The sequence below is a fragment of the Jannaschia donghaensis genome (assembly GCF_001403795.1).
Lineage (GTDB): Bacteria > Pseudomonadota > Alphaproteobacteria > Rhodobacterales > Rhodobacteraceae > Jannaschia > Jannaschia donghaensis.
Map to the genome: position 1 here is coordinate 546,216 of NZ_CXSU01000012.1, position 55,440 is coordinate 601,655.

General features: G+C 64.7%; 55 protein-coding genes and 1 tRNA gene (1 of these 56 cut by a window edge). 24 read left to right on the forward strand and 32 right to left on the reverse strand.

Annotation, left to right across the window (positions count from 1 at the left end; translation table 11 throughout):
• On the reverse strand, positions 1-410 hold a 410-nt coding region (locus JDO7802_RS11970), incomplete at its 3' end, for a cbb3-type cytochrome c oxidase subunit I (RefSeq protein WP_187298133.1).
• Positions 411-711: 301 nt separating this feature from the next.
• Between JDO7802_RS11970 and JDO7802_RS11975 the strand changes: the two genes are divergently transcribed.
• The gene (locus JDO7802_RS11975) at positions 712-1,689 is read left to right on the forward strand and encodes a hypothetical protein (protein WP_055085868.1); all 978 of its coding nucleotides are present in this window, start codon (positions 712-714) and stop codon (positions 1,687-1,689) included.
• Positions 1,690-1,731: 42 nt separating this feature from the next.
• On the opposite strand, the gene JDO7802_RS11980 is transcribed toward JDO7802_RS11975, so the two are convergent.
• The 3 genes from JDO7802_RS11980 to lipB form a co-directional block, all read right to left on the reverse strand.
• The gene (locus JDO7802_RS11980) at positions 1,732-2,226 is read right to left on the reverse strand and encodes an isoprenylcysteine carboxyl methyltransferase family protein (RefSeq protein ID WP_055085870.1); all 495 of its coding nucleotides are present in this window, start codon (positions 2,224-2,226) and stop codon (positions 1,732-1,734) included.
• Entirely contained in the window at positions 2,223-3,272 is a 1,050-nt protein-coding gene (locus tag JDO7802_RS11985; protein WP_055085872.1) for a type III polyketide synthase, read from the reverse strand. The genes JDO7802_RS11980 and JDO7802_RS11985 overlap by 4 nt, the downstream gene beginning before the upstream one ends.
• A gap of 84 nt (positions 3,273-3,356) precedes the next feature.
• The gene (gene lipB, locus JDO7802_RS11990) at positions 3,357-4,007 is read right to left on the reverse strand and encodes a lipoyl(octanoyl) transferase LipB (protein ID WP_055085874.1); all 651 of its coding nucleotides are present in this window, start codon (positions 4,005-4,007) and stop codon (positions 3,357-3,359) included.
• A gap of 143 nt (positions 4,008-4,150) precedes the next feature.
• Between lipB and JDO7802_RS11995 the strand changes: the two genes are divergently transcribed.
• Positions 4,151-4,237: transfer RNA gene (locus JDO7802_RS11995), tRNA-Leu, on the forward strand.
• A gap of 46 nt (positions 4,238-4,283) precedes the next feature.
• On the opposite strand, the gene JDO7802_RS12000 is transcribed toward JDO7802_RS11995, so the two are convergent.
• The 3 genes from JDO7802_RS12000 to pepN all read right to left on the reverse strand — a co-directional run bounded on the left by JDO7802_RS12000 (position 4,284) and on the right by pepN (position 8,553).
• Complete coding sequence (locus JDO7802_RS12000) at positions 4,284-5,156, reverse strand: 1-acyl-sn-glycerol-3-phosphate acyltransferase (protein ID WP_055085876.1); 873 nt, start codon at positions 5,154-5,156, stop codon at positions 4,284-4,286.
• A gap of 122 nt (positions 5,157-5,278) precedes the next feature.
• A complete protein-coding gene (locus tag JDO7802_RS12005) occupies positions 5,279-6,010 on the reverse strand; it encodes an SDR family oxidoreductase (protein ID WP_055085878.1) in 732 nt (243 codons plus the stop codon).
• Positions 6,007-8,553, reverse strand: a complete 2,547-nt coding sequence (pepN, locus tag JDO7802_RS12010) for an aminopeptidase N (RefSeq protein WP_055085880.1) — start codon at positions 8,551-8,553, stop codon at positions 6,007-6,009. The genes JDO7802_RS12005 and pepN overlap by 4 nt, the downstream gene beginning before the upstream one ends.
• A gap of 75 nt (positions 8,554-8,628) precedes the next feature.
• On the opposite strand from pepN, the gene JDO7802_RS17665 reads away from it, so the two are divergent.
• From JDO7802_RS17665 to JDO7802_RS12025, 4 genes are all read left to right on the forward strand, one after another.
• On the forward strand, positions 8,629-8,796 hold the full coding sequence (locus JDO7802_RS17665) for a DUF2256 domain-containing protein (RefSeq protein WP_083481141.1): 168 nt from the start codon (positions 8,629-8,631) through the stop codon (positions 8,794-8,796).
• Between the two features lie 67 nt (positions 8,797-8,863).
• The gene (locus tag JDO7802_RS12015) at positions 8,864-10,996 is read left to right on the forward strand and encodes a malate synthase G (protein ID WP_055085881.1); all 2,133 of its coding nucleotides are present in this window, start codon (positions 8,864-8,866) and stop codon (positions 10,994-10,996) included.
• A 24-nt stretch (positions 10,997-11,020) separates the two neighbouring features.
• Entirely contained in the window at positions 11,021-11,449 is a 429-nt protein-coding gene (locus JDO7802_RS12020; RefSeq protein ID WP_055085883.1) for a GlcG/HbpS family heme-binding protein, read from the forward strand.
• 121 nt (positions 11,450-11,570) lie between these two features.
• A complete protein-coding gene (locus JDO7802_RS12025) occupies positions 11,571-12,344 on the forward strand; it encodes a gamma-glutamyl-gamma-aminobutyrate hydrolase family protein (RefSeq protein WP_055087230.1) in 774 nt (257 codons plus the stop codon).
• Here the strand turns inward: JDO7802_RS12025 and JDO7802_RS12030 are convergent.
• The 4 genes from JDO7802_RS12030 to JDO7802_RS12045 are packed head-to-tail and all read right to left on the reverse strand — an operon-like array spanning position 12,341 to position 16,694.
• A complete protein-coding gene (locus tag JDO7802_RS12030) occupies positions 12,341-13,219 on the reverse strand; it encodes an amidohydrolase family protein (RefSeq protein WP_055085885.1) in 879 nt (292 codons plus the stop codon). The genes JDO7802_RS12025 and JDO7802_RS12030 overlap by 4 nt on opposite strands.
• An 18-nt stretch (positions 13,220-13,237) precedes the next feature.
• On the reverse strand, positions 13,238-14,836 hold the full coding sequence (locus JDO7802_RS12035) for an ATP-dependent DNA ligase (protein WP_055085888.1): 1,599 nt from the start codon (positions 14,834-14,836) through the stop codon (positions 13,238-13,240).
• Positions 14,833-15,696, reverse strand: a complete 864-nt coding sequence (locus tag JDO7802_RS12040) for an alpha/beta hydrolase (RefSeq protein WP_055085890.1) — start codon at positions 15,694-15,696, stop codon at positions 14,833-14,835. The genes JDO7802_RS12035 and JDO7802_RS12040 overlap by 4 nt, the downstream gene beginning before the upstream one ends.
• Complete coding sequence (locus JDO7802_RS12045; RefSeq protein WP_055085891.1) at positions 15,693-16,694, reverse strand: ligase-associated DNA damage response exonuclease; 1,002 nt, start codon at positions 16,692-16,694, stop codon at positions 15,693-15,695. The genes JDO7802_RS12040 and JDO7802_RS12045 overlap by 4 nt, the downstream gene beginning before the upstream one ends.
• Before the next feature lie 262 nt (positions 16,695-16,956).
• Between JDO7802_RS12045 and JDO7802_RS18280 the strand changes: the two genes are divergently transcribed.
• Positions 16,957-17,118 carry a hypothetical protein gene (locus JDO7802_RS18280; RefSeq protein ID WP_187298134.1) on the forward strand — a complete coding sequence of 54 codons (162 nt, stop codon included), beginning with the start codon at positions 16,957-16,959 and terminating at the stop codon, positions 17,116-17,118.
• Between the two features lie 4 nt (positions 17,119-17,122).
• On the opposite strand, the gene JDO7802_RS12050 is transcribed toward JDO7802_RS18280, so the two are convergent.
• The 4 genes from JDO7802_RS12050 to JDO7802_RS12065 all read right to left on the reverse strand — a co-directional run bounded on the left by JDO7802_RS12050 (position 17,123) and on the right by JDO7802_RS12065 (position 20,735).
• Positions 17,123-18,127: a FliG C-terminal domain-containing protein gene (locus JDO7802_RS12050; protein WP_055085893.1), complete on the reverse strand. Its 1,005-nt coding sequence runs from the start codon at positions 18,125-18,127 to the stop codon at positions 17,123-17,125.
• Between the two features lie 160 nt (positions 18,128-18,287).
• Positions 18,288-18,722 carry a hypothetical protein gene (locus JDO7802_RS12055; protein WP_055085895.1) on the reverse strand — a complete coding sequence of 145 codons (435 nt, stop codon included), beginning with the start codon at positions 18,720-18,722 and terminating at the stop codon, positions 18,288-18,290.
• A gap of 68 nt (positions 18,723-18,790) precedes the next feature.
• Positions 18,791-19,702, reverse strand: coding sequence for an N-acetyl-gamma-glutamyl-phosphate reductase (gene argC / locus JDO7802_RS12060; RefSeq protein WP_055085897.1), 912 nt, complete (start codon positions 19,700-19,702; stop codon positions 18,791-18,793).
• Between the two features lie 67 nt (positions 19,703-19,769).
• Positions 19,770-20,735: a nuclear transport factor 2 family protein gene (locus JDO7802_RS12065; RefSeq protein ID WP_055085899.1), complete on the reverse strand. Its 966-nt coding sequence runs from the start codon at positions 20,733-20,735 to the stop codon at positions 19,770-19,772.
• 214 nt (positions 20,736-20,949) lie between these two features.
• Here JDO7802_RS12065 and JDO7802_RS12070 point away from each other — a divergent pair, with 214 nt between their 5' ends.
• The 6 genes from JDO7802_RS12070 to JDO7802_RS12095 all read left to right on the forward strand — a co-directional run bounded on the left by JDO7802_RS12070 (position 20,950) and on the right by JDO7802_RS12095 (position 28,033).
• On the forward strand, positions 20,950-22,170 hold the full coding sequence (locus JDO7802_RS12070) for an ABC transporter substrate-binding protein (protein WP_055085901.1): 1,221 nt from the start codon (positions 20,950-20,952) through the stop codon (positions 22,168-22,170).
• Positions 22,171-22,356: 186 nt separating this feature from the next.
• Positions 22,357-23,373, forward strand: coding sequence for a carbohydrate ABC transporter permease (locus JDO7802_RS12075; RefSeq protein ID WP_055087231.1), 1,017 nt, complete (start codon positions 22,357-22,359; stop codon positions 23,371-23,373).
• Positions 23,374-23,395: 22 nt separating this feature from the next.
• On the forward strand, positions 23,396-24,559 hold the full coding sequence (locus tag JDO7802_RS12080; RefSeq protein ID WP_055085903.1) for a carbohydrate ABC transporter permease: 1,164 nt from the start codon (positions 23,396-23,398) through the stop codon (positions 24,557-24,559).
• A gap of 427 nt (positions 24,560-24,986) precedes the next feature.
• Positions 24,987-25,799 carry a TIGR00282 family metallophosphoesterase gene (locus tag JDO7802_RS12085; RefSeq protein WP_055085905.1) on the forward strand — a complete coding sequence of 271 codons (813 nt, stop codon included), beginning with the start codon at positions 24,987-24,989 and terminating at the stop codon, positions 25,797-25,799.
• A 7-nt stretch (positions 25,800-25,806) separates the two neighbouring features.
• Positions 25,807-27,588, forward strand: a complete 1,782-nt coding sequence (locus JDO7802_RS12090; RefSeq protein WP_055085907.1) for an SLC13 family permease — start codon at positions 25,807-25,809, stop codon at positions 27,586-27,588.
• Positions 27,589-27,619: 31 nt separating this feature from the next.
• Positions 27,620-28,033 carry a hypothetical protein gene (locus tag JDO7802_RS12095; RefSeq protein WP_144430607.1) on the forward strand — a complete coding sequence of 138 codons (414 nt, stop codon included), beginning with the start codon at positions 27,620-27,622 and terminating at the stop codon, positions 28,031-28,033.
• 13 nt (positions 28,034-28,046) lie between these two features.
• Here the strand turns inward: JDO7802_RS12095 and JDO7802_RS12100 are convergent, their stop codons facing one another.
• Positions 28,047-29,036 (reverse strand): hypothetical protein, encoded by a 990-nt coding sequence (locus JDO7802_RS12100; protein ID WP_055085911.1) that lies wholly within the window; start codon positions 29,034-29,036, stop codon positions 28,047-28,049.
• 114 nt (positions 29,037-29,150) lie between these two features.
• Here JDO7802_RS12100 and JDO7802_RS12105 point away from each other — a divergent pair, with 114 nt between their 5' ends.
• Positions 29,151-30,242 (forward strand): glycosyltransferase family 2 protein, encoded by a 1,092-nt coding sequence (locus JDO7802_RS12105; RefSeq protein WP_083481142.1) that lies wholly within the window; start codon positions 29,151-29,153, stop codon positions 30,240-30,242.
• Positions 30,239-32,491 carry a glycosyltransferase family 2 protein gene (locus JDO7802_RS18525; RefSeq protein ID WP_055085915.1) on the forward strand — a complete coding sequence of 751 codons (2,253 nt, stop codon included), beginning with the start codon at positions 30,239-30,241 and terminating at the stop codon, positions 32,489-32,491. Before JDO7802_RS12105 ends, JDO7802_RS18525 begins: the two co-directional genes overlap by 4 nt.
• A gap of 6 nt (positions 32,492-32,497) precedes the next feature.
• On the opposite strand, the gene JDO7802_RS12115 is transcribed toward JDO7802_RS18525, so the two are convergent.
• Together JDO7802_RS12115 and JDO7802_RS12120 are read right to left on the reverse strand one after the other, a co-directional pair.
• Entirely contained in the window at positions 32,498-33,487 is a 990-nt protein-coding gene (locus JDO7802_RS12115) for a hypothetical protein (RefSeq protein WP_055085917.1), read from the reverse strand.
• On the reverse strand, positions 33,488-35,110 hold the full coding sequence (locus JDO7802_RS12120; RefSeq protein WP_055085919.1) for an AMP-binding protein: 1,623 nt from the start codon (positions 35,108-35,110) through the stop codon (positions 33,488-33,490). It lies immediately after the preceding gene.
• A 79-nt stretch (positions 35,111-35,189) separates the two neighbouring features.
• On the opposite strand from JDO7802_RS12120, the gene JDO7802_RS12125 reads away from it, so the two are divergent.
• The 3 genes from JDO7802_RS12125 (at position 35,190) to JDO7802_RS12135 (ending at position 37,417) form a co-directional block, all read left to right on the forward strand.
• Positions 35,190-36,092: a DMT family transporter gene (locus JDO7802_RS12125; RefSeq protein ID WP_055085921.1), complete on the forward strand. Its 903-nt coding sequence runs from the start codon at positions 35,190-35,192 to the stop codon at positions 36,090-36,092.
• A complete protein-coding gene (locus tag JDO7802_RS12130) occupies positions 36,089-36,739 on the forward strand; it encodes a sulfotransferase family 2 domain-containing protein (RefSeq protein ID WP_055085923.1) in 651 nt (216 codons plus the stop codon). The genes JDO7802_RS12125 and JDO7802_RS12130 overlap by 4 nt, the downstream gene beginning before the upstream one ends.
• Positions 36,740-36,850: 111 nt before the next feature.
• On the forward strand, positions 36,851-37,417 hold the full coding sequence (locus JDO7802_RS12135) for a Hint domain-containing protein (RefSeq protein WP_055085925.1): 567 nt from the start codon (positions 36,851-36,853) through the stop codon (positions 37,415-37,417).
• A 1-nt stretch (position 37,418) separates the two neighbouring features.
• On the opposite strand, the gene JDO7802_RS12140 is transcribed toward JDO7802_RS12135, so the two are convergent.
• The 11 genes from JDO7802_RS12140 to JDO7802_RS12190 form a co-directional block, all read right to left on the reverse strand.
• Positions 37,419-37,784: a hypothetical protein gene (locus tag JDO7802_RS12140; RefSeq protein ID WP_055085927.1), complete on the reverse strand. Its 366-nt coding sequence runs from the start codon at positions 37,782-37,784 to the stop codon at positions 37,419-37,421.
• A gap of 146 nt (positions 37,785-37,930) precedes the next feature.
• Positions 37,931-40,123: a 3-hydroxyacyl-CoA dehydrogenase NAD-binding domain-containing protein gene (locus JDO7802_RS12145; protein ID WP_055087232.1), complete on the reverse strand. Its 2,193-nt coding sequence runs from the start codon at positions 40,121-40,123 to the stop codon at positions 37,931-37,933.
• Between the two features lie 27 nt (positions 40,124-40,150).
• On the reverse strand, positions 40,151-40,573 hold the full coding sequence (locus JDO7802_RS12150; RefSeq protein ID WP_055085929.1) for a hypothetical protein: 423 nt from the start codon (positions 40,571-40,573) through the stop codon (positions 40,151-40,153).
• Positions 40,574-40,678: 105 nt separating this feature from the next.
• Positions 40,679-41,140, reverse strand: coding sequence for a hypothetical protein (locus JDO7802_RS12155; RefSeq protein ID WP_055085931.1), 462 nt, complete (start codon positions 41,138-41,140; stop codon positions 40,679-40,681).
• Positions 41,137-41,586, reverse strand: a complete 450-nt coding sequence (locus JDO7802_RS12160) for a hypothetical protein (protein ID WP_055085934.1) — start codon at positions 41,584-41,586, stop codon at positions 41,137-41,139. Before JDO7802_RS12160 ends, JDO7802_RS12155 begins: the two co-directional genes overlap by 4 nt.
• The gene (locus JDO7802_RS12165) at positions 41,586-42,797 is read right to left on the reverse strand and encodes an acetyl-CoA C-acetyltransferase (protein WP_055085936.1); all 1,212 of its coding nucleotides are present in this window, start codon (positions 42,795-42,797) and stop codon (positions 41,586-41,588) included. Before JDO7802_RS12165 ends, JDO7802_RS12160 begins: the two co-directional genes overlap by 1 nt.
• 20 nt (positions 42,798-42,817) lie before the next feature.
• A complete protein-coding gene (locus JDO7802_RS12170; protein ID WP_055085938.1) occupies positions 42,818-43,450 on the reverse strand; it encodes a glutathione S-transferase family protein in 633 nt (210 codons plus the stop codon).
• A 41-nt stretch (positions 43,451-43,491) separates the two neighbouring features.
• Positions 43,492-43,710 carry a hypothetical protein gene (locus tag JDO7802_RS12175; protein ID WP_055085940.1) on the reverse strand — a complete coding sequence of 73 codons (219 nt, stop codon included), beginning with the start codon at positions 43,708-43,710 and terminating at the stop codon, positions 43,492-43,494.
• A 50-nt stretch (positions 43,711-43,760) separates the two neighbouring features.
• Positions 43,761-45,539 carry an acyl-CoA dehydrogenase C-terminal domain-containing protein gene (locus JDO7802_RS12180; RefSeq protein WP_055085942.1) on the reverse strand — a complete coding sequence of 593 codons (1,779 nt, stop codon included), beginning with the start codon at positions 45,537-45,539 and terminating at the stop codon, positions 43,761-43,763.
• A 79-nt stretch (positions 45,540-45,618) separates the two neighbouring features.
• Complete coding sequence (locus JDO7802_RS12185; RefSeq protein WP_055085944.1) at positions 45,619-46,014, reverse strand: MerR family transcriptional regulator; 396 nt, start codon at positions 46,012-46,014, stop codon at positions 45,619-45,621.
• A gap of 210 nt (positions 46,015-46,224) precedes the next feature.
• The gene (locus JDO7802_RS12190) at positions 46,225-46,602 is read right to left on the reverse strand and encodes a MerR family transcriptional regulator (RefSeq protein WP_055085946.1); all 378 of its coding nucleotides are present in this window, start codon (positions 46,600-46,602) and stop codon (positions 46,225-46,227) included.
• Between the two features lie 96 nt (positions 46,603-46,698).
• On the opposite strand from JDO7802_RS12190, the gene JDO7802_RS12195 reads away from it, so the two are divergent.
• Genes JDO7802_RS12195 through JDO7802_RS12205 form a run of 3 tightly spaced genes read left to right on the forward strand, consistent with a single transcriptional unit; the run spans position 46,699 to position 48,994 of the window.
• A complete protein-coding gene (locus tag JDO7802_RS12195; RefSeq protein WP_055085948.1) occupies positions 46,699-47,151 on the forward strand; it encodes a PaaI family thioesterase in 453 nt (150 codons plus the stop codon).
• On the forward strand, positions 47,148-47,651 hold the full coding sequence (locus tag JDO7802_RS12200) for a PaaI family thioesterase (RefSeq protein ID WP_055085950.1): 504 nt from the start codon (positions 47,148-47,150) through the stop codon (positions 47,649-47,651). The genes JDO7802_RS12195 and JDO7802_RS12200 overlap by 4 nt, the downstream gene beginning before the upstream one ends.
• Entirely contained in the window at positions 47,648-48,994 is a 1,347-nt protein-coding gene (locus tag JDO7802_RS12205; RefSeq protein WP_055085952.1) for an MATE family efflux transporter, read from the forward strand. Before JDO7802_RS12200 ends, JDO7802_RS12205 begins: the two co-directional genes overlap by 4 nt.
• On the opposite strand, the gene JDO7802_RS12210 is transcribed toward JDO7802_RS12205, so the two are convergent.
• The gene (locus JDO7802_RS12210) at positions 48,991-50,031 is read right to left on the reverse strand and encodes a quinone-dependent dihydroorotate dehydrogenase (protein ID WP_055085954.1); all 1,041 of its coding nucleotides are present in this window, start codon (positions 50,029-50,031) and stop codon (positions 48,991-48,993) included. The two genes, JDO7802_RS12205 and JDO7802_RS12210, sit on opposite strands and share 4 nt — an antisense overlap.
• Positions 50,028-50,363, reverse strand: a complete 336-nt coding sequence (locus JDO7802_RS12215; protein WP_055085957.1) for a DUF952 domain-containing protein — start codon at positions 50,361-50,363, stop codon at positions 50,028-50,030. Before JDO7802_RS12215 ends, JDO7802_RS12210 begins: the two co-directional genes overlap by 4 nt.
• A gap of 118 nt (positions 50,364-50,481) precedes the next feature.
• On the opposite strand from JDO7802_RS12215, the gene JDO7802_RS12220 reads away from it, so the two are divergent.
• From JDO7802_RS12220 to JDO7802_RS12230, 3 genes are all read left to right on the forward strand, one after another.
• Positions 50,482-52,035 (forward strand): bifunctional metallophosphatase/5'-nucleotidase, encoded by a 1,554-nt coding sequence (locus JDO7802_RS12220; RefSeq protein WP_055085959.1) that lies wholly within the window; start codon positions 50,482-50,484, stop codon positions 52,033-52,035.
• Positions 52,036-52,253: 218 nt separating this feature from the next.
• On the forward strand, positions 52,254-53,348 hold the full coding sequence (locus tag JDO7802_RS12225; RefSeq protein WP_055085961.1) for a histidine kinase dimerization/phosphoacceptor domain -containing protein: 1,095 nt from the start codon (positions 52,254-52,256) through the stop codon (positions 53,346-53,348).
• Positions 53,349-53,357: 9 nt separating this feature from the next.
• Positions 53,358-54,029, forward strand: a complete 672-nt coding sequence (locus JDO7802_RS12230; RefSeq protein WP_055085963.1) for an SOS response-associated peptidase — start codon at positions 53,358-53,360, stop codon at positions 54,027-54,029.
• Between the two features lie 256 nt (positions 54,030-54,285).
• On the opposite strand, the gene thrS is transcribed toward JDO7802_RS12230, so the two are convergent.
• On the reverse strand, positions 54,286-55,440 hold the 3' portion of the coding sequence (gene thrS, locus JDO7802_RS12235) for a threonine--tRNA ligase (protein ID WP_055085965.1). It continues 792 nt past the right edge of the window; only the last 1,155 of its 1,947 coding nucleotides appear in the window; the start codon falls outside the window, past its right edge; it ends in the stop codon at positions 54,286-54,288.

Consider the following 55,440-nt stretch of genomic DNA (forward strand, 5'->3'; position numbering starts at 1 on the left):
AACAGCCAGAACGATAGGTTGTTGAGGCGCGGAAACGCCATGTCCGGCGCACCGATGTGCAGCGGCATGAAGTAGTTGCCGAAGCCGCCGAAGAGCGCGGGGATGACGACGAAGAACATCATCAGGATGCCGTGGCCGGTGATCAGGACGTTCCAGAGGTGTCCGTTCGGGGTACATTCGCCGGCTGCGGCCGCAGTCATCCGCGCGCCTTCCAGGCACATGTACTGGACACCTGGGTCCATCAGCTCCAGCCGCATGTAGACGGTGAAGGCCACCGAGATGAAACCTGCGAATCCGGAGACGAACAGGTAAAGGATCCCGATATCCTTATGATTTGTGGACATGAACCAGCGCGTGAAGAAGCCGGGCTTCTCGTGCGTGTCGTGTCCGGCGTGTGCAGCGTCAGCCATGCGGTCGCTCCCCGTGACGTGAAATCGATTCTGCGACGAAGTGGGAGTCACCGCGTCGTTACTCCGGCGTTCTAGCCATCGTGGCCGCCCGCGGCAACGGCACAAGAGGTCGCGCGGGCCGGGAAAATTGACGCAGGCGACGCGCCACGCCCGATGCTGGCGCATGACCATCAGGAAAGATCTGCCGGATGGGTCGGCATTGTTTCCTGGTCTTGAACCGCGCGGTCACTTTACGGGCCAAAAACCGCCCGTGTGATCCATCAAATTACGTTCGAGATCAATTACGAACGGGTTTTTCTAAATGACGAGTTACACATATCAGATCGAAGGCGGCGGTGTTCTTATCGATGTCGTCGTTACCGAAGAGAACGGCGGCCTGCGCTTCGAGCTTGCGGTCGACGAGAGCACAGGGTTCACCGGCGATCTGAACGCCTTGTATCTCGACATCGCGGACGAAACGCTCCTCGATGGTCTGACGATCGAAGGCAGCGATGTCACCGGGATCCGATTGGATGAGGATTCGGTCACGAAGGTCGACAATTTCACCAACATGAACGGCGAGGCCATCAAGGAGGCCGGCAAGTTCGATATCGGCGTTCAGTTCGGCACCCAGGGCATGTCCACCGATGACATCCAGTCGACGTCCTTCTTCTTGAGCCACGACACAGAAACGTTGTCGATCGACGATTTCGCCTCGCTCGACAACGGCGTGCGCCTGACTTCGGTGGGCGAAGTGGACGGCGACCGGGAGGATTCGCTCAAGATCGTCGGGACCGCCGACGTCGAGGAAGTGCCGTCGGAGGAGCCCGACGCTCCGGTCGACGAAGACCCCGTCGTCGACATCGATCCGCCCGTCGAGGAGCCGACCGACCCGACCGATCCTGACATGCCAGATGGCGGCGTCATAGAAGCCCCCGACTTCCCGCCAGAAGAGCCCGAGATCGTCGTGATCGGGGAGGACATTCCGGCCGATGAACCGACCTATCCAGAAGACCCCTATGGTCCGACGGACGAAGACTTCATCGAGATCGGATATGAAGAACCGGCTGGCGAAGACGGATACATCTTCGAGTTCGACGAGGAGACGTTCTCGGAAGGTGACGTCACCGTTCTGACGGCCCCCGAGTTCGGCCCCGAGGAAGATATCTTCCCGCCATTGGCGCCCGAAGAGACGGACGAGCAGTTCCTGGCCGAGATTTCGGTCCCGATGGAGGACGTCGTCGCGTCCGAGGAGATGCAAGAAGAGCCCGCCGCGGATGCGGACTGGCTGATCGCCTGACACGAAAACCGGCGCAGCCATTGGGCTGCGTCGGACCCGAAATCAGGGGCGCAGCGACGCCAACGCCCGGTTTTCTGCCGGAATGCGAATGCCGAACAAAAGTGCCGCGTTCAGCACCGAAAAGATCACCGCGATCCAGGGCAGGCCAAGAACCAGCGGCGTCACCGCGATTTCTGCAATCACCACCGCATAGTTGGGATGCGGAAGAACGCGGAACGGACCCCCGAGGACCAGCGGCTCATCGATGACGATGATCCGCGTCGTCCACCGCGGCCCCAGCGTCGCAAGGACCCAGATGCGCAGACCCTGCAGCACCGCGAACAGGGCCAGCCACCCGAGATGCAGCGGCTGATCCCAACCCCAGATCACCAACGCGCCGATCCAGGCGGTGTGCAGCGCGACGATCGCCGGATAATGGCCCGGCGCGTGTTCGACCGCACCACGGGCCAGCAGGCGCGCGGTGTTGCGTTTGGCCAGCACGAGTTCTCCCAGACGCTGGACGATCACGAAGGTCAGAAAGAGAATCGCGCCGGTCATGCCGCGATCCTGACGGGAACGAAGGATGCCGTGAACCCGGGCCCAAGGGCGGTCAGCAGGAAATGCCCCGTCCGGGTCGTATGGCGGGCAGCGTCGAGAACGAACAGCACCGTAGGCGCACTCATGTTGCCGTGGTCGCGTAGCACATCGCGTTCCAAATCGAGCGTGCCATCGGGCAAATCGAGCGCCGCTTCCAGTGCGGTGATGACCTTCGCGCCGCCGGGGTGGCAGATCATCCCGTCGAAATCGTCCTTGGTCATGTTCAGGGCCGCCAGCGCGGCGTCGCGTGCGTCAGCCATGTGTGTGCGGGCGAAGGCGGGGATAGAACGGTCGAAGACGACGCCCAGTCCTACGTCGTCGACGTCCCAGCCCATGATCTCCAGCGTGTCGGGCCAGATGTGCTGCACGCCAGGCTCCAGGGTGATCCGGGCCATCCCTTCGGTCGACAGACAGGCCGCTGCAGCCCCGTCACCGAAGAGGACGGTGGCGATGATGTCGGACTTCTCAAGCCGGTCGGTGCGGAACGACGGCGTGCAGGCCTCCACGACGACCAAAAGCACGCGGCATCCGGGACGGCCGTGCGCCAGTTGCGCCGCGATCGACAGACCCGATGCGCCGCCCGCGCAGCCCAGGCCGAAGACCGGAACGCGCATGACGTCCTGGCGGAATCCCATCGTTTTCCACACGACGGCATCGAAGGTTGGCGTGGCCACGCCGGTCGATGTCACGGTGACGATGACGTCCACGTCACGCGCGGCCCAGCCCGCATCGGACAACGCCCCGGTCGCGGCGTCGGTGAACATTGCGGCGCAGCCGTCGTGCCAGATGCGATTGCGCTCTGCCCAGCCGTGGGCGGCGTCGTCGAACCATTCGAGTGGCGCGACGGAGCGTCGCCGCTCGATCCCGGCCTGAACGAAGGTCGAAAGCAGGCGCGCGAACTGCGGATATTTGGGTCCAAGGATCGCTTCGGCACGCGCCTGCACCATGGTCTGGGGCAGATCGTGAGGTGCCAGTGCCGTGGCGAGGCCGTGAAGGTTCACTGTCATTGGTTTGTGCAATTCATGACACCGGGGACGCCCGCCGGCCCTCGACAGGTGGCGTGACGACGCGAACAGTCAAATGACGCAGCGTCAGCTGAAATGCCGCGAAAACGTGCCTTTGAGCGCCGCATCCAGATCGTCCATCGTCACCGGCAGGCCCAGATCGACAAGCGACGTGACGCCGTGGTCCGTGATGCCACATGGAACGATGCCGTCGAAATGGCTCAGCTCGGGCTCCACATTGATCGACAGGCCGTGATAGCTGACCCATTTGGACAGGCGGATGCCGATCGCGGCGATCTTGTCTTCGCGTATCGTGCCATCGGGCAGGGGGGCCTTGTCCGGACGCTCGATCCAGACGCCGACGCGACCGGCGCGGATGTGGCCGGTCAGACCGAGTTCGGCCAGCGCGGCGATCACCCATCCCTCCAATTGCGCGACGAAGGCGCGCACGTCACGTCCGCGCGCGCCGACATCTAGCATGCAATACGCCACGCGCTGTCCCGGCCCGTGGTAGGTATATTGCCCGCCGCGCCGCGCCTCGAACACAGGGAAACGATCCGGGTCCGTCAGATCGGCGGGTTTGGCGGATGTCCCGGCGGTATAGAGGGGCGGATGTTCCAACAGCCAGATCGCCTCGTTCGCGGTGCCGGCCTGGATGGCCGCGACCCGTGCCTGCATCTGCGCCAATGCATCGGGATAGGCGACGGGCGCGTCGGAGGTGATCCAGTCGGGTTGCATCGGATACCTTGGGATTCGGGGACGGGTCGGGGGGCCTGTTTGCGCCGGGACGGGGCGAAGCGCAAACTCCGGCACGTGCCGCGTAAAAACCGCTTCCCTTTCCAGATCGGCGCGGCTATCCCGCGCCCACCTGACGGACGACTGCGGTCGTGGCGGAATTGGTAGACGCGCAGCGTTGAGGTCGCTGTGAGGTAACACTCGTGGGGGTTCGAGTCCCCCCGACCGCACCACGTCCCTCGGGTCTTCAAGCGCCGCCTTCGGGCGGCGTCTTGCGTTTCAGGCGGTGCGCTGGCCCAGCTTGCGCCAACCAGGGCGCGTGTCCGTCAGCTTGATCTCTCCGTGTCGCTCCGACCCCTGGCGCAGGCAGGCCTCGCGCAGGATCTCGATCCCGGCGTTGGCATCCTTGGGCAGCGATGCCCCGTCCAGCGGCCGTCCGAAGCTTAGGTGATAGGGTTGCACGTCCTTGTTCAGCGTCTCGTGGAACAGGGTTATGTCGCGCAGCGTGGGGTGCATGGCGTCGAAAGCATAGAACATCGCCGAATTGCGCGCCCGGATGTGCAACGGAATCACCGGAAGTTCGAATTTCCGCGCGATCATCGCGGCCGACGCCATCCAGGGGCGTTCGTGCAGACGCAGACCGCTCCGCTTGGCCAGACGACCCGATGGGAAGATCACGCCCATGCGCCCCGCCTCCAGGGCGGTGCGGGTCAGTTGCATCGTTTCGCGCGTTTTCGAAACCGTGCGTTTGTCTTCACGCCATTCCACGGGGACGATGATGTCTGCGAATTGCGGCAGCACCTTCAGGATGTCGCTGTTGGCGTAATAAAATGCGTCCGACCGCCGGGTCAGCAGCTGATCCTGCAGGACGATGCCGTCGGCGATGCCCGTGGGATGGTTGGTCACGATCAGGGCCGGTCCGTCGGTCGGCACATTTTCCAGACCGGTGGCGGTCACGCGCCGCGCAATGCGGCGGGCAAGATCGGCCATGATATCGGCGACGGGCAGGTCGATATACGTCGTCCCGATCTCGATCGACCGCTCGTAGGCCAGCATCCGGTCCAGAACCGCCCGCGCCGAGCGGGCCGACAGGGTCGGCTCGAACAGCCAGGGGGCGCGTTCGGCGATCAACGGGTCGACTCGGTCACGCATGGCGCTGTCTCGGTTTGCGATGTGTCAGGGGGATGAAACCCTGCCCAGTATTGCGGCAGATAGCGGTCCGGTGCGGGCATTTCCACATCGTTCTGGCCAATCGGGCAAGAACCCGCTTTGCGCTACCGGCCGCCCGACACGTCCAGAATGCTGTCCGTGACGTAAGATGCCTGGTCGCTGAGCAGCCACAGGATGGCGCGTGCGACCTCCTCCGCCGTGCCCGCGCGACCCATGGGAACCTGCGGGGCAAGGCGGTCCACGCGGTCGGGCTGCCCGCCCTTGCCGTGGATCGGCGTCTGGATGATGCCAGGGCGCACGGCCGTCACGCGAATGCCGTCCGGGGCCAGTTCTTGGGCCAGACCTTTGGAAAACACTTCCAGCCCACCCTTGGTCGCGGCGTAATCGACATATTGGTTCGGACTTCCGAACCGGGCTGCAGCGCTGCTGACGTTGACGATGGCCGCCCCGCGCTTCATCCGGCGCGCCGCCTGTCCTGCGACCAGGATCGGCGACGTCAGGTTGATCGCCACCATCCGGGCCACACGGGCGGCGGTGAAGTCGCTGACCTTGGCGGCCACGTCCACGATGCCGGCGTTGTTGACCAGACCGTCAAGGCGGTCGTGGTCGCGGTCGAAGGCGGCGAACAGATCCGCGACGTTGTCCGGGTCCGACAGATCGGTGCGGATCAGCGTGACGCGCGCGCCTCGATCCCGGGCCGCCTGCGCCGATTTCTCCGCGCCGTCGACATTGCCGTTGAAATGCAGCGCCAGATCGTGATTGTCGGCGGCCATGCGGGCCGTCGCGGCCCCGATACCCGACGATGCGCCGGTGATGAGAAGGGTCTTTCGGGTCACGATTTCAGCATCCGGTCCAGCATTTCCGAAAGATCACGGCTCAGGTCCGGCGTCGCGGCCATGCGCTCCAACTGCGCCCGCATCAGATCCTGGCGGTCGGCGTCGTACCGTTTCCAGCCATCGAAGGCCGTGGACAGGCGCGCGGTCATCTGCGGGTTCGATTTGTCGAGGTAGAGCAGCCAGTCGGCCAGAAACTCATAGCCCTTGCCGTTCGGGTTATGGAATCCGGCCGGGTTGCCCGCCGTCAAACCGCCGATCAGCGCGCGGAAGCGGTTGGGGTTCGACGCATCGAAATCGTCGTGCCGCGTCAGGTCATCGGCCAGGTGCACGGCGTCGCGGGGCGGGGTATTGGCGATTTGCGCCATGAACCACTTGTCCATGACCAGACGGTCGTGCCGCCACTCCTCCTCGAACCGCGCGGCGATATCCGGGTCGCCCGCATCCAGCAGGCAAACGAAGGCGGCCATCCGGTCGGTCATGTTGTCGGCCGCGTCATACGCCGCCCGTGCGGCAGCGCCGCCGTCGAGGAACGTCTGGAAGCCCAGCAGCTTGCCGGCCAGGGCGCGTTTGCCCGCATCCTGTGCCTTGGGATCGTAGGGTCCGGGCGTGGCCATCGCGATGCGCAGCTGCGGCAGTTCGGCCTGCAGACGCGTGGCGATCGCAAGCTGCGCGGCCCGGCGCACGGCATAGATGCGGTCCGGGTCCGGCACGATGCCCGCCGTGTGCAGCGACTGCGCCATGTCGTCTTGCGACGGCAACGCCAGGGCCAGCGCCCGGAAAGCCGGATCGGCGAAGGCGTCGGTGGCCAGCTTTGCCACGGCGTCCAGCCACGCGTCGTCGAAATTCGCATCTTCGGTGATGGCGTGCATCAGCCGGTCCTTGGCCAGGACGCGCCCGGCTTCCCACCGGTTGAAGGGATCGGTGTCGTGAGCCAGCAGGGTCAGGCGGTCTGCGTCCGATCGCTCCAGCTCAAGGATCACGGGGGCGGAAAATCCGCGCAGGATCGACAGGACGGGTCTTTCGGACAGATCGAACGACAGGCTGTCGGTCCTGTCCGTCAGGACGTGCACCTCGGTCTTGCGGATTTCCATGCCGTCGCGGTCCAGCAAGCCGAAGGCGATCGGGATGGGCATTGGTTTCTTGCCGGTCTGACCAGGAGTGTCGGGAACAATCTGTTCAAGATCAATCCGGTACGTGCCGTCGTTGAAGTGCTCGGTCACAATCAGTCTGGGGGTTCCCGCCTGTGTGTACCACAGCTTGAACTGCGTCAGATCGCGGCCCGTCGCCTCCTCGAAGCAGGCCAGCCAATCCTCGATCGTCGCGGCGTCCCCGTCGTGACGTTCGAAATAGAGCGCGCACCCTTTGGAATAACCTTCGGATCCGACGATCCGGTGCAGCATCCCAATCAGTTCCGCCCCTTTTTCGTAGATCGTCGCGGTGTAGAAATTGTTGATCTCCACAAAGCTTTCGGGCCGCACCGGATGGGCCAGCGGGCCGGCATCTTCCCGGAATTGGCGCGCGCGCAGGGACAGCACGTCGCCGATGCGTTGCGTGGCGAAGCCGCGTTCGTCCTGACTGAACTGCTGATCGCGGAACACGGTCAGCCCCTCCTTCAGGCACAGTTGGAACCAGTCGCGGCAGGTGATGCGGTTGCCGGTCCAGTTGTGAAAATACTCATGGGCGACGATGCGTTCGATGTTGGCGAAGTCGGCGTCGGTCGCGGTGTCGGAACTGGCAAGAACGTATTTGGAATTGAAGATGTTCAGTCCCTTGTTCTCCATCGCGCCCATGTTGAAATCGTCGACGGCGACAATGTTGAACACCGATAGGTCATAGGCGCGCCCATACACCCGCTCGTCCCATTCCATCGAGCGTTTGAGGCTGTCCATCGCGTACTCCGTGCGCGTCTCGTCGCCGGGGCGGACCCAGACGTTGAGCACCACATCGCGCCCTTCGGATGTGGTGAAGCTGTCGGACGTCGCCACCAGATCGCCGGCCACCAGTGCGAACAGATACGTCGGCTTGGGCCACGGGTCGTGCCATTTACCGCGCGAACTTTCGTCCCCGTTCGACAAAAGTACCGGCAGGTCCGACGTGATGGTAACGTCGTAGGTGGCCATCACGTCGGGACGGTCCAGCATGTAGGTGATGCGGCGAAACCCCTCGGCCTCGCATTGGGTGCAATACATGCCGCCCGACATATACAGTCCTGACAAAGCCTTGTTCGCCTGCGGCGCAATCTCGACTTCGGTCTCCAGCGTGAACGCGTCGGGGACATCGTAAAGTGTCAGTGTGGTGTCCGTCGTGGCATAAGCGTCGGCGTTCAACGTCTCACCATCGATAGAGATGCCTTTGAGCGTGAGCATCTCACCGTTCAGGACCATGTTGCCGGAACCCTGCCGCTTGCAGGTCAGGCGCGCCGAGACCACGGTCGCCATCGGCGCAAGGCGGAACCGAAGGTCCACATGCGTGACGGTCACCGGCACCGGGGCATAGTCCTTGAGATAGACGGTCTGATCCTGCTGGGGGGTTGCGTCACGCATGGAAGTCTCCTTTGGCGTGGAAGCTAGGGTTGGTCGCGGACGCCCGCCACCCTAATTCCGCGACAGGGGGATGACATGGCCAAGATGCGACGCAAGGGCGATCTGCCCACCAAGACCTGCGCGACCTGCGGGAAGCCGTTCACCTGGCGCAAGAAGTGGGAAGCCGTCTGGGACGAGGTCAAGTATTGTTCCGACCGGTGCCGTCGGCAAAAAAACTTGCCCGACGCTGGTAAGAATACTTGACCAATTTTTGTTGCCGATAGGAAACGCGCGCGCTAGGTCCGCTGCAACATTGCATCGGAGGACCGCCATGACCCGCATCACCAAGAACGGACTTCAGGTCGCCAAGGTCTTGGCGGATTTCGTGGACGACAAGGCTCTCAAGGGCACCGGGGTCTCGTCCGCGAAGTTCTGGAAGGGGTTTTCGGACATGGTCCACGACCTTGCCCCCAAAAACGCGGACTTGCTGACCAAGCGGGCCGAGATTCAGGGCAAGATCGATGCCTGGCACAAGGACTGCGCTGGCAAGCCGCACGATGCCGCCGCCTACAAGACGTTCTTGCGCGAAATCGGTTATCTGGTGCCCGAAGGTGCCGATTTCGAGATCGATACCGCGAATGTCGACCCTGAAATCGCACAGGTGCCGGGACCGCAGCTGGTCGTGCCGATCACCAACGCACGCTATGCGCTGAACGCTGCGAATGCGCGGTGGGGCAATCTCTACGATGCGCTTTATGGGACCGATGCGATCGGCGATCTGCCGACGGGCAAGGGCTACGACGCGGCACGTGGCAAGCGTGTGATCGCCTGGGGCAAGGATTTTCTGGACCGTGCCGTGCCGCTTGCGTCGGGAAAGTGGGCGGATGTCACAGGTATCGACGCAACCGACGATGCGCTGAAGATCGAAGGGGCCGGTCCCTTGAAGGATGTCGCCACCTACAAGGGCTGGGTGAAGGATGGGGATACCCTGCGCGTCCTGCTGCGTCACAACGGTCTGGGGCTCGTTTTGGTCGTCGCCCGCGACGGCGGCATCGGCGCGACCGATCCGATGGGGCTGGATGCGATCCACGTCGAATCCGCCCTGTCCGCCATCATGGATTGCGAGGATTCCGTCGCCTGCGTCGATGCCGAAGACAAAGTGGGGGCCTATGCCAACTGGCTGGGCCTGATGCGCGGCGATCTGGAGGAAAGCGTATCGAAGGGCGGCACGTCGTTCATTCGCAAACTGAACCCGGACATGGAATTCAACGGGCCCGACGGCGTCGTCACCGCCAAGGGTCGCGCCGTCATGTTGATCCGCAACGTGGGCCACCTGATGACCAACCCGGCGATCCTGATGAAGGACGGTGGTGAAATCCCCGAGGGCCTGATGGACGCGGCGATCACGACGCTGATCGCGATGCACGACCTAAAACGCGACGGCGGCAATTCGGTCACCGGCTCGGTCTATGTGGTCAAGCCCAAGATGCACGGGCCGGAGGAAGTGGCCTTCGCGGACGAGATCTTCACCCGCGTCGAAGGCTTCCTGGGGTTGCCCGCGAACACCGTCAAGCTGGGCATCATGGACGAGGAGCGGCGCACCTCCGCAAACCTCAAGGAATGTATCCGGGCCGCCAAGTCGCGTGTGGCCTTCATCAACACCGGTTTTCTCGACCGCACGGGCGACGAGATCCACACATCGATGGAAGCCGGGCCGATGCTGCCCAAGGGCGAGATGAAGGCCACGCCGTGGATCAACGCGTACGAGGATCGCAACGTCGACATCGGGTTGGCCTGCGGGCTGAAGGGCCGCGCGCAGATCGGCAAGGGCATGTGGGCCATGCCCGATCTGATGCAGGACATGCTGGAACAGAAGATCGGCCATCCCCGGTCCGGCGCGACCTGCGCGTGGGTTCCGTCACCGACGGCCGCGACGCTGCACGCGACGCATTATCACGACGTCGACGTCCTGGCGCGGCAGGAGGAGTTGAAGAGCGATGGCGCGCGCGGCACGCTCGATGATCTGCTGACCATTCCCGTGATGGAAGGACGCAACCTGTCGGACGACGAGGTGACAGCGGAGATCGAGAACAACGCGCAAGGCATCCTTGGATACGTCGTGCGCTGGGTCGATGCGGGCGTCGGATGTTCCAAGGTCCCCGACATCAATGATGTTGGTTTGATGGAGGATCGTGCGACCTGCCGAATTTCGTCGCAGGCGCTGGCCAATTGGCTGCATCACGGCGTCGTCAGCCACGACCAGGTAGAGGCGGGCCTGCAGAAGATGGCGGCCAAGGTCGACGCGCAGAATGCGGGCGACCCCACCTACACCCCGATGGCCCCCGGCTTCGACGGCATCGCCTACAAGGCGGCACAGGACCTGATCTTCAAGGGCCGCGAACAGCCGTCGGGCTATACCGAGCCGGTTCTTCACCGCCGTCGCCTTGAACTTAAATCTTCCTGAACGACGCTCCGCAAAGGATTAAAAATGCCTGAAATCGCCCTGCGCCGCGCGCGCCAGATCATCAAGAATACCTTGGCCAAAGGCCGCGAGATGGAGTTGAAGCCGCTGTCGGTCGTCGTTCTGGATACGGGCGGTCACGTGAAGGCTTTCGAGCGGGAGGACGGGGCCGCCCCCGGCCGTTTCGCCATCGCCCACGGCAAAGCATATGGTGCCATCATGCTGGGCATGGCCGGCAAGGCGCAGATGGCAAGGGCCGAACAGCAGGCATATTTCATGGCGGCGGTGAACGGCGTTTTCGGCGGACAGGTCGTGCCGGTGCCCGGCGGAATCCTGGTACGGGACGGCAAGGGCAACCTTGTCGGGGCCATCGGTGTGACGGGCGACACGTCCGACAACGACGCCGTCGCTGGCCTGGCGGGGATCGAGGGCGCGAACCTGACCGGCGAAGCCTGACGCATTTCGCACCGCCGGCGTCCGGGCGGGAAATTGTGCATTCCCGCAAGGGGGTGTCTGCCGTCACAGGGCTATGAACGCACGCACGGGGCAGGTATTGTCCCGCAACGCGGAGGATTTCATGCGCCCGATCGTCGGCATCATCTCGAACCACTATATGATCAACGACCAATATCCCGCCCATGCCAACGGCAGCATGAACACCGAAGCCGTGTCCCATGTTTCCGGTGCCATTCCGTTGACGTTTCCGGCCGATCCATCGGTCGTGGCGGTGGATGAACTGCTGGAGGTGTTCGACGGATTCCTGTTCACCGGCGGACGTCCGAATGTCCACCCCGAGGAATACGGCGAGGCCGAGACCGAGGCGCATGGCACCTTCGACCGAAATCGCGACCGCGTGGCCCTGCCGCTGATCCGCGCCGCCGTCGATCGGGGGCAGCCGGTCCTTGGCATCTGTCGTGGCTTTCAGGAGGTGGCGGTCGCCTTCGGGTCGACGCTGCACCCCGAGATCCGCGATTTGCCCGGGCGCGACAATCATCGCATGCCCCCCGACGGGACGCTGGAGGAGAAGTTCGCCTTGCGCCATCCGGTCCGTCTGACGGATGGGGGGCCATTTGCCCGTCTGATGGGTGGGACGGAAGTGCAGACCAATTCGTTGCACGGCCAAGGGATCGACGTCGCGGGGCCGCGCGTCCGCATCGACGGCACCGCGCCGGACGGCACGGCGGAGGCGATCTGGATCGAAGGTGCCACCGGCTTCGTCCTGGCCGTTCAGTGGCACCCGGAATACAACGCAGGCGACGACCCTGTGTCGCGCCCCTTGTTCGAAGCCTTCGGCGAGGCATGCCGCACTTGGCGGGCAGGACGCGCACAGGCGATGCGGCGGGCGGGCTAGAACCCGTAAAGCCTGGCGGGGTTGTCGACCAGAACCGCCTGGCGTGTCGCGGCATCGGGGCAGGCACGGTCGAACACGTCCAGCGCCGTTCCCCCGTCGACACGAACCGCGCCACCCAGCATGATCTGCGGCCAATCGCTGCCCCAAAGGCATTGCGCCGGATTTGCATCCAGCAATGCCTTGGCGAACGGGTCCAACGCGTCGAAGGGCGCGTCGGTCAGGCGGTACGGTGCCGACAGTTTGACGTGGACATGTCCCGCTTCGACCAGGGGCAACAGGGATCGAAAGCCTGCATCGTTTATGCCACGAGCGATGTCTGGCCAGGCGAAATGGTCCAGAACGACCGGGACCGGCATCGCGGCGATGCGCGCGGCAAGGTCTTCGATATGCCGGTCCGCCTGCAACAGCATCTGGACGTGCAGACCCCGGTCGGCCAGCCGGGGTGCCATCGCCTCCACCCCGTCCCACGTCAGCACGCCGCCATGGACATAGTTGAGGCGAACGCCGCACAACCCCTGCGGCATCAGCGCATCCAGGTCCGCATCTGTCGCCTCATCGGGGAGGAGCGCGATGCCCCGCGCGTGGGCCCGCCCCAAGGCCGCGACCGCCCGCGCCGTGATCGAATTGTCGGTCCCATAGACGATGGATTGGACGACGACCGTTCGGGTGATGCCCAGCCGGTCCATCTGCGCGCGGTAGGCGGCCAGGTAGCGGTCGAAGTCCCAATCCGTCGCCGGCTCCTCCACCCGTGCGGGCCACATCGGCCCGTCGGACGGCCCGCCCAGCATGTGGATATGCGTATCGCAGGCCCCGGTCGGGGCGCGGGCGGCCGGGGCGGTGGCGGGAAGCGGCGGGTCGGAACGGGGCAGGGCCATCGGAGTCCTTCGAGAATGTCAGCCGTATTGGTCCAGCATGGCCAGCAGATCGTCGTGGGTGTTCGCCTCCTGCACCGGTTTGTCGGGGCGCCAGCGCAACATCCTGGGAAAGCGCAGGGCAACGCCGGATTTGTGGCGCGTGGATTTCTGGATGCCCTCGAACCCGATCTCGAACACATGTTCGGGCGGCACGCGACGGACCGGGCCGAACCGTTCCAGCGTGTTGCGCCGCACCCAATAGGTGATCTTGTTGAACTCCGCATCCGTCAGGCCGGAGTAGGCCTTGGTGAAGGGCACCAGTTCGTTCCCCTTCCAGACCGCGAATGTGAAATCGGTATAAAGGTTCGCGCGGCGACCGTGTCCGGCCTGTGCATAGATCATCACCGCGTCGATCGACAGCGGGTCAAGCTTCCACTTCCACCAGTCGCCCTTCTTGCGGCCAACGTGATACGGGCTGGCCGCGCGCTTGAGCATCAGGCCTTCCGCCGCGGCCGCGCGTGCGTCGGCGCGGATCGGGGCCAGGTCCGACCAGTCGGCGAAATCCACGACAGGGGACAGGGCGACGGGGGCCTGCGGGGCGATGCCGTCCAGCATCTTCTCCAGCCGGGCGCGGCGATCCGCGAAGGGCAGGGCGCGCAGATCCTCGCCATCTTCTTCCAGCAAATCATAAGCGCGCAGGATAACGGGCGCTTCGGCCAGCAGCTTTTTCGGGACCGTCTTGCGCCCGATCCGGGCCTGCAGGGCGTTGAAGTTGCGCGGGCGCTGCGCCTCGGCGTCCCAGACCAACACCTCGCCGTCCAGAACCGTGCCGTCGGGCAGGAAGTCGCGCGCGCGGGCGAATTCGGGGAAGCGGTCGGTCATCAACTCCTCCCCGCGCGACCACAGGAAATGCTGGCCGCCCCGCAGGATCAGCTGACCACGGATCCCGTCCCATTTCCATTCCGCGAGCCAATCCTCGGGCGGTCCAAGATCGGACGGATCCCCCTCCACACCATAGGCCAAACAGAAGGGATAGGGCCGGCTGAGCGCCGCTTCGGGGTCGGGCGCGGTGATGAGGCCAGCAAAGGTCGTGGTGCCCGGTGCCCAGTCGCCCATCAGGCGATGGGCCAGTTCCGCCTCCTCGATGTCCGTGGCGCGCGACAGGGCGCGGGTCATCAGTTTCTGACTAACGCCCACGCGAAACCCGCCGGTGATAAGCTTGTTGAACACGAAGCGTTCAGTCCCGGCCAACTGATCCCACGCTTGCAGGATCGCAGCCTTGCGCGCGGGCTCCTCCTCGGCCGACAGGCCACGGATCATGTCGATCCAGTCCGATAGACTGCGATCGGCGGTCTGCGCCGGGTCCGGCAGGACCAGATGGATCGTTTCCGCCAGGTCGCCGACCACATCGTAGCTGGCTTTGAAAAGCCACATCGGCAGACCGGCCAATTCGGCGGCCCATTCGGACAGACGGCTTGCGTTGACCGTCCGCTTGGGCCGCCGCCCGGACAGAAGCGCGATCGTCCAGAGCTTGTCCCGATCGGGCGCATCCTCGAAATACGCGGTCAGGGCGGCGGTCTTCACCGTCGTCTTGGTGGTTTGATCCAGCGCGGTGAACAGGGTGGCGAAACGCTTCACGGATGGGCCCTCAGAAAGTCGGCCATGCGTGCGATGGCGCGATCGGCCTTGGGCGTTCGTCCGGCGAACAACTGCCAGACATGGGGCACGCCTTCGGTTTTCTCCACCTCGACCCGCGCGCCGCCGGCCCGCAAACGGTCGGCCAATGCGTCGGTGTCCGTCTCCAGCAACTCACCCTTGGCACATTGGAAAAGGGTCGGCGGTCCCCCGGCGTATTCGCCATGGACCGGAGAGACGCGAGGATCGCGCGGATCGGCGGTACCGACATAAGCCGCGACGACGCGGTAAAGGACCGACAGCGGAAACAGCAGTTCGTTCGACGCCGTCGGCACCGCGCGCGCAGGATCGAGGTCGCCGGCGGGCGATGCCAGGATCATGCAGGTCGGGGCCGTCCCGTCGCGCAGCAGATCGGCCAGCGTGACGACCGCAAGGCATCCCCCCGCGCTGTCTCCGCCAAGGGCGAAGGGCCCATCGACCGCAAGCCGGCGCGCAACGGCCAGGCAATCGTCGGGCGCGGCGGGATACGGATGTTCTGGGGCCAGCCTGTAGTTCGGCAGGACGATGCGATAGCCGGACAGGCGTGCCAGCGCGGCTGCCATGCCTGAATAACTGCGGGCGGAGCCGAGGACGAAGCCGCCACCGTGCAGCCAAAGAAGCGTGCCCTCAGGGTTCGGCGGGGTCACGACTTCGCAAGGGACGCCGGCGATATCCTCCGACCCGTAGTCGACCCCCGGCAGGGGAAGGGTGGGTGCCGTAAGGCGAAACGCCTGCCGGTGGATGGACCAGGGCAGGGGCAATCGCAGCACCTGCTTGACGACGCCGCGTGATACCAAGGCAAGACCCCGGTCGCGCCACGTCACGCCGCATCCTCATCATCGACCAATTCGTCCCCGAATTCGGTTTGCACGATCTGCGCGTCGTAGCCCTGACTTTCCAGCCACTGACGAAAGGTGGCGGTGTAGCCATGGGTGGCGAAGATGCGCGTGGCTCCGGTTTCCGCGATCGCGGCGTTCAGACCCTTCCAGTCGGCATGATCGCTGACGACGAACCCCCGTTCGGTCGCGCGGCGGCGGCGCACCCCGCGCAGGGCCATCCATCCGGAGGCGAAGGCGGACGACATCGGACCGAACCGGCGGGCCCACCGCCCGTCGAGGGCCGACGGCGGTGCGATAAGAAGGGCACCGGGATGCATCTTGGGATCGGTTTCGGGGGTCACGCGTACCGTTTCGGGCAGCGTCAGACCCTGACCGCGAAGGACGTCATTGGTATTTTCGACCGCCGCATGGGTCAGGATCGGACCGAGGCCCGAATCCACCATGGTCAGCAGGCGCTGCGCCTTGCCCAGACTATAGGCCCCGATCGCGCTGACCCTGCCCTCGGCGGCATTGGCCTGCCACCATGCGTTGATTTCGGCTGCCAGGACGGCTTCCGGTTTCCAGTCGAAGACCGGCAGGCCGAACGTGCATTCGGTGATGAAGGCGTGACACCTGACGGGCGCGAATGTCTCGGACAATCCGTCGGGTGTGGTCTTGTAATCGCCCGAGGCGACCCAGACCTCGCCTTTGTGCTCGACGCGGACCTGCGCGCTGCCCGGCACGTGGCCGGCGGGGTGGAAACTGACGGTGACACCGTTGATGTCGCGTGTTTCGCCGAACTCCATCGTCTCGATCGTGATGTCGCCCAAGCGGTGGCGCATGACAGGGGCGGCGGCGGCACTCGTCAGATAGCGGCGGTGGCCGGGATAGGCATGGTCGGCGTGACCATGGGTGACGAGCGCGCGGTCAACGGGCCGCCACGGATCGATGTGGAAGCCGCCGGCCGGACAGAAGATACCTTCGTCGCGAAATTCAAGAACCATTCCCCGGACTTAGGGCCGGGACCGGGTCACGACCACCACGCATATTCAGAATCAGCCCCCATGGGCACGCGGAATTGGCACCGGAGTGTGGCGATTCCGTGCGGTCGGAACCACCGCAGGATGCGCTCGGCCATTCAGTTTCGCCATATCTTGGACACGATATCGCCGCGAAGCTGGCATCGTGTCGCCGTTTTGGACAATCCCGACAAGGATTTGCCACATTACTCCGTCAGAATTGCCTCAATTGGTAAGGGTGTTGGTTATGAATTTCTGTTTCAATGGTTTGAAATCTGGTCCCGTATGCCTGGGCGATACGATGGCGCAGATCCACGGAGAGGCGGTCAACATGGGCCATGTGGGTGTGGCAATGATCTGCGTCATCCTTGTCGCGATCTTGGTGTTCGTCTTCCGCTCCCCGGCCTAAACGGTCAGTCTTCCGGCACGACGAGGGACAATTCGCCGTCGTCCTCCATCTGGCGGACGACGGCGACGACGGCCCCCAGCGCGTCCTCGTGTTCCTCCGGCGACGGCGCATCACGCTCTTCGATTTCTTCTCGGATCTGATCGGCCATTCGTTTCGAGATCGATCCAAGGATAAAATCGGACACCGGGGCCTGATCGGGGGACAGGCCGGCAAGGGCGGTTACAAGAACGGCATTGTCCACATTGCGCATGACGCGGGGCATGTCGCGCGGCGAGATGCGATCGGGAATATTCTCGAAACTAAAGACGACGGCCCGGACGCGATTTGCAAAATCGGGGTTCGATTCCTCCAATTTGTCGAGGATCGCGCGTCGAATGCCCGATGTGGCCGCGTTGAGGATGTCGCCGACCCGTTTCACGCCGTCCGTCTCGAAAGCGGGTGCGGGGCGGGCCGACGTCTCCCGACCCAGCGCCATGCCGATCTGCGCAACCGCGCCGGGGGCGACGTCGTCGGTCCGGGCGAAGGCGGCCGCAAGACGGTCCGCCCTGTCGGGTGCCAGAACTTTCATCAGATCAGCGGCCCGCGCCGGCGGCAACTTGGACAACAGGATCGCGCCGACCTCATCGGTTTCGTGCTGGATCAGTTCGGCCAGCGCCTCCACCTCCAGATTTGCGATCTGGGCCCAGGGTCCTTTGCCCGGCGGGCCGTCGATCCCCATCTCCGCGCCCAGTTCGTCAAGGATGTCCATCGACAATTGGGATTCGAGCAAGGCCAGGATCTGCGCCGGATCACGCGGAAAGTGCAGGCCAATGCTGTCGAGTTCCGCGGCGAATTCTGCCACGATATCGGCCAGCGTCTCCCGGTCGATGAATCGCAGATCGGCCATGTCGCGGACCAGCTGTCGCTGTTGCGCGGGCGGAAGTTCCCGCAGGCCGGGATCGGCCCCGCCGGACACCAGAAGATGAACGACGACAGCCGCTTTCTGACGCCGGTTGAGCGTCGATTGCATGGGACGCCCGGCAATGGGGGGATGAAACGACACGACAGGACTCCGACCGGGGCAGGTGTCCTATCTGTGCACTTGAAACGTTAAGAAGCCGTTGCGGCAGGCAGATCCGCAACGGCGTCAAGGTCGTCCGCCCTCCGGCAATCGCCGAACCTGCGAGCGGTCAGAACTCGGTGGGGTAGGCGTTGTAGCAGTTTGTTTCATTGCTGACCCAATTGGTGCCTTCGTTGCATTCGCCCAGTTCGAGGGTGTCAACGCCGGGCGCTTCGCTCGACGCCAAGGATCCGCTGGTGTCCAGCGTCAGAACCGCGTCGCCGTTCTCGTCGGTGGATACCCGACCGACCAGCGTATGTTCCGCATCGGCCGCCTGACCGTTTGCGGCCGCATTGGCGAGCAGGGCTTCGATTTCTTCGACCGTGGCACCGTCGAAGACCAGGCTGTCACCGTAAGCATCGGCAACGCTGGTGGTGTCATCTTCGGGTGTTTCGTTCTCAGCGGCGATAGCGGTCGTTTCACCGTCGTCACCGACGGACACGAATTTTTGGGCGTAGGCGATGCCGGGGGACAGCATCACAGCAAGGGCGAGAATACGGATCATGGTTAAGAACCTCGGGTTTGGCAGACCAGCATCCTATCGCCCGTATATGCGGCAGCAATTGGATGGCTTTATGTCAGCCCGGCGGTTTCTTTGGCCCCGATCATGACGTTCAGGTTCTGAACGGCCGTGCCCGATGCGCCTTTGCCCAGATTGTCGAGGATCGCGATGACGGTGACGCGCCCTGCACCATCACCCTGCACCGAAAGCTCCATCCGGTTGGTGTCACGCAGGGATTGCGGATCGACCCTCTCTCCGGGCTGCACGACACTGACGAAGGGGTCGCCGGCATAGAAGTCGCGCAGCGCCGCTTCGATGCGGGCATGACCCGCAATGCCGCCGGGAAGAAGATCGGCATGCAAGTGCAGCTGCACCGCCATGCCTTGCGCGAAATTCGCGACCATCGGCTGAAACAGCGGTTTCCGCGTCAGGCCGCCGTAGCGCATGATTTCCGGCACGTGCTTGTGATCTTGTCTCACTGCATAGAGGAACAGGTCGGGTGCGGTGCCGGTATCGTAGTCAGCGATCATGCTCTTGCCGCCACCGGTATAGCCGGACACGCCCGTCAGCGTGACGCCCGCATCTGCCGGCACGATGCCCGCGTCCGTCAGGGGGCGCAGCATGGCGATCGATCCGGTGGCATAGCAACCGACGTTGGCGACGCGGCGGGCATCCCGGATGCGGTCACGCTGACCCGGCAGCTCGGGCATGCCGTAGATCCAGCCGTCGGCAATGCGGTGCGCGGTCGAGGCGTCGATGATCCGGGTGTCGCCCGCGATCTTGACGGCGGCGCGTGCGGCATCGTCGGGCAAACACAGGATCGCGACATCGGCCTGGGCGAACGCGTCGGTGCGGGCGGCTGTGTCCTTGCGCAGATCGGGGTCGATCGAGATCAGGTGGATATCGTCACGCGCCAGCAGCCGCTCGCGGATCTGCAGGCCCGTCGTGCCGGCTTCGCCATCGATGAATACGGATGTGGTCATGGGATATACCTTTCTTGTGGTCGGCGCGGGATACGGCGTCGCGCCGGTCCGTGCAACGGCCCTTGCGTCAGCGCAGGATGTCGTGACCCATCTGTCGCGCCAGATCGACGTAGTCGAGCAGGACCCAGTTCTCGGCGATCCGACCGTCCGCACAGCGGTAGAAATCCATGACACGCAACGTCAGCGCCCTGTTCGTGGCCCGAAGCCCCAGATAGTCGCCCCGGTGCGTCATCGTCATCGAAGGCCAGCCCGAGACGGCGGCGTAATTTCCATCACCGATACGGCAGTAGTGGTTGCCGCCTTTGCGATCGGGGAAGGCCGACAGGAATGGCGCGCGGTGATCTTTCTTGAACCCGTCCCACCGAAAGTTGGAGCCGACACCACCAGGTCCGTACCACAGCATATCGTCTGCCCAGGTGCCGCCCGTGCCGGTCTGACCGTCGGACTCGCCCGTTTTCGGGTCATAGACGTGCAGGTCGCCCAGCATCCGCTCGACCAGACGCAGGCTGCTGGCTCCGTCGCCGGTATCCGGGCAAACCCCGTCGTGGGTGGCGGGCCCGGGAAACAGAAGTTCGGTGCCCAGACGTTCGGGGAAGGGCTGTCGGCCCGCTTGGTGCATCAGGTCCGGCAGATCGAATATGACGCGGGATTGTGCGATCTGGCCGGTGTCATCCAGCCGGTGAAACTCACCATAGCGCAGAAACGCCAGCCGCCCCGACGGTGCCACGCCCCAAAGCGGCCCGTCGTGGGTGCCGACGATGTGGCCGAACCCCGCGATCCAGGTCGTGCCAGTGTCCCGGCTGTTGATGCCGCCGATAACCAACTCGGGCCGCCGATGCGCGCCGGTCAGGGCCGACCGGATCGGCTGAACGACGCGCTCTACCACCGCGTCGCGTCCGGTCACGGTGTCGACGGGCGCGTTCATGTCCCAGGCGACATCGGGGGCAAGACAGACCGAAGCCGCCCTGGTCGGGTCGGAAGCGGCGAAAAGCGCGGCAAGACCCGCGGCCGTCGCGGTGCGTTGATCGGTCATCGAACCCTCCCGAAGATTCACCTTGCGCTATTCGCGATCCGGCGGATAGCGTCCTTGCAAGCGTATGCACGCGCCCGATCCTAGACCCGAACGGCGGAAAGGGAAGCGCATTCGCGCTGGAAAAAGAGACCTGCGCCGGACAGTATCCGCGCAGGTGGTCGCACCGCCGCAAAGTCGGGCGCCCACACGCACAGCGATCGACAGGGAGAATGATATGCTGATCCGTAAACTGGCCCTTGCTGGGGCCTTCGCACTGAGCGCCACGACCGCCATGGCCGCCTGCTCGTTCGAAAACGACGTCGAAGTGAAGACGTTGTCCGCCGGGTTCGAGGCCTGGAAGGCCGTGACCGACGCCATGGCCGAATGCGGCAACGTGCAGGCGGAGCTGGACCAGGAATTCCGCACCAAGCAGCCCGCGGCCTTTGCGGCCAACCCGTCCCTTTACGCAGTGGGGGGCGTGTCCAACGGCACGATCACGCCGCTTCTGAACGAAGGCACGATCCGGCCCTTGGATGATCTGGTCGAAAAATATGGCCAGAACCTTTCTCCGAACCAGCTGATCCGCGTGGACGGTCAGGTCATGGCCATCGCCATGATGGTGAATACGCAGCACATGATGTACCGCTCCGACATCTTCGAGGAGCTGGGTCTGGACGCGCCGGTAACCTACGACGACGTGCTGGACGCCGCCGCCGCGATCCAGGAGGCGGGGGTCGTCGACTATCCGCTGGGGGCGACGATGCAGTCGGGCTGGAACCTGGCACAGGACTTCAACAACATGTTCCTGGGCTATGGTGGGACGTTCTACAACGAGGACAGCACGCCCGCCGTCAATTCCGAAGCCGGACTGAAGGCTTTGGAGACGATGAAAGCCCTGACCGAATACATGGACCCGGAGTATCTCATCTCCGATTCCACCTACGTTCAGCAACAGTTCCAGCAGGGCAAGATCGCCATGGCGAATCTCTGGGGGTCCCGCGGGGGCGCGATGGATGACCCGGCCGAAAGCCAGGTCGTCGGCAAGGTCGGCTCCTCCGCCGCGCCGATCGCCGAGGAGGGCAACGCGCCCGCCACGACGCTGTGGTGGGACGGGATCGTGATCGCCAAGAACATCACCGACGAGGAGGCCGACGCCGCCTTCCGCGTCGCGATGGAGGGGTTGGACAGCGAGATGGTGCAGGCCAACAACGGGGCCGCGATCTGGCTAGTCTCGGGTTATGAGCCCAACGACATGGCGATGGGTGCCATCGCGACGGCCACGGCCGATCCCGCGCCGGTCAGCTACCCCTCGACCAGCCAGATGGGTCTCATGCACACCGCCATCGGCAACGAGTTGGACGCCTTCTTCACCGGTGGCCGGTCCGCCGAGGAAACGCTGGCGGCGATCGAGGAGAGCTACACCTCCGCCGCCAAGGAAGCCGGTCTGTTGCAATAAGCGACCGCCAGAAATCCTGAAGGCCCGACGTTCCCTGGAATGCCGGGCCTTTTCTTTGTGCCGTGAAATCCGGCGCGTCGCACTGCCACGCGCGGTCCGTCTGCCGAAGGCTGCTATTTTCGTGACAGCGCCTGACTACGTATGCAAGGTTGGGAGCAGGGAGCGCCGGTCGGTTGGGGGGCCACGATGAAGTTCAAGACTTTCGCCATGTTCGTCGGGCCGTCGGTCTTTCTGATGCTGCTGTTCATCGCTTTCCCGCTGATCACGGTGCTCATCAATTCCTTCCAGGTCACGCAGCCCGTGTTCACCACGCAGGAAATCGAAACCTGTACCCCCGGCTTTCTGACGCAGACCTGCACCACCGAGGTGAAGACGATTCCGGTGCTGGGCGACGACGGCTCCCCCATCACGACGACGCAATGGGTCGGCTTGTCGTCTTATGCCAACGTGCTGGGCGGTGACCGGTTTACGCGGGCGCTGGCGGATTTGAACATGGGCGCGATCCTTCAGATCGATTTCTGGAAGGCGTTGCGGTTCACCCTCACCTTCACCCTCGTCACGCTGCCCTTCGTCTTGGGCTTGGGTCTTGCGATCGCGGTGGTCGTCAACAATGCGACCAAGGCGGTGAAGGGGCCGGTGATTTTCATATCGCTTCTGCCGTTCATCATCACGCCGGTCATCGGGGCGCTGTCGATCCGTTGGCTTTTCTATGGCGATGGCATCCTGACCGTATGGCTGGAACTGTGGTTCGACACGGATTTGTCCATTGCGGCCAACGGTTGGGCGGTCGAATTCCTGATGATGTTCTACCGCATCTGGCACGTGGCACCCTTTGCCTTCGTGATTTTCTACGCCGGTCTTCAGACGGTCAATCAGGACACGCTGGAATCGGCGATCATCGATGGCGCGTCCCGCTGGGAACGGCTGCGCTTCGTCGTCATCCCGCACCTGATGCCGCTCATCGTGTTCATCACGCTGATTCATCTGATGGATGCTTACCGCGCGTTTGAGGAAGTGATCGGATTTTCATCGGAAAGTCAGCGCATCACACTGCAATACCTGACCTACGATTACCTGAGGCCGGACGACGCCGGAAACCGACAGATCAGCTCGGCCTCGGCCTCGGCGATGCTGACGATGATCGGCGTCGTGATCTTGCTGGCGGCCCCGCTGCGGCGCACGTGGCGTGATCACCGTGGATAATTCGATGAAGGAGGTCTGAGCCATGTCCGACGCATCCGTCCCACGCGCCATGCGGCAACCGGTCTCGCTCCGACTGGCGTCGAACCTGTTCCTGCTAGTGTGGCTGACACTGGCCGCATTCCCGTTGTTCTGGGTGCTGGCGATGTCGTTCAAATCGCCGGTCGACGCCTTCTCCTCTTCGGCGACGGATGTCCTCTTCGGGCCGCGCACATTGTCTGACGGCAATGGGTTGTCCATCGTCGATATCGTCCTGGGCATCGCGATCGCATGGCTGTCGGTCAAGGCCGCGACCAAGTGGTTGATGCCCATGGCAGCGGGGGATGGAACGCTTCAGAAGATCTTTTCCTGGATGGTGATCGCGCTTGGCTTTGCGATCCTGTTCATCATCGGGTTCTTCTTCGTGGCCCCCTGGATCGCCGCGCCGCTGGAGGCATTGCTGGGGTCGTGGGGCCAGCCGATCCTGGGTCTGACGACGCAGCATTACGAAGCGGTCTGGGTCGAAAACCGGTTCTACGAGAATTTCCGCAACTCCATGATCGTGACCTTCGGCGTGGTCACCGTGTCGCTGACGGTGGGCACGCTGGCGGGGTACGGACTGGCCCGATCGGGCAGCACGTTTGCGTTCTGGATCCTGATAATCGCGTTGATCTTCAGGGCCTTGCCGCATTCGGTGCTGGTCGCGGGGTACATGCCGGTGTTCATCAATTCGGCCGAACTTCTGCGTCCGATCCTGGGGGAGAATGCGCCGACGCTTTACGGCCAACCCCTTGCCGTCATTGCGGTTCTCGTGTCGATCAATCAGCCCTTCACGATCTGGATGCTGCGCAGCTTTTTCCAGAACATTCCCGTCGATCTGGACGAAAGCGCGCGGGTGGATGGATGCACCCACTTTCAGGCTTTCCGCTGGGTCATCATGCCGGTGATGTGGCCGGGTGTGATCACCACGGGCCTGTTCAGTTTCCTGTTGGCCTACAACGATTTTCTGGTCACGTCGCTGCTGCTGGATGCGTCGAACCAGACCATGGTTCCGGCCATCGCGAGCTATTTCAACCGCGAGACGACGACCACCGATCAGGTCGAGGCGATTGCCGCCGCGGTCAGCATCACGGCACCGCTTTTCCTGCTGGTGATGATCTTCCAGCGGCAGATCGTGTCGGGGCTGACGGCGGGGGCCGTGAAGGGGTGAACGACAGTCGCAATGGCATCGAATTTCAGGGGTGACGCACGGGTGATCTACGTCACCCGTATCGGATCGCACCGTTTTGCATCTATCGAGGCACTTCTGTGCGTTTGAATCTGTCCCCGGACATGATGGTATGACGCGCGCCGGGAGCTTCGTTGATCGACAGCCGCCAGACGGAGCGACGAGGGCGCAAAACCACTGGTCCGATTTTGAGAGTAGGCGCCGTAAGCGTCCTGCAGGTCGCCCGGACGAGGTCGTCACCAAGATGTCGCAGGTCGAGCCGACATCGCAGCAGGTTTGCGATATATCGACGGTCTGAGTGCAATCTGCCGGGCTGGCCCCGGTCTAGGGGCCGCGGGCGGATTGCCGCGGACGTCGGGTCGGACGCTTGGCCGTTGCGCGCGCCATTCCGGCGGCGTAACCCGAGGCCATGCGTATTCTATTTCTTGGCGACGTCATGGGCCGCACGGGCCGCACCGCGATAACCGAGCGTCTGCCGGGCCTGCGGGCCGACTGGCGGCTGGATGCCGTGGTCGTGAACGGGGAAAATGCGTCGTCGGGCCGGGGGCTGAACGCCAAGCAGGCCAAGGCGATTTTCGACGCGGGGGCCGATGTCGTCACGTTGGGCGACCACGCCTTCGACCAGAAGGACATGATGCAGGCGATCGAGCATGATCCGCGCATCCTGCGCCCCATCAATTTCGCCAAATCGGCACCGGGCAAGGGATGGCGGGTGTTCGATATCGCGGGGCGCAAGATGCTGGTGGCGCAGGTGCTGGGGCAGGTGTTCATGTCGCGGACCTACGACGATCCGTTTTCCGCGATCGAGCCTGTGCTCAAGGCGCACCCGCTGGGCCGCGCGGTGCAAGCGACGCTGGTCGACGTGCATTGCGAAGCCACGAGCGAGAAGATGGCGATGGGTCATTTTTGCGACGGGCGGGCCAGTGTCGTCGTCGGCACGCACACCCATATCCCGACGGCCGATGCCTGCATCCTGCCCAAGGGCACGGCGTTTCAGGCCGATGCGGGCATGTGCGGCGACTACGATTCAGTGATCGGGATGGAGAAGACAGAGCCGATGCGCCGCTTTATCACCGGCATGACCCGCGACCGGTTCGAGCCGGCGAGCGGGGAGGCGACGCTTTGCGGTCTGTTCGTCGAAACCGACGACGCGACCGGACTTGCGCGCGAGGTCGTGCAGGTGCGCCAGGGCGGCCGTTTGTCGCAATGCGGGCCGGAGTAGCCGCGCCGTGACGTGGATCGACCTGCCGCCGGGCAGCGAAGCCTGGGTGACCATCGGTGTTCTGGCGGTGATGCTGGCGCTGTTCGTGCGCGAGGTCTATCCCACCGAAGTTGTCGCGATGTCGGGCGCGGCGTTCCTGCTGGCCATTGGCGTCCTGCCTTACGACGAGGCGGTGCAGGTCCTGTCGAACCCCGCGCCCTGGACCATAGCGGCGATGTTCCTGCTGATGGGGGCGTTGGTGCGGACCGGCGCGCTGGATTGGTTCACGCGCTATGCCGAAGGGCAGGTGGGCACGCGGCCGCGGTTCGCGATTGGCGTGTTGTTGTTGTTCGTGCTGGTGGCGTCTGCCTTCGTGGCGAACACGCCGGTCGTCGTCGTGATGATTCCGGTGTTCGTGCAACTGGCGGGCAAGATGGGTCTGGCGCCGTCGAAGCTGCTGATCCCGCTGTCGTATGCGTCGATCCTGGGCGGGACGATCACCTTGATCGGGACGTCCACGAACCTTCTGGTCGACGGTGTCGCGCGGGCGCAGGGGATGGAGCCGTTCACCATCTTCGAAGTGTCGCCGCTGGCCATTCCCGTGGCGATTGCGGGAATGGCGTATCTGTATCTGATCGGGCGGCATCTTCTGCCTGAGCGCACGTCGATGGCGGCGATGCTGGGGGGGGCGCGGAAGTCGGCCAAATTCTTCTCCGAAGCGGTCATTCCACCGGAGTCCAACTTGATCGGGCGCGAGGCGCTGGATGTGCAGTTGTTCAAGCGGGAGGGTGTGCGCCTGATCGACGTGGTGCGCGGGGATGCGTCGCTGCGGCGCAATCTGAAGACCGTCACGCTGGAAGTCGGGGACCGGGTCATCCTGCGCACGGAGATTGCGGAGCTTCTGACGTTGCAGCGCAATCCGGATCTGAAGCGGCTGGATCAGGTGGGATCGGTGGAATCCACGACCGTCGAGGTTCTGATCACGCCGGACGCCAAGATGGTCGGGCGCCGGTTGGGCAACCTGCGCCTGCGTCGCCGATACGGCGTCTATACGCTGGCGCTGCACCGGCGGGACCGCAACATGTCGGGACAACTGGACGACGTGGTGGTCCGGGTGGGCGACACGATCCTTCTGGAAGGCGCGGACGAGGATATCAGCCGTTTGTCGCAGGATCTCAATCTGGTGGAGGTCAGCCAGCCGCGCGAACAGGCGTTCCGGCGCGAACGCAGTTGGATTCCGATCCTTGCGGTCGCGGGGATCGTGGCGCTGTCGGCGCTGAACCTGGCGCCGATCTTCGCGTTGGCGATCATCGGGGCGGTCATCGTCCTGCTGACCCGCAGCGTCGACGCGGACGAGGCGTTCGGCTTCGTCGACGGGCGGCTGCTGGCGATGATCTTCTCGATGCTGGCCGTGGGGGCCGCGTTGCAGGCGTCGGGGGCGGTGGAGTTGATCGTGACGTCTGTGGCACCGTGGCTGAGGACATTGCCGCCCTTTGGCCTGATCTTGGCGATCATGGTGCTGACGATGGTGCTGACGGAAACGGTCAGCAACAACGCGGTGGCGGTGGTTGTCACGCCGGTCGCCATCGCGCTGGCCCAGACGCTGGGTCACGACCCCCGTCCATTGGTCGTGGCGGTGATGGTGGCGGCGAGTTGTGCCTTTTCGACACCCATCGGCTACCAGACGAACATGCTGGTCTATGGTCCGGGCGGATATCGGTTTACCGACTTTGCACGGGTGGGAATCGGGTTGAACGTTCTGGTTGCCCTCGTGTCGTCGGCGTTGATCCCATTGATCTGGCCTTTGTGACGATCAAATGGAACTGCCATGGGAGGCCATCATGCGCCCCGTCCTTCTTCTTTTGCCGCTTGCGATCGCGGCGTGTCAGCCGATCCTGCCCGGCGCGTCCGGGGCGGCGGCGAACATCCCCCCGGGCGAGGTGCGCGTCGCATCGGTCGCCGCGACACCAGCACGGGTGACCCTGCGCCTGTCGAACGGCAAGCGCTGCGTGGCTGAACGCCCCGAGGGCGTGCCCGGCAACTGGTCCGGCGTCACATCCGGCGAGGATTGCGGATATCGGCTGCCGTTTGCGGTGACCTTCAAGCAAGGGGCCGTGCCCCAGCGTTTCACCATCGAGGCGGCACCGGCGGGCACTGGTCCGCGCGCGGAAGTTTATGTTACCGATATCGACGGTGTTCGTCGGCTGTTCGCCGCGCCCCTGGGGTCGAACGTGCGGTTCGAAACGCAAGCCTGACGGGTATGGCGGGCTATTCGCCCGCCATCAGCGTCCGGGGCTGTTGGCCGATGGGCGACGGCTCCAGGTCGCCAGGGGCCTTGCGCCCCTCGGCCGCCAGGCGCGACAGGGCGGCGTTCAAGCGCCGGCGCGCGGCCTGACCCGCGCCTTTGCGCACCATGTGACCGGCGACCAGTGCCGACAGCCAGGGCCGATCCATCCGGTCGGTCTTGCGCATCAGGCCCATCAGCCACGTTCCGTTCTGCCGCCGCCCGCGCCACAATTGTGCGAAGCGCAGGGGTGTCAGCGCCCCGCTTTCGGCCCCCGCCAGCAGACGGTCGAGGATGCCCGTCTCCTCCAACCGCGCCTGGATGTCGGCACCCGCGTGATACGCCGCGATCCGGGTGACGTGGCTGCCCTGAAACAGGCTGGCGTGCATCGCGTCCGCCGCCTCGGTCGGGTCGGTCACGACGTAGACCCGTGCCGCGGCGTCGATCATCCGCGCGGCATTGCCGTAGCGCGGCCCGAAGGGCAGGGACCAGGCCGACCGGAACCGCTGCTCCCACGGGGCGATGGCACGGTCGAGCGTGGCATAGGGCTGCATCACGAAGACGGTGGACCCCGGCGCCGCAACGCTGTGAGCCGCCGCACCGTAGGCCCCCATGCCACCGCCGACGAAGACCACGGAATCGTAGTCGTCGAAAAACCCGTCGTCGGTCAGCGTGTCGAAATAATCGTGCAGGTCGTCGTCGCGGAACCACGTCCGGCCTTCGGCCATGATGTCGAGAGTTGCCCAGTCGCGCTTGCGGGCCAGACCCGTGCTGACCGGCAGACCGCCGGCGCGCCCACGGGTCGCGTCCAGCCCTTCGAATGAGACGATGAGCGTGTCGCTGTCTTCGGCGGGGCGGAACAAGGCCAGGTGATCGTCACCGATCTGCCGCAGATACCCGGCATCGCCCGCCGCAGCGAGCAGGGCATCGCGGTGTTCGGCGCGGGTCATCGGCTGCGTCTTTGGATCGGGCATCAGAATCCTCTGGCCTGGGGCATTAACGTTAAGATAACCCGGCCAGCCTCCGGTTTCAGGCAAAAAAAGGTCGCGATTGCTTGATATTCGTGCCGCATTGTCCCCGTATCGGCAATGATGATGGCGCTGGCGGATGATTTGCCGGACTGGAGAGACATGGCAAACGCCCCGCAGATCACCGTGGTCACCTGCGTTCGTGACGAAGGTCCGTTCATCGTGGATTGGATCGCCCATCTGCGCGCGCTTGGCGTCGGGCGAATTTTGGTGTTCACCAACGACTGCCGCGACGGGACGGAGACGCTGTTGGAGGCGTTGGCCCCTGCCGGTGTCAGCCATGTGTCGCAAGGCAACATTCTGGGGTCGGGCAAGACCCCGCAGTGGCGCGCGATGGCGGCGGCCTGGGACCATCCCGCCTGCGCGACGGCCGAGTGGCTGGCGCATCTGGATGTCGATGAATATCCCGCGCTGGACGGCTTTGATACATTGCACGATCTGGTCGCATCCGTTCCCTGCGCGCAGGCCATCGCGCTGCCGTGGCGTCTGTTCGGCTGCGCCGGGCGGATGCAGCCGGGGCAGGGGGCCACGCCCGAACGGTTCGACCGCGCGGCCCCGGTCGGATTGGCGTATCCGGCGCTCGGGTCGTTCTTCAAGACGCTGTTCCGCCGCGACGGGCCGTTCATGGGCTTCGGCATTCACCGGCCCCGGCAATCGGCGGCCCCTGCGTTCTTCGACGATACCGGCACACGCGACGACGCCTTGGGCGAAGCGGCGCAGCGGATCCTTTTGTGGCGGGGGGGCACGGTGCCCCAGGGGCGCAGGGTGCAACTCAACCATTATTCCACACGGTCGATTCACGAATTTCTAGTCAAACGGGCCCGGGGCCTGCCCAACCATACGGACAAACCCATCGACCTAGAGTATTGGGTCGAACGGAATTTCAACGAGACGCGTTGCACCATGATCGACCACCATCTTCTCGCGATGCGGACCGAAGCCACGGACCTGCGCGCCCTGCCCGGTGTCGCGGAAGCGGAGGCGGCGACGCGGGTGTGGCACGGCGACATGCTGCGCCGGATCTTGGCCACACCGGACGGGGCGCGTCTGTGCGGGCGGCTGGTCCTTGCCGCGAACAGCCGCGCGCCGGACCCGCGGCTGGGGCGCGCCCTTCTGGATCAATACGCGCGGGCGCAGGCGGCCGCGTCGTGATCGAGACGCGGGCCCTCGGGGCGCAGGTGATCGACGGGACGACCGTGTTAGAGGCGATCGGCGATGGGACCGGATTGCGCGTGTTTCTGGGCGCGGGCACCGATCCGAAGGCCATCGCCGCGCGGGACGGGGTGGTGCCACGCACGGCGACGTCGGTGAACAAGTCGCTGATGGTGCTGGCGGAGTGGCCCGGCGGGGCCCGCGCCGCGCTGCCCCTGCGGGACACATCGGTCGACATCGCAGTGACCGCGCCCGAGCCGGAATTGTTCAACGGCGCACGCGTCCTGCTGGCCGCGCGCAATGGAGAGACGCCTGCGTTGGTGCACGACTGGCTGCGTCACCACGTAGAGACGCAGGGCGCGGATGCCGCCCTGATCCTGGACCGCACGCGCCCGGACGAGGCGGGTCTGGCAGAGCCGCTGCGCGCGTTGATGGATGCCGCGCCGATTGCGGGTCTGGGGCGCGTGATCGTCGTCACCTGCCCCTTGCCACTGGGCAGTGATGCCACGAGCGACCGGCATCCGTTGCAGGCCCCGGATGCGCCGGGCAAGGACCGGATGGCGGTGCCCAAGCCGGACCCCTGGACCGCGCCGCTGGCCCAGATGATCGTCTGGGAGGCGCTCCGCTGGCGGTTCCTGAGCCGGGCGCGCGCTGTCGCATTTTTGGACGTATCGGACCTGCTGGCACCCGCACCGCTGGGCCGTCGGGCCTTCGATCTGATCGACGGGGCGCAGGCGGGGGTGATCGCGCTGGTGGGGCGGCGGATCTATCCTTGGCGGGTGCGCAAGGGGCGCGCGCCGACGTTCGGCGATCATGTCTGCGACCAGTTCGACAACCCGTCGGGCAATCGCCGCTGGGTCTGCGCGCCCGGCCGCGTGCCCGCCGACGCGCCGTTTCGCCTGGTGCGCGTCGGCGGCCAGAAGCCCGCAGCACGCGACGTGGCGTTCTTTTACCGTGCGATGGGCGCGCGCCATTCCGAGGATCAGGGGATGCCGCTGGCCCCGAAGGCCGGTCTGGTGGTCGACGACGATCTGCTGACCTTGTCGCGCGATGTCTTCGGGTTCGACCCGGTTCTGCCACCCGTCAGCGACGTCCCGGCCGCGCGGGGCCTGCCGGCGGCGGTGCCGGGGCGCACGGCCATCGTGACCTGCATGAAGAACGAGGGGCCGTTCATCCTGGAATGGATCGCCTATCACCGGGCGATCGGGGTCGATGATTTCATCGTCTACACCAACGATTGCACCGATGGCACCGACGCGATGATGGACCTGTTGCAGGACCACGGCATCCTGGCGCACCGGGAGAATCCGTTCCGCACGATGGTCGACATGAAGCCGCAGCACGCGGCGCTTGAAGCGGCGGAGGCGGAGCCGATCATGGCGCGCGCGGCCTGGGCCATCTGCATGGATGTGGATGAATTCATCAACATCCATGTCGGGGGCGGTCATCTGCGCGATCTGTACCGGGCGGTCGGCGACGCCAACATGATCTCGATGACGTGGCGATTGTTCGGCAATTCCGACCTGCACGACTTTGCGGATATGCCGACGCCCGCGCGGTTCGACCGGTGCGCGCCGCAGCTGATCCGCAAGCCGCATCAGGCGTGGGGGTTCAAGACGCTGTTCCGCAACACCGGCATCTATCGCAAGATGGGGGTGCACCGGCCCAAGGGGTTGAAGCCCGACCTTTGGGAGCAGATTTCCTGGGTCAACGGATCGGGCGAGCCGATGCCCAAAGAGATGCTGCGCACCGGCTGGCGGTCGTCGATGGAGACCTATGGCTATGACCTGGTGACGCTGAACCATTATGCCGTGCGCGACGCCGAGAGCTTTCTGGTCAAGCGGGACCGCGGTCGCGTGAACCACGTAGAGCGCGATCAGGGGCTGGGATACTGGTTTCGCATGAACAACAACACCGAGCGCGATACGTCGATTCAGCGGATGCTGCCCGCGCTGGAGGCCGAGATGGCGACCCTAAGGTCCCTGCCGGGCGTGGCCGAACAGCATGACAGATGTGTCGCGGCGCACCGGGCGCGCATTGCCGAACTGCGCGCCGGCGGTGCGTTCGCCGCCTTCTATGCGGAGATCACCGGAGAGCGGATGGAGCGGCTGAGCCGGATGCACCGACATTTCGGAGCCAACGTCTTCCTGGCCGGTCCCGACAGCGTCCCCGAGGCGATCTGGCGGGATCCGGCACCGGCCGACGACCTGTTCTTCACCGTGGGCGACGTGGACGAGACGGCCCACTAAGTCCCGTCACGGGGCGCATATTTCCCGCAAAGCCTGCCACGGCGTGTCCTCCATCGCCGGGGGCATCTGAGACGGGGGGGCTTCCCCGATCTGACGGTTTGTCGCGCGCGCGAACGGTTCCCAATTCAGGCGCGCGGTCGCGAAGGCGGGTCGCAGGGCCTCGGCGGACAGCCGGGCCGGGTCGTCGAGGATCAGGCGTTCGACGTGATCCGCGATGGCGGCGGCGGGCACCTCGCCGGTGATCAGCATCCGCGTCAGGTTCACGAAGCCCATCTGATCCAGGAACCCCTCCAACGGGGCCTGCATCTGCGCGGCGGCTTGCGTCGACAGGACGTGACCGGCGGCAACGTCCGGGTCGTCCTGTCCGACAAGGATCCGGTCGGACAGCACGATCAGATCGCCGGGCAGGGCGATGGTCGGTTGCGGCAGATCGCGCAGCACGACCAGTTGCACGGGGCGGGTCGGGAACAGGCGGTCGCGGAACTGACCCAGACCTTCGACCCCGGTCGGGTTGGCGCAGGGCGCCCCCGTCAGGCCGGTCAGTTCACCCAGCATCGCGGTTCCGATTTCGGCCCGCTGCGCCGTGGGGATCAGGATAGCCGCCTGTTTGCGCAGCGCGCCGGGCAGCCATAAAAGGCCAAGGCCCAGAAGAAATCCCATCACCAATCCGAAGGTGACGCGCCGCAACGCGCCGGGGCGGCTGCGCCCCTTTTCCACGGCTGTCATCACCCGGTCCAAGGCGGTGATCATCTCCGGCTCCTCCACCTCCAGCTGTTCGTCGCTGTCGGTATCGGGCGCATAGCGGGCCGGCATCTCTCCGGGGTTGAGGCGCACCAGGGCGGGCAGGGACCAATGCGACAGGGCGATTCCGGACCGGTCTTCGATCACCAGTTCGGCGTCGCCGACCGTGATGTAGACGGCGCGGCGCTGCTCCTCGCGGCTGGCCCGCCAGAGGCCCGGAGCCTCCAGCCGGTCAAGGCCGTCGAGGGCCGTCATTCAGACGTTCCCCCGGACCCGTTCGCGCAACACGAACTTCTGGATCTTGCCGGTCGAGGTTTTGGGCAAGGAGCCGAAGGTCACCGATTTGGGCGTCTTGAATCCGGCCAGCCGGTCGCGGACATGGGCGATGATCTCGTCTTCCGTGCTGTTGCAGCCGTCGCGCAATTCGACGAAGGCGTGGGGAACTTCGCCCCATTTGTCATCCGGCCGTGCGACGACGGCACACAACGACACGGCGTCGTGGTGCATGATCGCGCCCTCGACCTCCACCGAGCTGACGTTTTCGCCGCCCGAGATGATGATGTCCTTGGCGCGGTCGCGGATCTGGACATAGCCGTCGGGGTGCTTGACGCCCAGATCGCCCGACCGGAACCAGCCGCCGGCGAAAGCCTGCGCCGTGGCGTCGGGGTTGGCGAGGTAGCCCTTCATCACCGCGTTGCCCCGCATCGCGATTTCGCCCTGCGTTTCCCCGTCGGCGGGCACGGGGGTGCCATCTTGGGCGAAGACCTCTACGCCTTCCATCATCGGATAGGCGACGCCCTGACGGGATTTCATTGCCGCCTTGTCGCCGGCATCCAGCGCGTCCCAATCGCCCGGCTGCCAGACGTTTTCGACGACGTGGCCATAGGTTTCGGTCAGGCCGTAGACATGGGTGACGTTGAACCCCAGCGTCTCCATCCGGGCCAGGGTCGCGGCGGGGGGCGGGGCACCGGCGGTATAGACCTCGACCTGTTGATCGAACGTCCGACGCTCGCCTTCGGGCGCATTCACCAGCGCGTTGAGGACGATGGGCGCGCCGCCGAAATGGGTCACGCCTTCGTCGGCCAACGCACCGAAGATCGCCGGCGCGGTCACGTCGCGCAGGCACACCACGGTGCCGCCCACCAGCGGCATCATCCACGCGTGGCACCAGCCGTTGCAGTGGAACAGGGGGACCACGACCATCAGCCGGGGATAGAGCACCATGCGCCAGCTGACGACGGTGCCCATGGTCATCAGATACGCACCCCGGTGGTGATAGACGACGCCCTTGGGGCGCCCCGTCGTGCCGGACGTATAATTGAGCGCGATGCTTTCCCATTCGTCGTCGGGCAAAATCCAGTCGAACGTCGGGTCCGCACGGATCAACTCGTCTTCGTACACCGGGTGCCGACCCGACGCCGGGAAGCCCGCGTCGGGCACCTCGATGATTTGTGGCGGGGGGGTCACGTCGGCGCAGGCGGCTTCGGCCAGATCGAGGAACTGACTGTCGACCAGGACGATCTTCGCGCCGCCATGACCCAGGATATAGGTGACGGTGCCCGCGTCGAGACGGGTGTTGATCGTGTTGAGCACCGCGCCGCAGGCGGGGACGCCGAAGCTCGCCTCCACCTGGGCGGGGACGTTGGGCAAAAGCGTCGCGACGACATCGCCCGGCACGATGCCCAGGCCAGCCAGCATCGCCGCCTGCCGGGTCACGCGGTCGTGGTATTGCGCATAGGTCCAGCGGGTGTCGCCATAGACCAGCGCCTCCCGATCAGGCCAGATGCGCGCGGCGCGGGCAAGATGCGACAGCGGTGTCAGGGCGACGTGGTTGGCCGCGCAGCGCTCCAGCCCCGTCTCGTCTTGCAACCAGCCCATGAAATCCCCCCGTTGCACCGACCCGTATTGGCCGGATAGTGCAGGGGCCTGCGGGCGAGAACAAGGGGAGGCGGTCAGGATGGAAACGAACAGGCCACTCGCCTCGGCGGGGGTGATCCTGACGGCGATGGCGATCCTGGCGTTCGTGGATCAATACGTGTCGGTCATCGCCGAAACCTCCAGCTTGTGGACGTTTCATCTGCTCCGCTCGGCCATGATGTTTGCGCTGGCGGGGGCGTTCGTCGCGGTGGCGCGGCGGCGGTTGCGGGTGCACAATTGGCGCGGTCTGCTGGGGCGGTCGGCGTTCAATTCGACGGCGATGATGATCTATTTCGGATCGCTGGGCTTCATGCCCGTGGCGCAGGCGGCGGCGGGGCTGTTCACCGCGCCGATCTGGATCCTGCTGTTTTCGGTCGGCCTGTTCGGATTGCGGGTGGGGCCGGTGCGGATCGCGGCGGTTTTCATCGGCTTCGTCGGTGTCCTTCTGGTCCTGTCGCCGGATCTGTCCGAGGTGACGCCGCTGACCTTCGTGCCGGCGGCGGCGGGGGCATTCTATGCCGTGTCGGCCATCGCCACGCGCGAATGGTGCCCGCGCGAACGCGCGCTGGAACTGACGCTGGGCATCTTTGCGTTCCAAGCGTGCTGGGGTCTGGGTGGGGTGTTGCTGACCGGGGGGGGCGATACGTTTCTGACGCGCGGCTGGGTGATGCCGACGCCGGAAATCTGGGGCCTTCTGGTGATGCAGGCCGTCGGCAGTCTGACCGGGGTCGTCCTGCTGGTGCGGGGTTATCAACTTGCCGAGGCATCGCTGGCCAGCGTGTTCGAGTTTTCCGTCCTGTTGTTTTCGGCCCTGTTCGGCTGGCTTCTGCTGGGCCAGGTGCTTGGGCCGCTGGGCCTTGCCGGTCTTGGCCTGATCGCGCTGGCCGGAAGCCTGATCGCGCTGCGCGGTCGGACCGGGGCCGGGAAGGTCCCCGTCACATGATCCTGTCGCCGGGGCGCGGATATGTCTTCGTCCACGCGCCAAAGACCGGGGGCACGGCCATGGCCCTGGCGTTGGAGGCGCGGGCGATGGCCGACGATATCCTGATCGGCGACACGCCCAAAGCCGTGCGCCGGCGCACGCGGTTGAAGGGTGCGCGCACGGCGGGACGGCTGTGGAAGCATTCAGCGCTGGCTGACGTGCGCGGGCTGATCCCGGATGCCGATCTGGACCGACTGACGCCCGTCATGCTGGTGCGCAATCCATGGGATCGCATGGTCAGCTATTATCATTGGTTGAAGGTGCAGGCCTTCGACAACGCGGCGGTGTCACTTTCCAAGTCCCTGTCGTTCGGTGATTTCGTTGCCCATCCGGCCATCGGCGACAGTTTCAGGCGCAATCCCTATGCCAGCTATGTCGCGGGAGGCGCGACGCCGATTTTCATTCGGCTGGAGCATCTGGACAGTGACCTGACACCGTTCACCGATCTTTTGGGTTTCGATCTGGACCTGCCCCGCGCGAATGCGTCGAGCCGTGCGCGCGATTGGCGAGGGTACTACGACGGGCCGACCCGCGACCGCGTGGCGGAAATCTGCGCAGAGGATGTATCGGCGTTTTTATACCGCTTCGACCCGCACGATTCGGCGTGATCCCGCTTGTCGCGCGGGATGCCGCGAAGTCGTGCCTGTGCGCAGGCGGTCACACGGCAAGGTCATGGCGGTGTCTGCCGCAAACACCCCAAGGGACGAAAGAAACCCAAAATGTCGGACCAACGCATCTTTACTCATGACGCTTTCCCGGTGATCGCGCCGATCGCGCTGCGCTTTACGCCCGGCACCTGTCTGGCGACGCCGGATGGCCCGCGTGCCGTCGAAACATTGATCGTCGGCGACCCTGTCGACACCCGGGATGGCCCCAAGCGTATCGCGCGGTTGGACGTCGTTCGCCGTCCGCGCAGCGAATGGACCTATGATCGCGACGCCTGGCCCATCCGGGTGCCGGTCGGGTCGCTGGGCAACGCGCGCCCGATGCGGTTGTCCCCCGATCAGCGGATCCTGTTGTCGGGGGACACCGTCGCGCGCGTGTGTGCGGTGCGGGAGATTTCGGTGGCGCTGCGCGATCTGATCGGTCTGCGTGGCCTGATCGGAGAGCGGCCCCTGGCGGATCTGCGGTATCACGGGTTGTCGTTCGGCATTCCGGCCGTAATCGAAGCCGAGGGTGTCCCCTGCGAGATCGAGGCGGGGGACGCGGCCATCGTCGCGCAAGAAATGGCGCGGGCCGCGTTCCAGGAGATGCACGCCGCCGGAGAGCCGCCGCTGAAACGCTAGTTCAAGGTCCAGCTTTCTTCGGAGGATCGACCGCGTTCTGCTGCATCACCAGGATATTGCCGCGGATGAACAGGTGCTTGCAGTCGGTCTCGACCTGCAGCCCGTCCAATCGGGTGCGGTGGCAGAGCGCTTCGTTGTTCCAGACCCAGCCGCCCGACACGGTGGCCGCGTCCTTGCGCCCGCCGATCCCGCCATTGGCCGCAAAGACCATCGTGCCGCCGAAATCATCGACCAGCGTGCGGTCGGCGATCAACTGGCGGAACGCGCCTTCCGAGCGGATGCGGGTGAAGTCGAGCGCCTGCGCCGCGGTGGCACATGCGAGGCCGGCCAGCAGCGCGGCGGTAAAGATCGGTCGGATCGGTTTCATGTCCCGTGTCCCGTTTGTTCGGTGGGCTTCGGGATCGACCTTGTCACCGGATTGGGGCCAGATCGTGAAACAGTCGGGACGCTTGCGCGAAACAATCGGGGCGGCGCATCGCAGCGCCGCCCCGGATTTTCGCGGTGTCGGTCGCGTCAGGCGGCGGCGCGGGCAGTCCCATCGTAGAAGACTTCGCCGTTGTCGGCCATCTTGCGCAGCAGATCCGGTGTTTTGAACCGATCGCCGTGTTTGGCGGTCAGCGCCTCGCAGGTTTCCGCCGCCCAAGCCGATCCGACGATGTCGAGCCAGCTGAAGGGTCCGCCCGACCACGGCGCGAAGCCCCAGCCCAGGATCGCCCCGACGTCGCCTTCGCGGATGTCCTCCAGCACGCCTTCCTCCAGCGCGCGAACGGCTTCCAGCACTTGCGCGAACATCAGACGGTTCTGCACCTCGTGCAGGTCGGGTTGATCGTCGGCCAGCGGATAGCGGGTGCCCAACTCCTCCCAAAGACCCTGACGCTTGCCCTTGTCGTCGTAGTCGTAGAAGCCCGCGCCGTTCTTCTTGCCCAGACGGTCGGCGTCCTTGAAGGCGAACAGCACTTCGTCGACGGCCCCGTCGGGATACGCATCGCCCATGGCGGCCTTGGTTGCGACGGCGATCTTCACGCCCAGATCGATGGAGGTCTCATCCACCAGTTGCAGCGGACCGAGCGGGAAGCCGAGCTGCTTGGCCGCGTTTTCGATTAGCGAGGGGGAGACCCCTTCGGCGACCATGCGGATGCCTTCGTTGATGTAGGGAATGATGCAGCGGTTGGCGTAGAAGAACCGTGCGTCGTTCACCACGATGGGCGTCTTGCGGATCTGGCGCACGAAATCGAGCGCCTTAGCCACGGCGACGTCGCCCGTCTGCTTGCCCTTGATGATCTCGACCAGCAGCATCTTGTCGACGGGCGAGAAGAAGTGGATGCCGATGAACTGCTCGGGGCGGACGCTGGCCTTGGCCAGTTCGGTGATCGGCAAGGTGGAGGTGTTGGTGGCGAAGATGCAGTCGTCGCCCACGATGGCCTCGACCGCCTTGGTCATCTCGGCCTTGACGCCGACATCCTCGAACACCGCTTCCACGATCAGGTCGCAGCCCTTGAGCGCCTCGAGGTCGGTGGTCGCCGATATACGCCCCAGAACCTCGTCCTTCTTCTCTGCCGTGACCTTCTTGCGGGACATGCCCTTGTCCAAGATCCCCTCGGCATAGCCCTTGCCCTTGTCGGCGGCGGCCTGTTCGCGGTCGATCAAAACGACTTCGATACCGGCGTTGGCCGAGACATAGGCGATCCCGGCCCCCATCATGCCCGCGCCCAGGATGCCGACCTTGGACACCTTCTGGTCCGGCGCGTCGGGACGGTTCGCGCCCTTTTCCAACGCTTCCTTGTTGATGAAGAGCGAACGGATCATCGCCTCGCTGCTGGGGTTCATCAGAACGTGGGTAAACCAGCGCGCCTCGATCTTGAGCGCGGTGTCGAACGGCACCAGCGCGCCTTCGTAGACAGCCGAGAGCAGTGCCTTGGCAGCGGGAAACGCCCCTTGGGTCTTGCCGTTGACCATGGCGGACGCGCCGACGAACGTCATGAAGCCGGCGGGATGGTAGGGCGCGCCGCCCGGCATCTTGTAGCCTTTCGCATCCCAGGGCTTGAGGATGTCGGCATCCGTGGCCGACAGGACCCAGGCGCGGGCGTCGGCCATCGGATCGGCGCTGACCTCGTCGATCAGACCGGCCGCCTTGGCTTTCTTCGGATCGCTCAGCTTGCCCTCAAGAAGGAAGGGCGAGGCCGCCATGGCCCCCAACTTTTTGGACAGGCGCGTGGTGCCGCCCATGCCTGGAAAGATGCCGACCATGATTTCGGGCAGGCCGATCTTGGCCTTGGGGTTGTCGGCGGCGAAGATGCGGTGGCAGGCAAGCGGAATTTCGAACCCGATGCCCAGCGCGGTGCCCGGAAGGACGCAAGCGACAGGCTTGCCGCCCTTGTTGGTCTTGGGGTCCATGCCCGCGCGTTCGATCCGGCGCAGGATGCCGTGGGATTTCATCAACCCGTCCATCATGCCCTGCGCGGGGTCGTCGCCGGACATCGCCTTCATCTTGGCGATGACGTTGAGGTCCATGCCGCCGGCAAAGCTGTCGGGCTTACCGCTGGTGATGACGATGCCCTTCACATCGTCGTCGGCCAGTGCATCGGTCACGCAGGCGTCCAGGTCGTCCCAGCCTTCCAGGCTGAGGACGTTCATGGACTTGGCCTTCACGTCCCAGGTGATGGTCGCGACGCCGTCGGCGTCTTTGGTCAGGGTAAAATCGGTCATCATGCTCTCTTCGCGGGTTTGATTTGATCAGGCCTCGTCATCGACGGCATAGCGGGCCTTGCGCAGGGTCGCGCGCACGCCCCGGCCGAGCCAGACGTCGTGATGTTTCAGCAGACTGGCCTCGCTGGAATAAGGCTCGATGAGGTGGCTGGCGCCGTCGAGGACATAGACGCGGTGAAACCCGTCTATCCGATCCTCGTCGTCGCCGGTGAAGGCGGCCGCGATGGCCACCCGGTGATACCCGGTCGCGCCCATTTCCTGTAGGCGGTCGCGGAACTTCGTGGCCCACTCGATCAGGGTCGCGGGGCTGTCGACGGTCGTGACTTCTTCGTCGACCAGCAACTCGTGCGGATAGGTCATCAACCGGGTCACCGCCTCGAAGTCACGGATCCAGATGAGGTGAGAGACCTGATCCAGGTGGTCCTGATAGATTTCGAGTGCAGTACTCATGCCGAAGCCCTTCGAGTGACGCGTCCGGCGACACATTTGCCACGCCGTGTAGCCGGGGTCACACCCCAACGGACGGGACGGGCGCAGGGGCTGGGGACGCGGGCGTCAATCATGGGTCAACTGGTTCACGGGACGGTTGCGAATATTGTCGCGGTGGTAATAGGCCATGCCGCTGTTGCGGACCGAAACCCTGATCGCATCGGCCAGCCAGCGCCCGTCCGCTTGCTGAACGATCGACATCGCGCAGTCGTAGGGGTCGGTCAGATAGCTTCCGCCCCGCATGACATAGGTTCGGTGGATACCGATGATCCGATTTTCGTCGTTGGGATCGAACCGCGCCTCGCGGCACAAACGGTGGAAGGCGGTCGCCCCCAGCGCGCTGAGGCTTTCGCGAAACGCCTCGGCGTCCTTGCTCTGCTCCTCGGGGTTGGAGATGATCCGGTCGGCTTCGGGCAGGTGGATCACATGCGGATAGAACAGCATGGCGGCCACGCCATCCGCTTCGCCGTTCCAAAGATGGCCGGAGACGAGGTCGAGATGGGTCTGATATGTCGTGCGGGCGGTCATTGAATTTGCCCCTCGCGGTTTTCGGGATGGGCCTTGGCACTGGGGATGCCGTGGCGCAGCGGCGGAACGACGATATCGGCGATCATCCACTCCGCCCCTTCGTGGACCAGGACCATTTCGCAATTATACGGGTCGGTCAGGTAGTTCCCGCCCCGCAGGATGTATGTCCAATGCCCGCCGGTGATCCGATGGCGGTCCAGCGGGTCGAAGCTGGCATGCTCGCACACCCGGTGATAGCCGGTCGCGCCAAGCCCATCCAGGTGATCGCGGAACCGGGCCGCCATGACAGCGAAATCGTCGGGGCCGTCGTATTGCCGGTTGCCGTCGGAAAATCGGATGATGTGGGGAAAGCGGTTCACGGCAATAATGGTCTCATAATCGCGGTCCCACAGCGCACGGGACACCAGGTCGAGGTGTGCCTGATAGATGTCCCGTGCGTCTTGCATCAGACGCGCTCGATGATGGTGGCGGCGCCCATACCGGATGCGACGCAGAGCGTGGCAAGACCCGTGCCCTTGCCGGTCCGCTCCAACTCATCCAGCAGGGTGCCGATGATGATCGCGCCGGATGCGCCAAGGGGGTGCCCCATCGCGATGGCCCCGCCGTTCACGTTGACCTTCGCGTGATCGACATCGAACGCCTGCATGAAGCGCAGCACGACCGAGGAGAATGCCTCGTTCACTTCGAACAGGTCGATGTCGTCGATGGACATGCCCGAATCCGCCAAAATCTTCTGCGTGGCCGGGACGGGACCGGTCAGCATGATGGTCGGATCGGTCCCGATCTTGGCGGTGGCGCGGATGCGCGCGCGGGGCGTCAGGCCCCATTTTTCCCCGAATTCCTTATTGCCGATCAGGACCCCGGCAGCGCCGTCCACGATGCCGGATGAATTGCCTGCGGTGTGGATGTGGTTGATGCGCTCAAGGTGCGGGTATTTCATCATGGCGATCTTGTCGAAGCCGGGCATGGTGGTGCCCATCGCCTCGAACGCGGCGTTCAGGCTGCCCAGCGACTGCATGTCGGTGCCCGGCCGGATGTATTCGTCGTGATTCAAGATGGTCAGGCCGTTGATGTCCCGAACCGGCAGGATCGACTTGTCGAAGCGCTTATCCTCCCAGGCGGCGACGGCGCGCTTCTGGCTTTCGACGGCCAGGGCGTCCGCGTCGTCGCGGGTGAAGCCGTATTCGGTGGCGATGATGTCGGCCGAAATGCCCTGGGGCACGAAATAGCTGTCCATCGCGATCGACGGATCGACCGCGATCGCCGCGCCGTCGGACCCCATGGGCACACGGGACATGCATTCGACGCCGCCCGCGATATAGCCCATGCCCGCGCCGCCGCGGACCTGGTTGGCGGCCAGGTTCACCGCCTCCATGCCCGACGCGCAGAACCGGTTGATCGACAAGCCGGGGATGCGTTCGTCCAGACCCGACGCAAGAACGGCCGTCCGTGCCAGGCATCCGCCCTGTTCCATCACCTGCGTGGCGTTGCCCCAGATCACGTCTTCGACCGCGTGCCCCTCGAATCCGTTGCGGTCCTTCAGCGCATCCAGCACGCCGGCCGACAGGCGCGCGGCGGTCACCTCGTGCAGCGATCCGTCCTTGCGGCCCTTGCCGCGGGGCGTTCGGATCGCGTCGTAGATATAGGCTTCGGTCATGGTGTTCTCCGGGGGGTATTTCAGGCGCGGTCGCTGGGGCGTCCGGGCATCAGGTCATAGGGATGTTTCCAGCCGGGCAGGGCGGCGATGCGCCCCAGCCAGGCGTCGATGGCGGGGTATTCGGTGCGGTCGAACCCAAAGGGTTCGGGGTAGTAAAGGTATCCACAGCACGACAGATCGGCGTTGGTCACGCCGTCGCCGACGATCCAGGCGCGTCCGTCCAGGTGGCGGTTCAAGGTGTCATAGGCGGATTTCAGGCGGGCCTGGGTGAAGGCGATCACCTCGGCGGGCCGTTTGTCTTCGGGCAGGAAGTTCATCAGGAACCGCAGCATTCCGGCCTGCGACGACAATTTGTGATTGTCCCACAGGACCCAGCGCAGCACTTCCAGATGTTCGCCCGGCGCGCCGCCATGTTTGCCGGTTTTTTCGGTGACATAGGCCTGGATCGCTCCCGATTGCGACAAGCGGATATCGCCGTCCACCAGAACGGGAGCCTCGCCCATGCCGTTTTCCGCGCGCCATTCGGGGGTGCGGGCCTGACCGCCGAAGAAATCGACGAACACCGGCTGCCAGTCGACGCCCGCCAGTTCCAGCGCCAGCGCCGCCTTGTAGCTGTTCCCGCTTTCACCGAAGCAGTGCAATTCCATCGTCATGGTGCCTCCTCCCGAAGCGCCGGTCTGGTGGAGAGAGCCTGTCAGCTCTTCTCCTGTCGTCTTGCCAGCATCGCCTTATGCAGTTGCAGGCGGTGGGGCAGGTTGTCGCCGTTGGTCACGCTTTCGAAGTTTTCGAACAGGAACGACAACGCCTCTCCTTCGTCCAGCCCTGCCTCGCCTGCGAATTTTTTCAAACGTCTATATCCGGCTTCGGACATTTGCGCCGGAAAGCGGCGGGTAAGGCGTTGGGCACGGGCCATCGATACTCCGGTGTTCTGTCGACCCATCATGGGCCGACAGAACGGGATCGTCAAAAGGCGGTCGACTCCAGCGCCATCACGGTTTCGGGACCAGTTTCGATCCGGGCCAGATGCATCTTCGTCGCCGGCAGTTGACGCGCCATGTAGTAGCGGCCCGTCGCGATCTTGGCTTCCAGAAAATCGCGGTCAGCCCCGTCTTCCTTGAGCGCCTCGCCCGCGGCCTTGGCCATCTTGGCCCACATCAGGCCCAACGCGACATGACCGAACATGGTCATGAAGTCGTAAGATCCCGACAGGGCCGCGTTCGGGTTCTTCATGCCGTTCTGCATGAAATACATGCCGGCGGCCTGCAGATCCTTCGACGCGGCCTTGAGCGGTTCCAGATAGCCCGCCTTGAGGACTTCGTCGTCGGCGTTGTCCTTGCAGAAGGATTTCACCATGTCGAAGAAGGCCATGACGTGCTTGCCGCCGTCCTGCGCCAGCTTGCGCCCCACAAGGTCGAGCGCCTGAACGCCGTTGGCCCCTTCGTAGATCATCGCAATCCGGGCGTCGCGGGCGAATTGGGACATGCCCCATTCCTCGATATAGCCGTGGCCGCCATAGACCTGCTGCGCGTTGGTTGCCATCTCGAAGCCCTTGTCGGTCAGGAACCCCTTGATGATCGGCGTCAGCAGCGAGATCAGGCCATCGGCGTCCTTGTCCTCGTTGCGGTGGGCGCGGTCGATCATCATCGCACCCCAGAACACGAAAGCGCGCGCGCCTTCCACGAAGGACTTCTGGTCCATCAGGTTGCGACGGATATCGGGATGCACGATCAGCGGATCGGCGGGGCCGTCGGGGTTCTTGGTGCCCGTGACGTCGCGCCCCTGAAGGCGGTCGATCGCATATGCCAACGCGTTCTGATACGCGATCTCGCCTTGGGCGTACCCTTGCAGACCCACACCCAGCCGTGCCTCGTTCATCATGGTGAACATGGCGCGCATGCCTTTGTGCGCATCGCCCAGCAGATATCCCTCGGCCTCGTCATAGTTCATGACGCAGGTGGAATTGCCGTGGATGCCCATCTTCTCCTCGATCTTGCCGACCGAGACACCGTTGCGCGCGCCGAGGTTGCCATCCTCGTCCACCAGCACCTTGGGCACGATGAAGAGCGAGACGCCCTTAATGCCTTCGGGGCCGTCCTTGATCTTGGCAAGAACCAGATGGACGATGTTGTCGGCCATGTCGTGGTCGCCGGCGGAGATGAAGATCTTCTGGCCGGTGATCTTATACGACCCGTTATCCTGGGGTTCGGCCTTGGTGCGCATCAGACCCAGGTCGGTGCCGCAATGCGGCTCCGTCAGGTTCATGGTGCCGGTCCATTCGCAGGTGACCATCTTGGGCAGCCACTTCGCCTTCTGCGCGTCCGTGCCGTGGGCGTGGATCGCGGAATAGGCCCCATGGGTCAGGCCCTGGTACATGTTGAAGGCCATGTTGGCCGACGACAGGATCTCGCCCACGCCGGTCTGCATCAGATAGGGCAGGCCCTGGCCGCCATATTCTTCATCGCAGTCCAGCGCGGTCCAGCCGCCGTCGCGGACCTGGTCGAAGGCTTCCTTGAAGCCGTCGGGGGTGCGCACGATGCCGTTTTCCAGAACGCAGCCCTGCGTGTCGCCGACGGCGTTGAGGGGGTGCAAGACGTCCTGCGCCAGCTTGCCGGCCTCCTCCAGAACGGCACCTGTGAAATCGCGGTCCAGTTCCTCGTATCCCGGAATATCCTGGGTCGAAGCCTTCAGAACATCGTGCAGTACGAACTGCATGTCCTTCGTCGGAGCGGTATAGCTGGGCATTGTCTCATCCTCCTAAAGACGGTGCGGGGTGAACCCGCTTATTTCGGCGGGGGCGCGAACGCCCCCGGTGTTCGGTCCCTCAACCGGCCTTGCGGCCCTGTATCTGGTTCATCATCTTGGCACCCCAGCTCAACTGCTCCTCCAGGTCGTCGATCGCGGTGTCGAGTTCGGCGCGCTGGGCCTTCATCGAGTCCAGACGTTCCTGGCCGATCTCGTAGGAGCGGGCCAGCTGCGTGTACTGATTGTCGCCCAACGTATAGAGGTCCAACAGCTGCCGGATATCCTCCAGCGAAAAGCCGAAGCGCTTGCCGCGCAGGATCAGCTTGAGCCGCGCGCGATCCCGGCGCGTGAACCAGCGGCGCTGCCCCTCGCGTTGCGGGAACAGCAGTTCCTTGGCTTCGTAGAACCGAAGCGTGCGGGGCGTGACGTCGAAGGCGTCACACATCTGGCGGATGGTCATCAAATCGTCGGGCATCCCGGTTTCCTTTGTCTGCATCGTCGTTGGGGCGCAGATGCGGACGTTGAGAGATCGATACAACCACCGGTGACGTTTACGTAAGCAGGACGTCACGTCATCTATAAGTTGACGTAACGAATGCAAAGGTAACCCTTGGGCAAGTGAAATTATAAATCTTCATCACGCTGAAGTCTTGGGCAGCTCCGCTGGAAGGTGCCTCCTCGATGATCAGGTCTTTGAATCGAGTTCCGCCCGGACGCGGTCGCGCAGCGCGGCGAGTTCGGAGATCGCGTCTTCCAGATCGCGTTTGCGCTCGTCCAGCTCGCGCAGCTGACCCTCCGCCAGATCGATCCAGGCCTGCTTCTGAGTCCGCCCCTCGGGGTCAGCATCGTAGAGTTCTAGCCATTGCCGGATCTCCTCCAGCGAAAAGCCGAATTTGCGCCCCCGCAGGATCAGCGTCATCCGCGCCACATCGCGCGCGCCGTAAAACCGGGCACGACCTTCGCGTGCCGGTGACAGCAGTTCGATGTATTCGTAATGGCGCAGCGTGCGCGGCGTCACATCGAAACGCGCGCACATCTGTTTGAAGTCGATCCTATCGGTCATCGCGTCCTCCCCCAAGGCGCAGTCTGGCACGATGACGACGGCTCTGTCTATTGCGTGGCCTTGCGGCAGGGGGCGGGACGCGGCAAGGCTGCTGCCATGACAGATACGCCCGATCCCGACACCGCCCGCGCCCGCGCCGCCCATCAATTCATCCAGGCTCTGCCGCATTGCCGCGCGCTGTCGATGACGGTGCAGGATGTCGGGGCCGGCGAGGCGACGGTCGCCATGCCCTGGTCGGCGCAGATCGTCGGCGACCCGCGCACCGGGGTCGTGCATGGCGGCGCGGTTTCCGCCCTGATGGACACAACCGGGGGCGCGGCCGTTCTGTCCCACCCGACGGCCCCGGTTTCGACGGCGACGATGGACCTGCGCATCGATTACATGCGCGCGGCCACGCCCCACCAGACGATCACGGCCCGCGCCGTGTGCCATCATGTCACGCGGTCGGTCGCCTTCGTGCGGGCCGAAGCCTTCGATGAGGAAACGGACAAGGGCCCGGTTGCCGTCGCGAACGGGGCCTTCACCCTGGACCGGGGCACGCGCACATGAAGACGCCGGAGCCGATCCAGATCATCAAGCAGCGCCGCGATGCCGCACTGCACGCCCTGGTGTCGGGTGTGCCCTATATCAAATTCCTCGATATCACTTTCGACCGGCGTGGGGACGAGCTGACCGGTGTTCTGCACTACGACCCCAAGCTGATCGGCAACCCGATGCTGCCGGCCCTGCACGGCGGGGTCACGGCCGCGTTCCTGGAGGTGACAGCCATCGTCACGCTGTCCTGGGCCCTGATCTGGGATGATCTGGAATCCGGGCGGATCGACGGAGAGGCGTTGACGCCCGAAACGCTTCCGCGATTGCCCAAGACGATTGATTTCAGCGTCGATTACCTGCGCGCGGGCCTGCCGCGCGACGCCTATGCCCGGGCGCGCGTGAACCGCAGCGGGCGACGGTATTCGTCCGTACATGTCGAGGCTTGGCAGGACAATCGCGACCGTCTGTTCGCCCAGGGAACGGGTCATTTCCTGATGCCCCCGCGCGGGGAATGACGCCACCGGATCTGACGAACCGCCGCATCCTGAAGATCGCCGTGCCGGTCGTGCTGTCGAATGCGACGGTGCCGATTTTGGGGGCGGTCGATACTGGGGTCGTGGGCCAGATGGCGCAGGCCGCTCCGATCGCCGCTGTTGGGGCGGGGGCGATCATCCTGTCGTCCGTCTACTGGATCTTCGGGTTCTTGCGGATGGGGACGACGGGACTGGCGGCGCAGGCCATCGGGGCCGATGACCGGGCGGAGCTGGTCGCGCTGCTATCGCGCGCCTTGCTGATCGGCGGGGCGGCGGGTGTCGCCCTGATCGCAGTCCAGGGCGCGATCATGGCCGGGGCCTTCCGCGTGGCACCCACGACGCCGGAGGTGGAGGCGCTGGCCCGCGATTACATGTCGATCCGCATCCTTTCGGCACCGGCCGCCATCGCGATCTACGGTATCACCGGCTGGCTGATCGCGCAGGAACGCACGGGCGCGGTCCTGGTCCTGCAACTGGCGATGAACGGGGCGAACATCGCGCTGGACCTGTGGTTCGTGCTGGGCCTTGGCCTCGGCGTGCCGGGGGTGGCCTGGGCCACGTTCATCGCGGAATGGACTGGCGTGATCCTGGCCCTTTGGTTTTGCCGCGAGGCCTTCGTCGGCCCGGCATGGCGCGACCGCGCGCAGATTCTGAATCCCGCGCGCCTGCGCCGGATGGTGGCCGTGAATACCGACATTCTGATCCGGTCGATCCTGTTGCAGGCCACCTTCGTGTCGTTCCTGTTGACGGGCGGGGTCTTCGGCACCGCGACGCTGGCCGCCAATCAGGTGCTGTTGCAATTCGTCTATATCACGTCCTACGCGCTCGACGGGTTCGCCTTCGCGGTGGAGGCATTGGTGGGGCGTTTCTTCGGGGCCGGGGACCGCGCGCGGCTGCGCCGGGCGGTCCGGCTGTGTGGGTGGTGGGCGCTTGGCACGTCCATGGGGCTGGCAGTGTTCTATGGTATCGCGGCCCAACCCTTGATCGAGGTCATGGCCAAGGCCGGGGACGTCCGGGCCGTGGCGGCGGAATATCTGCCCTGGGTCTGGCTGATGCCACTTCTGGGGGTCGGGGCGTTCATGCTCGACGGTGTCTTCATCGGCGCGACGCGCACGCGCGATATGCGCAACATGACGGTTCTGAGCTTCGTGGTCTATCTTCTGGCCCTGTTCGCGCTTGTCCCGTGGTTGGGCAACCACGGGCTCTGGGCCGCGCTGATGGTGTCGTTCGTGGTGCGGGGGGGCACGCTGGCGTGGAAATATCCCGCGCTTGTGGACGCAGCCCTTCGCCAGTCTCCGCCTGATCCGGATCCTGTAAAGGCCTAGAGCCAGCGCTCCCGATCGGTGCCGACGGCCTGTGCCACGGTATCGAAGCCGTCGCGGGCGAGCAGCGCATCGAGGCCCCGCGCGATCTTGCCCGGCAGCGAGATGCCGCCATAGACCAGTGCGGTATAAAGCTGCACCGCCGTCGCCCCGGCGCGGATCTTGGCGTAGGCCTGCTGCGCGGTGGCGACGCCGCCGACACCGACAAGTGGCAGATCGGTCAGGGTGGACAGGCGCGCCAGCGTCCGGGTCGATTTCACGAACAACGGCTGACCCGAAAGGCCCCCGGCCTGATCGCGTTGGGACGACGCAAGATCGGTCCGGTCCAGCGTCGTGTTGGTGGCGATGATCGCGTCGATGCCGCGCGCCGCACGGGCCACGTCGGCCAAGTCGGTTTCGGTCAGATCGGGCGCGATCTTCAGAAAAATCGGGATGCGACGAGGCAGGGCGTCGCGGGCCGTGACGACGCCCGCCAGCAGTGCCGCCAAGGCGTCGGCCCCCTGCAGGTCGCGCAGGCGTTCGGTGTTCGGGCTGCTGACGTTGACGGTGGCGAAATCGATATGGCCGCCGCAGGCCGTTAGGACCCGCGCGAAATCCTCGGCCCGATCGGCGCTGTCCTTGTTGGCGCCCAGGTTCAGCCCGACAATCGCGCCCTTCGGGCGGTTGGCCAGACGGGCGGCGATCGCCTCCATCCCGTCGTTGTTGAAGCCGAAACGGTTGATCGCGGCCGCATCCTCGGTCAGGCGGAAAAGGCGGGGTCTGGGGTTGCCGGGCTGGGGCCGGGGGGTCGCCGCGCCGACCTCCAGAAATCCGAAGGCGCAGCGGGCGAGGGGGGCAAGCGCCTCGGCATTCTTGTCGAAGCCGGCGGCCAACCCCACGGGGTTCGGCAAGTCCAATCCGGCCAGATCGGTCCGCAGGCGCGGCGACGTCACGGGGCCGCCGCGCGGGCCCAGCCCCGCATTCAAGGCAGAGAGGGCCAGCCCATGCGCGCGTTCGGGATCGACGCGGCGCAGAAGGGCCAGCCCCGCCGCTTCGATCATGTCAGGCCCGCCGGGAAGTCGTGCGCGCCATCGACCAGCGGCAGCGGTTGCGCCCAGGCCACCTGATCCATCCGCAAAGGCGCGTAGAGATGCGGGAATTTTGCCCCGCCGCGCGACTCCTCCCAGCGCAGGTTGTCGGCGACGGCCGCATCCTCCACGCCGATCAGCCATAGCCCCTCCGCCTGGGCGAAATGCTTCGCCGCAGTCTCCGCCACCTGGTCGGCGGTGGAGAAGTGGATATAGCCGTCGTCACGGTCGATGGGCGCACCCAATGTGGTGCCATCGGCCTTGAGCGCCTGCCATTCGGGCGTTTTGAACAATTTGTAGATCATGTGAGCGCAGATGCCCCCGACATCCCGCTGCGTCAAGTCGCGCCGTTGTTATATGGCTTTGACAAGCCGGGGCGACCTGCGCACGATCCGGGTCATCAAACCTAGGGGGTTCAAAGAAATGAAACGATTCCTGACAGCAACGGCGGCGCTGGCGCTGACCACCGGCATGGCAAATGCCGAGTATTCGCTGACGATCCTGCACACCAACGATTTCCACGCGCGGTTCGAGCCGATCAGCAAATACGACGGTCCCTGCTCGGCCGAGGACAACACCGCGGGCGAATGTTTCGGCGGGACGGCCCGTCTGGTGAACGCGGTCGAGGCGGCGCGCGCGCGGAGCAACAATTCGATCCTCGTGGACGGCGGCGATCAATTCCAGGGCACGCTGTTCTACACCTATTACAAGGGCAAGATGGCGGCCGAGTTCATGAACGCGCTCGGCTACGACGGCATGACCGTCGGCAACCACGAATTCGACGACGGCCCGGAGGTTCTGGCCGGCTTCGTGGATGCGATCGATTTTCCCATTCTGATGTCCAATGCCGATATCTCGGGTGAACCCGCCCTTGCGGACAAGATCGCGAAATCGACTGTAATCGAGCGGGGCGGCGAACGGATCGGCATGATCGGCCTGACGCCGCAGGACACCGACGAGTTGGCATCGCCCGGTCCGAACATCATCTTCACGGCCCCCGCCGATGCGGTGCAGGCCGAGGTCGACAAGCTGACCGCTGATGGCGTGAACAAGATCATCGTGCTCAGCCACTCGGGCTATGGCGTCGATCAGGACGTTGCGGCGAACACCACTGGCGTTGACGTCATCGTGGGCGGCCACTCCAACACGTTGCTGGGCGACATGGAGGGTGCGGAGGGTGCCTATCCCACGATGGTCGGCGAGACGGCGATCGTACAGGCCTATGCCTATGGCAAGTTCCTGGGCGAGTTGAACGTCACGTTCGACGACGACGGCAACGTGACCGAAGCGGCGGGTCAGGCCCTGATCGTCGACGCCACCGTCGAGGAGGACGCCGACACCGTCGCCCGTATCGCCGAATTGGCGCTTCCCTTGGACGAGATCCGCAACAAGGTCGTTGCACAGACGGATCAGCCCATCGGGGGTGACCGCGACGTGTGCCGCGCGCAGGTCTGCGAAATGGGCGTTCTGATCGCCGACGCGATGCTGGCGCGGGTCGCCGACCAGGGCATCGACGTGGCGATCCAGAACGGTGGTGGTATCCGTGCGTCCATCGACGCGGGCGAAGTCACCATGGGCGACGTCCTGACGGTGCTGCCATTCCAGAACACCCTGTCGACCTTCCGGGTCGACGGCGCGACGATCCTGGCGGCGCTGGAGAATGGCGTGAGCCAAGTGGAGGAGGGCGCTGGCCGGTTCCCACAGGTGTCCGGCCTGACCTTTGCGTTCGATGCGAGCGCCGAAGCCGGATCCCGCGTCAGCGACGTGATGATCGGTGGCGAACCGCTGGACCCGGCCAAGGTCTATGGCGTCGTGTCAAATAACTATGTCCGCAACGGCGGTGACGGATACGACATGTTCGTCGACGCGGATGACGCCTATGATTTCGGGCCGGACCTCGCGGATGTGACTGCGGAATTCCTGGCTGAGAACGGACCCTACACGCCGTTCACTGACGATCGCATCAACGTCAAATGACATAGGTCAAATTTCGCTGGACATTTTTCGGCGAAGGTACTGGGGAAGCGGGATTTTTTTCCGCTTCCCCTTTTCTTTCTCGAAAATTCGATTTAGCGTCATCGCCTGATTGTAAGGGCATTCAGACTGGTTCCTACATTTGCTGCCGCTGGGATCGCCCTGCGATAAGTTTCGCCAAAGTGAGTTCGTTCCCGCCGACGAAACCGAGGATTCCAACGATGCTTGCACCGATCCCAGCCAATCAGAGCGCCCGACTTGCCGCCATCAAGCGGTACGATCTGGGAACTGCGGCCCACGACGGGGCATTCGACGGTCTTGTCGAACTTGCCGCGCAGATATGCCAGTGTCCCATCGCGCTCGTCTCCATCGTGCGCGAACTGGATCAAAAGTTCGAGGCGGTCTGCGGACTCGACTTCGATTCCACGGGGCTGGAATCGTCGATCTGCAGTCATGCGATCCTGAATGATGGCATCCTGGAAATCCCGGACACCCGGCTGGACATGCGCACCAAGGACAATCCGTTGGTTACCAATGAAGAGGATCCGATGCTGTTCTATTCCGGGGCTCCGATCGCAACGAAGACGGGCGTTTCGCTCGGCTCTCTTTGCGTGCTCGACCGGCGGCCCCGGCGTCTGGGCGACACAGAGCGGCGGGCGCTGCGCATCCTGGCCGATCAGGTGATGCAGCGTCTGGAACTGCACGAGGCGTTGCGCAATCAGGACGCCATGCGGCGCGAAGTGGATCACCGGGTCAAGAACAGCCTTGCCAACGTGTCCGCGATGACACGGATGGCGGCGCGGCGGGCAACCGTCGAGGTCCGCGAAGCCCTTGGTGCGGTGGAGCGTCGGATCGACGTGATCGTCGCATTGCACGACGATCTATACCGCGCCGAGGATCCGGACGCACCGATCGACATCAAGGACTATCTGATGCGTATCGCGACCCATCTGCGCAACATTGCCCCCCCGGGCGTTGAGATCGACATGGATTTCGAGAGTGTCGCGATGGTTGCACGGCGCGCCTCCGCGCTGGGTATTTTGGTGAACGAGATGATCTCGAACGCCTTCAAACATGCCTTTCCCGACGGGCGGACCGGTCGTGTCAGCATCGTGGGACACCGGACGAAAACGAACGACTATCGCATCTGCTGCACGGACGACGGCGTCGGTGTGGCCGGGCAGGCCCATAAAGCTCCTGGCCTTGGCAAACGCATCATGGAGGCGTCCGCCTCCCAGATGGACGGAACTTTGACAACCGCCGACCTTGGGCATGGGTTCAAGGTCTCGCTGGAGTTTCCGGTCCCTACGTCCTAGGGGTCGCCGATGTGCGGACGCTATGCCCTGACGCTCCCGCAGGACGCGATGGTGCAGCTGTTCGCGGCGACGCCCTCGAACGATGTGCCGGGCGCGCCGCGCTGGAACGTTTGCCCCACCGTGCAGGTGCCCGTCGTCACCGCGGACGATACCATCCGACGGATCGTGTCGATGCGGTGGGGATTTCTGCCCCATTGGTATGATACGCCCACCTCCGGTCCCCTGCTGATCAACGCGCGGGCCGAGACCATCGCCAACAAGCCGGCTTTCCGCGATGCCTGCCGCGCCCGTCGATGCCTGATCCCGGCAACCGGATTTTACGAATGGACGAAGGCCGGGGACGGAACGCGGTTGCCGTGGTATTTCCACGATCCCGCAGGCGAGCCGATCGTATTTGCGGGCATCTGGCAGGAGTGGGGCCCGGACGCTTTGGCGACCTGCGCCATCGTCAGCTGCGCCGCCGGGCCCACCATGGCCGACATCCACCACCGGGAGCCGGTCACGCTGGCCCCACAGGACTGGGGGTTGTGGTTGGGCGAGGAGGGGACGGGCGCGGCGACATTGATGCGGGCCGCACCTGAAGGGCGACTGGTCCGGCATCGCGTATCGCGGGCCGTGAACTCCAACCGGGCAGAGGGTTCGGACCTCATCGATCCGCTGATCGACGACGAAGACGTCTGAGCCGTCAGTCGGACGATCCAGGGCCGGAATATGGTGCGGCCCGCACAATTGTACGGGCCGACCAGACGTCTAGGGAGAGAGAGACGACGATCGCGGTACCGGAGGATCGTAAGGGGAGGATTGATCGACCCCGGGACCGGACTTCATCTCGGGTTACAGGATGCCGACCGAATGTGGCGCGATTGGGGCGACTATAGGGTGATGTCGGGACAATCCGGTGTCCGCACCGAATTGTCCCCGATCTGCCAACAGACCGTTACCGAAGGTCGGGGGCCGTCGCCTCCATGCCCAGATCGGCTGTTACGGTGTCGAGCTCGATGACCTGCGTTGTCTTCTCGCCCAACCGGCGCAGCGTGACTGTCCGGTCTTCCACTTCCTTGCGCCCGATGGCGAGGATGACGGGCACCTTGGCCAGGGAATGCTCCCTCACCTTGTAATTGATCTTCTCGTTGCGGATGTCCGCACTGGCGCGGACGCCGGCCTTGGTCAGCGCCGCGACCACCTCGTGCACGTAATCATCGGCCTCCGACACGATGGAGGCGACGACCACTTGTTGCGGGGCCAGCCAGAAGGGCAGGCGACCGGCGGAGTTTTCGATCAGGATGCCGATGAACCGCTCGAAACTGCCCAAGGTCGCGCGGTGCAGCATGTAGGGGCGGTGCTTGCCGCTGTCTTCGCCAATATAAGTCGCGCCAAGGCGTTCGGGCAGGTTCGGATCGACCTGGAACGTGCCGCATTGCCAGACGCGCCCGATGGCATCGGTCAGGTAGAAGTCAAGCTTGGGGCCATAGAAACTGCCGTCGCCTTCTTCGACTCGGTATGGGTTGCCGGTCGACTTGATCGCCGCTTCCAACGCGCCTTCGACGTGGTCCCAGGATTCGTCGCTGCCCACCCGCTTTTCGGGGCGTGTGGCGAAGGCGATGTCAAAACTCTCGAACCCCAGATCGGCGTAGGTTTCGGTCAGGAAAGCGATGAATTTCGCGCATTCGTCCTGAATCTGATCTTCGGTGCAGAAGATATGCCCGTCGTCCTGCGTGAAGCCGCGCACACGCATTATGCCGTGCAACGCACCGGAGGGTTCGTAGCGCGCGCATGATCCGAATTCAGCCATGCGCAGCGGCAGGTCGCGGTAGGATTTCAGGCCTTGGTTGAAGATCTGGACGTGGCACGGGCAGTTCATCGGCTTCAGGGCATTGATCGCCTTTTCGCGCGCATGCTCCTCGTCGACTTCGACGATGAACATGTGATCCTGGTACTTGTCCCAGTGGCCCGACGCTTCCCATAGCTTGCGGTCCACGACCTGCGGGGTGTTCACCTCGACATAGCCGCCCGCGCGCTGGCGGCGGCGCATGTAGTCCTGCAGCGTGGTATAGATGGTCCAGCCATTGGGATGCCAGAACACCTGACCGGG

What these genes read in the sequence shown, in the direction of transcription:
- JDO7802_RS11975 (WP_055085868.1), top strand. Translation starts at nt 712, where the DNA reads ATGACGAGTTACACATATCAGATCGAAGGCGGCGGTGTTCTTATCGAT.
- JDO7802_RS11980 (WP_055085870.1), bottom strand. Translation starts at nt 2,226, where the DNA reads ATGACCGGCGCGATTCTCTTTCTGACCTTCGTGATCGTCCAGCGTCTG.
- JDO7802_RS11985 (WP_055085872.1), bottom strand. Translation starts at nt 3,272, where the DNA reads ATGACAGTGAACCTTCACGGCCTCGCCACGGCACTGGCACCTCACGAT.
- lipB (WP_055085874.1), bottom strand. Translation starts at nt 4,007, where the DNA reads ATGCAACCCGACTGGATCACCTCCGACGCGCCCGTCGCCTATCCCGAT.
- JDO7802_RS12000 (WP_055085876.1), bottom strand. Translation starts at nt 5,156, where the DNA reads ATGCGTGACCGAGTCGACCCGTTGATCGCCGAACGCGCCCCCTGGCTG.
- pepN (WP_055085880.1), bottom strand. Translation starts at nt 8,553, where the DNA reads ATGCGTGACGCAACCCCCCAGCAGGATCAGACCGTCTATCTCAAGGAC.
- JDO7802_RS17665 (WP_083481141.1), top strand. Translation starts at nt 8,629, where the DNA reads ATGGCCAAGATGCGACGCAAGGGCGATCTGCCCACCAAGACCTGCGCG.
- JDO7802_RS12015 (WP_055085881.1), top strand. Translation starts at nt 8,864, where the DNA reads ATGACCCGCATCACCAAGAACGGACTTCAGGTCGCCAAGGTCTTGGCG.
- JDO7802_RS12020 (WP_055085883.1), top strand. Translation starts at nt 11,021, where the DNA reads ATGCCTGAAATCGCCCTGCGCCGCGCGCGCCAGATCATCAAGAATACC.
- JDO7802_RS12025 (WP_055087230.1), top strand. Translation starts at nt 11,571, where the DNA reads ATGCGCCCGATCGTCGGCATCATCTCGAACCACTATATGATCAACGAC.
- JDO7802_RS12030 (WP_055085885.1), bottom strand. Translation starts at nt 13,219, where the DNA reads ATGGCCCTGCCCCGTTCCGACCCGCCGCTTCCCGCCACCGCCCCGGCC.
- JDO7802_RS12045 (WP_055085891.1), bottom strand. Translation starts at nt 16,694, where the DNA reads ATGGTTCTTGAATTTCGCGACGAAGGTATCTTCTGTCCGGCCGGCGGC.
- JDO7802_RS18280 (WP_187298134.1), top strand. Translation starts at nt 16,957, where the DNA reads ATGAATTTCTGTTTCAATGGTTTGAAATCTGGTCCCGTATGCCTGGGC.
- JDO7802_RS12050 (WP_055085893.1), bottom strand. Translation starts at nt 18,127, where the DNA reads ATGCAATCGACGCTCAACCGGCGTCAGAAAGCGGCTGTCGTCGTTCAT.
- JDO7802_RS12055 (WP_055085895.1), bottom strand. Translation starts at nt 18,722, where the DNA reads ATGATCCGTATTCTCGCCCTTGCTGTGATGCTGTCCCCCGGCATCGCC.
- argC (WP_055085897.1), bottom strand. Translation starts at nt 19,702, where the DNA reads ATGACCACATCCGTATTCATCGATGGCGAAGCCGGCACGACGGGCCTG.
- JDO7802_RS12065 (WP_055085899.1), bottom strand. Translation starts at nt 20,735, where the DNA reads ATGACCGATCAACGCACCGCGACGGCCGCGGGTCTTGCCGCGCTTTTC.
- JDO7802_RS12070 (WP_055085901.1), top strand. Translation starts at nt 20,950, where the DNA reads ATGCTGATCCGTAAACTGGCCCTTGCTGGGGCCTTCGCACTGAGCGCC.
- JDO7802_RS12075 (WP_055087231.1), top strand. Translation starts at nt 22,357, where the DNA reads ATGAAGTTCAAGACTTTCGCCATGTTCGTCGGGCCGTCGGTCTTTCTG.
- JDO7802_RS12080 (WP_055085903.1), top strand. Translation starts at nt 23,396, where the DNA reads ATGTCCGACGCATCCGTCCCACGCGCCATGCGGCAACCGGTCTCGCTC.
- JDO7802_RS12085 (WP_055085905.1), top strand. Translation starts at nt 24,987, where the DNA reads ATGCGTATTCTATTTCTTGGCGACGTCATGGGCCGCACGGGCCGCACC.
- JDO7802_RS12095 (WP_144430607.1), top strand. Translation starts at nt 27,620, where the DNA reads ATGCGCCCCGTCCTTCTTCTTTTGCCGCTTGCGATCGCGGCGTGTCAG.
- JDO7802_RS12100 (WP_055085911.1), bottom strand. Translation starts at nt 29,036, where the DNA reads ATGCCCGATCCAAAGACGCAGCCGATGACCCGCGCCGAACACCGCGAT.
- JDO7802_RS12105 (WP_083481142.1), top strand. Translation starts at nt 29,151, where the DNA reads ATGATGATGGCGCTGGCGGATGATTTGCCGGACTGGAGAGACATGGCA.
- JDO7802_RS12115 (WP_055085917.1), bottom strand. Translation starts at nt 33,487, where the DNA reads ATGACGGCCCTCGACGGCCTTGACCGGCTGGAGGCTCCGGGCCTCTGG.
- JDO7802_RS12120 (WP_055085919.1), bottom strand. Translation starts at nt 35,110, where the DNA reads ATGGGCTGGTTGCAAGACGAGACGGGGCTGGAGCGCTGCGCGGCCAAC.
- JDO7802_RS12125 (WP_055085921.1), top strand. Translation starts at nt 35,190, where the DNA reads ATGGAAACGAACAGGCCACTCGCCTCGGCGGGGGTGATCCTGACGGCG.
- JDO7802_RS12130 (WP_055085923.1), top strand. Translation starts at nt 36,089, where the DNA reads ATGATCCTGTCGCCGGGGCGCGGATATGTCTTCGTCCACGCGCCAAAG.
- JDO7802_RS12135 (WP_055085925.1), top strand. Translation starts at nt 36,851, where the DNA reads ATGTCGGACCAACGCATCTTTACTCATGACGCTTTCCCGGTGATCGCG.
- JDO7802_RS12140 (WP_055085927.1), bottom strand. Translation starts at nt 37,784, where the DNA reads ATGAAACCGATCCGACCGATCTTTACCGCCGCGCTGCTGGCCGGCCTC.
- JDO7802_RS12145 (WP_055087232.1), bottom strand. Translation starts at nt 40,123, where the DNA reads ATGACCGATTTTACCCTGACCAAAGACGCCGACGGCGTCGCGACCATC.
- JDO7802_RS12150 (WP_055085929.1), bottom strand. Translation starts at nt 40,573, where the DNA reads ATGAGTACTGCACTCGAAATCTATCAGGACCACCTGGATCAGGTCTCT.
- JDO7802_RS12155 (WP_055085931.1), bottom strand. Translation starts at nt 41,140, where the DNA reads ATGACCGCCCGCACGACATATCAGACCCATCTCGACCTCGTCTCCGGC.
- JDO7802_RS12160 (WP_055085934.1), bottom strand. Translation starts at nt 41,586, where the DNA reads ATGCAAGACGCACGGGACATCTATCAGGCACACCTCGACCTGGTGTCC.
- JDO7802_RS12165 (WP_055085936.1), bottom strand. Translation starts at nt 42,797, where the DNA reads ATGACCGAAGCCTATATCTACGACGCGATCCGAACGCCCCGCGGCAAG.
- JDO7802_RS12170 (WP_055085938.1), bottom strand. Translation starts at nt 43,450, where the DNA reads ATGACGATGGAATTGCACTGCTTCGGTGAAAGCGGGAACAGCTACAAG.
- JDO7802_RS12175 (WP_055085940.1), bottom strand. Translation starts at nt 43,710, where the DNA reads ATGGCCCGTGCCCAACGCCTTACCCGCCGCTTTCCGGCGCAAATGTCC.
- JDO7802_RS12180 (WP_055085942.1), bottom strand. Translation starts at nt 45,539, where the DNA reads ATGCCCAGCTATACCGCTCCGACGAAGGACATGCAGTTCGTACTGCAC.
- JDO7802_RS12185 (WP_055085944.1), bottom strand. Translation starts at nt 46,014, where the DNA reads ATGCCCGACGATTTGATGACCATCCGCCAGATGTGTGACGCCTTCGAC.
- JDO7802_RS12190 (WP_055085946.1), bottom strand. Translation starts at nt 46,602, where the DNA reads ATGACCGATAGGATCGACTTCAAACAGATGTGCGCGCGTTTCGATGTG.
- JDO7802_RS12195 (WP_055085948.1), top strand. Translation starts at nt 46,699, where the DNA reads ATGACAGATACGCCCGATCCCGACACCGCCCGCGCCCGCGCCGCCCAT.
- JDO7802_RS12200 (WP_055085950.1), top strand. Translation starts at nt 47,148, where the DNA reads ATGAAGACGCCGGAGCCGATCCAGATCATCAAGCAGCGCCGCGATGCC.
- JDO7802_RS12205 (WP_055085952.1), top strand. Translation starts at nt 47,648, where the DNA reads ATGACGCCACCGGATCTGACGAACCGCCGCATCCTGAAGATCGCCGTG.
- JDO7802_RS12210 (WP_055085954.1), bottom strand. Translation starts at nt 50,031, where the DNA reads ATGATCGAAGCGGCGGGGCTGGCCCTTCTGCGCCGCGTCGATCCCGAA.
- JDO7802_RS12215 (WP_055085957.1), bottom strand. Translation starts at nt 50,363, where the DNA reads ATGATCTACAAATTGTTCAAAACGCCCGAATGGCAGGCGCTCAAGGCC.
- JDO7802_RS12220 (WP_055085959.1), top strand. Translation starts at nt 50,482, where the DNA reads ATGAAACGATTCCTGACAGCAACGGCGGCGCTGGCGCTGACCACCGGC.
- JDO7802_RS12225 (WP_055085961.1), top strand. Translation starts at nt 52,254, where the DNA reads ATGCTTGCACCGATCCCAGCCAATCAGAGCGCCCGACTTGCCGCCATC.
- JDO7802_RS12230 (WP_055085963.1), top strand. Translation starts at nt 53,358, where the DNA reads ATGTGCGGACGCTATGCCCTGACGCTCCCGCAGGACGCGATGGTGCAG.